Below are 50,386 nucleotides of genomic sequence, written 5' to 3' on the forward strand. Positions count from 1 at the left end.
CACCTCCCGTGCGCCTGCTTCGCTCGCTCTTCGCTGCGCCGAAGGCCTGGGCGCGGAGGGGAGAAGGCCCGGCTCCACGTCTACGCTCTTCACAGGAGCGCCGTCCCCCAGCCCGATCTGGATGCTCAAGCGCAGCGGGAGCGTCAGCGTGGCCCCCCCGTCCGTGAGGACGATCCTGCCCAGCGAGGGCCCCTGCGCCTGCGTCCCGCTCGACGACTGAACGCTGGGGCCCGACGTGCCGTCCTCGGCGGATGATCCGGTGCTGTCCTTCCTGAGGAGCACCGGCTCGCCGCTCTCCGCGTCGGCACCCTCTGTCGAGCCATTCCTCTTTCCTTCCCCCTTCGAGCGCCGGGCCGAGATTGACGCGGGCCGCCTCCGGGAGCCAGTGCGTGGGCGCGCGCTCCCCTCAGGGCCCGTCATGGGCTCGAGCAGCTCTGCACGGAGCCGGACCGCCTCGCCGGAGAGGGACCGTGCGCGCAGGTGCCGCACGAGGCTGCTCACGCGCACGCCCTCGTTGGCCTTCCACGCGAGCAGCGCCGGGTCCATGCCCTGCTCCCAGGCCTCCCCATCCACCGTGAGGAAGCGCCCATCCTCCGAGCGCTTCGGCACCCCCATGTGGTGGAGCGCCACCACCTCCCACTGATCGTTGTAGACAGGCGAGCCCGACGAGCCCGGCGCGGTGTCCGTCTCGTAGTGGCAGAAGTCCTCGAGCAGATCGACGATCTGGTTCTCTCGCAGGGCGAGCTGCTTGGGCTCGCCGTTGGGGTGCTGGATGATGTTCACGTACTCGCCGAGCAGCACCTTGCCCTGGGCCTCGATGAGACGGTTGAAGCCGAAGTCTCGCAGCGCCTGGCCGTCGAGCGCCTGGGACTTCACCGCCACCAGCGTGTAGTCGAGCCGCGCGTCCGTGACGAAGAACGTCGCCGGATCCAAGGTGAAGATCACCGAGGGCAGCGCCGCGCCGTCCACGCCGGACTGGAAGTTGAACTCGATCTGGCTGTTGCCCGCCTCCGCCGCGCTGCGCAGCACATGGTTGTTGGTGAGCATCAGTCGGGGAGACACCAGGAAGCCCGTGCCGTAGCCCGCCAGCCGCCCGCGCGAGTCGCCGATGCGCACCCGCCCCACCGAGCGTGAGACCTTCAGTCCCCGCTCCAGGAAGCACACGCTCGTCAGATCGCTGCGCCCCAGCACGCGCTCGTACACCAGCTTCGCGGGCTCGGCGGTGACAGGGACGACGCGAGAGCGCACCCGCGCGGTGTCCGGACACAGCGTGCCCTCAGCGCTCTCGATGCCGAGCCGCCGCATCCTCGCCCGGACACGCTCCGGGGTGTCCACCTCCATCGGGGTCCGGCCCTCGTCGTCGAGCTGGTGCATCACGCCCTCGCGGACGCGGCGCCGCTCGCGGTAGCGCCGCTCGGTCTGCTCGAGCTGGCCCTCCATGCGCCGGTACCACGACTCGGGGAGCCGAGCCTCGGGCGATGGCTTTCGCGCAGCGGGAGAGGCCTCATGCTCAGCCGCCCCGTGTCCGTTCCCCTGGGGGGGTTCGACGCCGAAGGGCGGAAGTCCCGCCTCCCTGTCCAACAACGAGGTTCCATTCTTCTTCACTTCGGCCATCGCGCCCTCCGATCCTGGAGCCCCCAGCGGGACTCACCCTCCGGGGAGAGTGGCGTGGGCGCGGATGTGACGGAGGCCTAGAAGTCGATCCGCAAGAGGGGAGCGTAGGGATGGACGCCGAGGGATGAGGCATCCTCCGGCGCCGCGTCCACCGTATGGGTGAGGACGGGCAGTGGACCCGTGCGCAGCACCGCGCCTGGCAACATGTCCAGCTCCCAGCCGTCCTCCGTCAGGCGCAGGTAGCCAATGACGGGCTGGCGATCCTCCCCTTGCTCCAGCTGCGGGTCGGCGAGGCGCCCCTCCTCCAGCGGCGTCAAGGCGTACGTGCGAGCGCCTGGAGCGGCAGCCTGGACAGGGGCCGGCAGCAGGAGCAGAGCCAGAGCGGAGGTCGCGGCCACGGCCACCAGCGCAGCCCAGAAGCGCACCGCAACGGACGTCATGCTCGCAGTCATGGATCGCGACCTCCTATCTGGAAAACACACAGGGGGCAGGGGAGGTTCCCGATGGTGGGCCGCCCGCGCTCCTCGTGGGCAACCCGGCTTCATTCCCACCCGTGCTCCCAAGGCGTGCGAGCGCCCTGGGAGTAAGCAACCGCGCTACTTGGGCGCCGGCGCCTTCACCGGCCCCTTGGTGAGGAAGGCGTCGACGCTGGCGCTCTGCGCCTCCTTCTGGGCGATGCACAGGTCCATCTGCTCCAGCACCTGGGACAGGAAGCGTGGGCCGCTGTCGGTGCGCGCGCTGCGCTCGGTGAAGAAGGCCTCCACGTCCTTGCGGTGCTCCGCGTCACAGAAGGCCCCGCCCACCATCGCCAGCCGGCCGGCGAACTCCTCGGGCATCCGAGCGGTGAGCGCGTCGTAGTTCTCCTTCACGAAGCTGTACACGACGTCCCGCGTGGCCGGATGCTGCGAAGGGCCATACATCACCCACATCACCTCGCGAGCATCGTTCGCGGGATCCAGCACCATGGGGAGCAGCTGACGCACCACCTGCGGATCCCGAGTGCTGCTCATGGCGCCGAGCAGCTGCTGGCGCACCTTGCGCTCCGGCTCCTTCTTCCAGGCCTCCAGGAACTTCGGCGCCAGCTCCGCGCCCGCGCTCGCCGAGGCCATCCCCAGCACCGCGAACGTCAGCTCCTGGGGGATCGCCTTCCGGTCCACCAGCCACTTGCCGGTCAGCTTCTTCGCCTCCGCGACGAGCTTCGGGTCCTCGCCCTGCCTCCCGGCGAGATTCAGCATCATCGGGCGCAGCAGGCGCGTGTCCTCGCTCTCGCCCGAACGGGGGGTGAAGCCCAGCTTCCGGGCGCGCGGCCCGTAGGTGTCCCGCAGGAAGCGCTTGTAGTCCGCGCGGCGGGGCTCGGACAGCATCCGCTCGTCCACCACGTCCAGCAGATCCACCGAGGCAGTGACGACCTGTCGGTCCGGATCCTCGGCGAAGCGAGCGGCCAGCGCGAGCGCGTCCCCCGCCGACAGCACCCCGGCCTTGGCCAGCGCGCCCGCATCCCCGAGCAGCGTCACGCGCTCGGAGCGCGTCAGCCGCTGGTCCGCCACGGTGAGCAGCTTGCGCAGCGCCTCGCCCGCCAGCTGCGTCCGGTAGTAGCCCGCGCCCTCCGCGTTCGGGAAGAGCCAGTCCGGGCAGGACTTCGCCTCGGGCAGCGGCAGCTCCGCGCGCTCCGTCTCCAGCACCGTGCACGCGCGGCCCGTCGTCGCGCCCACCCCGTAGCGCACGCACAGCGGCACATGCCACGTGCGCGCCGCCTCGCCCTTGGAGCCCACCGGCAGGTAGCGGCGCTGGTGGAGCGCCACCTTCGGCGTCTTGCCCGAGCAGTCCAGGGCAGCGGTGACGATGGGAGCTCCTCCCTGATCGAGGAAGGTGCTCAGCACCTTGCCCACGTCCTGGCCGGCCTCGGCGGAGAGCGCTGCCAGGAAGTCATCCGCCGTGGCGTTGCCGCCGGCATGCTTGCGCAGGTAGCGCTGGATGCCGCGCCGGAACACCTCGCGGCCCAGCCACTCCTCCGTCATGGCCAGCACCGCGGAGCCCTTGCCGTAGGTGATGCCGTCGAAGGCGGTGAGGATGTCGCCCGCGTTCTCGATGGGCTGGCGGATGCGCCGCGCCGTCACCAGGCTGTCGGCCTCCAGGGACCAGGAGCGGCCCTGCAGCCGCTGCACCGGCGCGTCCCACGTGGGCTGCCAGCCCTCGACCATGCGCGGGGTGATCCACGAGGCGAAGGACTCGTTGAGCCACAGGTCGTCCCACCACGCCAGGGTGACGAGGTTGCCGAACCACTGATGCCCCAGCTCGTGCACCTGGGTGCCCGCGAAGCCGCGCTGGCGGCCGGGGGTGTCCTCGCCCTCCTTGACCAGCAGCAGCTCGGAGTTGAAGGTGATGAGGCCCGGGTGCTCCATGGCCCCGCCGAAGAGCGGCACGGCGATGGTGTCCAGCTTCTCGTACGGGTACGGAATGTCGAAGTACTCCTCGAGCCGCGCGAGGATCTCCGGCGTCACCTTCGCGGCATAGGCGGCCTCGGCGGAGCGGCCCTTGGGGGTGATGATGCGGGTGGGCACCTTGTTGCGGCCCGAGGGCGCGGCCTGGACGAACTCGAACGGGCCCACGCCCAGGGCGATGAGGTAGGTGGGCAGCGGCAGCGTGCGCGCGAAGCGGAAGGTGCGGCCGCCGTCCGGACGGGCCTCCTCGGAGATCAGCGGGGTGTTCGTCACCGCCACGTTGCCCGCGGGCACGTGGAAGGTGAGCTGCCAGGGCACCTTGAAGTTCGGCTCGTCGAAGCAGGGGAAGACGCGGCGGGCGCCGATGGGCTCGAACTGGGTGAAGAGGTACCAGTCGCCGCGCTCCTGGGCGCGGAAGACGCCGTCGAGCTCACGGGTGGAGGCGACGGCCTCGTAGGTGATGCGCAGGCTCGCCGGGCCCTTCGCCAGCGGGCGTGCCAGCGTGAAGCCGATGAAGCCCTCCTTGCCGGCGACCGGTGTCACCGCGATGTCCGCGCCCCCCTGCTTCAGGGAGGCCTGCTTCACCGTGAGCGCCTTGCCGTTCAGCCAGACGACGGAGGTGGGCTCGACCACCTCGAGCGCGAGGTCCGCCACGCCCTGGAAGGTGCCGGCCTTCGGGTCCATGGTGAGCTCCACCGTGTAGCCCGTGGGGCGGACGGTGGTGGGGAGGCGCAGGGACGGCGAGGCGGGCGGCGTCACCGGAGCGGCGGGCGCGGAGGCCTGCGCGGGAGCGGGCGGAGACTCGGAAGTCTCCGGAGCCGGGACATCCTGACGAGCCCCGCAGGCGCTCAGCAGGCCTGCGAGGAGCAGTGAGGAGAGAGAAGGAAGGCGCATGGGGATGCGGTCTAGCCCAGTCCGGGCGGGCAAGGGAGCGACTTCGCGTGCACCAGTGGCCTTGCCGGCTTGTCCGCTTCGGTGTGGAGTGCGCCGCCGTGCCTTCGCCCGCTACCATGCCTGCGCCGCCTGTCCACCCCATCCGGCTGACGTCCCCGCACCTGCGCCGCATCATCGGCGAGCCGCCCGGCCCCCTCACGGGCTTCCTGGCCAACCTTGCGCTGGGTGTGGTGGCGAACCTCAGCCGGGGTGCGCGGGAGCGCCTCGCGCGCTTCGTAGGCGGGCTCGCCTACACGCTGGGCATCCGGCGCCGCGTCGCGTTGGAGAACCTGGCGCAGGCGATGCCGGAGCGCTCGGAGGCAGAGCGGCAGGCCATTGCTCGCGGCACGTACATCACCATGGCGCGCGCGGTGCTGGAGGCGCTGGCGGACAAGGAGCGGATGCCGCCGGGCTGGGAGCAGGAGGAAGTGGTGGGCCGTGAGGCGTGGGAGGCGCTCCAGGCGCACCTGGCCACGGGCAAGGGCGCGCTGCTGGTGACGGGGCACTTCGGCAACTGGGAGCTGCTGGGAGAGATCCTCATCCGCCGGGGTGTGCCGCTCAATGCGCTGGTGCGCCCCCTCAAGGGAGCGCTCAACATGCGCATCGCGGAGAACCGGGTGCGCGCGGGTGGGGGGCTCATCTACCCTCGGGGCGCGGTGCAGGAGACGGTGGACGCGCTCAACCGCGGCGAGAGCGTGTTCATGCTCCTGGACCAGGCCATCCCAAGCAAAGGCGTCTTCGTGCCCTTCTTTGGGAGGCTGGCGTCCACCACGCCGGCAATGGCGGTGGCGGCCCAGCGCACGGGAGTGCCCGCGTGGGTGGTGATGGGCGTGCGTGACGGCCAGCGGATGCGCGTCCACATCGAGGGTCCCATCTCGCCGCCGCCTGCTCAGGAGGGCAAGGACCCCATCACCGAGCACACCGCGCTGGTGACTGCGGGGCTCGAGCGGGTGATCCGCCAGTACCCCGAGCAATGGCTGTGGCTGCACCGACGCTGGAAGTACCCGCCACCCCCTCCTCCACCCAACCTCCTTCCCATGGACGATTCGCCCACGTGAGTGAACCCTCTGTCCCTCCACCGCACACGAGCGAGACCCTCAAGCTCCTTCTCGTCGATGACGACGCGGTCGACCGGCTTGCAGTCCAGCGGCTCCTGCGCACCAGCGGCGTCGCAGCGGAGGTCGTGGAGGCCAGCACTGGGCGCGAGGCGCTCGAGCGTCGGAAGGAGCAGTCCTTCGACGTGATCCTCCTGGACTTCCTGCTCCCGGGGGAGGATGGGCTCTGGGTCCTGCGCGAGCTCGGAAAGACGGGCTCTCGCTCTCCGATCATCGTGCTCACGGGGCAGGGGGATGAGCAGACGGCCGTCGAGCTGATGAAGGCGGGAGCCGCCGACTACATCTCGAAGGCGAAGCTGTCTGCCGAGCGCCTGGGGCAGAGCCTGCGTCACGTCATGCGGCTGCACCTGGCGGAGCAGCAGCACCGGGCACTCGCCGAGGCCCTCCCCCAGATCGTCTGGACGGCCGGGCCGGAGGGTCGAGCCGACTACTACAACCGACGCTGGTACGACTACACCGGGCTCATGCTGACGCGTTCCATGGAAGAGGGCTGGCGCGAGGTCATCCATCCCGAGGACATCCCTGGCTGCCTCGCACGGTGGAGCGAGAGCGTCCAGTCGGGAGCACCCTTCGAGGGCGAGAGCCGCATCCGGCGCCACGCGGATGGCACCTACCGCTGGCACCTCATCCAGGCCCTGCCGCTGCGCAACGCGCACGGCCGCATCCTCCAGTGGCTCGGCACGTGCACCGACATCGACGACCAGAAGCGCGCGTCGGAGACCCTGAGCTTCCTCGCGGAGGCGAGCACCCTGATCACCGCCTCGCTGGAGATGTCCGTCACCCTCGAGCGGCTCTCGGCGCTGATCGTCCCCCGGCTGGGAGACTGGTGTGCCATCTACCTCCAGGAGGATGAGGGGCCGATCCGGCAGGCGATGGTGACCCACGCGGATGTCTCGAAGGTGCCGCTGCTGAATGAGCTGCACCGCACCTTCCCCCCGGCGGCTACCGCCAGCTGCGGCTACCCTCGGGTGCTGCGCACGGGGGAAGCCGAGCTGGTGCCCGAGCTCACGGCGCAGATGATTCATGAGGCACTGGGTCCCACGGAGCAGCTGGACCCCAGCGGGAAGCTCCGGCCGAGCTCGTGGATGGTGGTCCCGCTGTGGGCCCAGCGGCGGGTCTTCGGGGCCCTGCAGGTGTGCGCCGTCCGGCCCGGGCGCCGCTACACCGCGCGAGACCTGGAGCTGGTGCAGGAGCTGGCACGCCGAGCCGAGATCGCCATCGACAATGCCCGGCTCTTCGAGATGGCCAAGGCCGAGCACCTGGTCGCCGAGCAGGCCAATCGCGCCAAGGACGAGTTCCTTGCCGCTGTCTCTCACGAGCTGCGCACCCCCCTGATGGCCATGCTCGGTTGGACGCAGCTGCTGCGCTCGGGGCGGCTGGCCCCTGAGAAGCACGCCCGGGCGCTGGAGGCGGTGGAGCGCAACACCCATGTGCAGGTCCAGCTCATCGAGGATCTCCTCGACGTCTCGCGGATCATCACCGGCAAGATGCGGCTGGAGATCCGGCCCGTGAGCCCCCGCGAGTTCATCGAGGCCGCGCAGGACTCGGTGCGCCACGCGGCCGAGGCGAAGGGGGTGACCCTCCACTCCGAGCTGGACGCGGACACCGGCCCCATCAGCGGGGACGCCGATCGGCTGCAGCAGGTGCTCTGGAACCTGCTCGCCAACGCCATCAAGTTCACGCCCAAGGGCGGACAGGTCACCGTGCGCCTGCAGCGGGTGGACACGAACGCGGTCATCGAGGTGGAGGACAACGGCCAAGGCATCCCCAAGGGCTTCCTGTCCCACATCTTCGAGCGCTTCTGGCAGGTCGACGGGAGCTCCACCCGCCAGCATGGCGGACTGGGACTGGGGCTGGCCATCGTGCGGCACCTCACCGAGCTGCATGGAGGCACCATCGAAGCCTTCAGCCGGGGCGAGGGACAGGGCGCGCTCTTCACCCTGAAGCTGCCGCTGGCGGCGGCGGCGCGGGTGCGGGGGACTCCGCCCTCGAGCCAGCCTGAGGCGCGCCTGGAAGCGCTGCTCCTGCCCGCACCCGAGCTGGAGGGGCTGCAGGTGCTGGTGGTGGACGATGAGCCCGATGCCCGGGAGCTGCTCGCCGTGATGCTGGAGAGCCGCAAAGCCCAGGTCGTCACCGCAGCCAGCGCCAGGGAGGGCCTGGAGAAGCTGGAGCTGTGCCGTCCCCACGTCGTCATCTCGGACATTGGAATGCCCGGAGAGGATGGTTACTCCTTCATCCGCAGGCTGCGCGCGCTGAGTCCGGAGCGGGGGGGCCAGACTCCGGCCATCGCGCTCACGGCCTTCGCCCGCATGGAGGACCGCACCCGGGCGCTGCTCGCGGGCTTCCAGATGCATGTGCCCAAGCCCATCGAGCCCGTGGAGCTGGTGAGGGTGCTGGCCTCCCTCACCGGCAGAAGCTGACCCGAAGCCGCCCCCCACTCCGGGTGTATATAGCGCTGCACCACATCGTTACCCTCAAGGGAGCACACCATGTCGAAGGGCATTCGTTCCGCGGTCATTGCGCTCACCGTCTGCTTCGCGATGGCTGCGGGCGCACAAGGCACCGTCAAGGTCGGCAAGGACGGGAGCGTCAAGATCAACTCCGGCGGCAGCAAGGTGGACGTGAGTGGCGGCAACGTGAAGGTCGAGAGCGATGGCACCACCACGCAGGTCGAGGTGGAGAAGGACGACGACGAGGAGCGCTCCGACGACGACTCCGATTCGGAGATCAACATCACCGACGCGGGCCGCAAGGCGACGCTCGCCTGCGATGGCAACACCGAGGTGTCGATCAGCGGCTCCGCGAACGACCTGACGTTCACCGGTGAGTGCAAGCGCGTCGACGTGACGGGCAGCTCGAACAAGGTGACGCTGGACACCGTGGGCAGGATTGACGTCACGGGCACGAGCAACGCCGTCACCTGGAAGAAGGCGGCGGGCGGCAAGAAGAAGCCGAAGGTGAGCTCCACCGGCACCGCCAACAAGATCTCCCAGGCGAAGTAGTCACTGCTCCTCGCAGCTTCCATGCGGAGCAGCCCGCTGCTCTGAGCCAGCGACTCTCTTCGGGCGCCTGAGCTTCAGCGAAGCGCGTGAGGCAGGATGCGCGCGGGTAGAGGGAGCGGCTCCCTCCTTTTTTCTGCATGATTCCCTCGCTCACAGGCTCTCACGGTGTAGGGAACCGGGATTTCGAACAGGAGCGACCGATGAGACTTCCGAAGCAACGCATGCTGCGGTTCGTGGTGGGGGGGCTCGCCGCCATTGCCGTACTCGTGGCGGTCCCAGCGCCTGCAGCGAGCGCTCCGCAGCCGCAAGCCGCGCTGCCGGGCACGCCCGCGGGACGGCAAGCCGCGGCTCTCATCCAGGCGTTCAACGAGGGCAAGGGGAGCACGATGCTCGCCTTCATCAAGGACCACTACGCGAAGGCTTTCCTGGCCCGGAGCCCCGTCGAACACCACCACCGAACTTTCGGGGAGCTCTGGATGAACACGAGCGGGCTGACCGTCCAGAAGGTGGAGTCGTCGAGCGAGCGCACGATCGTCTTGCTCGCGCTGGACAAGCTGGCCGGTGATTCGGTGCGGCTGCAAGTCGACGTCGAGGCGAAGGCGCCGCACGGCATCCTGGGTGTGAAGATCCAGCCCGTCGCGTCGCCCTCCAGCGACAGCGGCCGCCCGCTCACCGACGAGGAGGTGGCGAAGGCAGTCCAGGCCTACGTCGAGAAGCTGGCCGCGGCCGACGCTTTCTCAGGGACGGTGCTGATCGCGCACGGGGACAAGGCCGTCTATCAGGGCGCGTTCGGCCTGGCGAGCCGCGCCTTTCAGGTGCCCAATCGGCTGGACACGAAGTTCAACCTCGGCTCGATGAACAAGATGTTCACGGCGGTCGCCATCGCGCAGCTCGTCGAGGCTGGGAAGCTCTCGTTCGAGGACAAGGTGGGGAAGATTCTGCCGAACTACCCGAACAAGGCCGTCGCCGAGAAGGTGACCCTCCATCAGCTCCTCACCCACACCTCCGGTCTCGGCAATTTCTTCAACAAGAAGTACCACGAGGCGGACAAGAGCCGCCTTCGCGAGATCAAGGACTTCCTCCCTCTGTTCGTGGACGAGCCGCTCGCGTTCGAGCCAGGGGCACGCTGGGGGTACAGCAACTCCGCCTTCATTGTGCTCGGTGCGATCATCGAGAAAGCCTCCGGGCAGAACTACTTCGATTATGTGCGCGAGCACATCTACAAGCCTGCCGGCATGACGAGCTCGGACGCCTACGAGATCGATCGTGACCCACCAAACCTCGCCGTCGGCTACACGACCGAGGGCCCCGGCGGGCAGGAGGGCCCCAAGCGAGACTGGAACAACCTCTTCCTTCACGTGGTCAAGGGTGGGCCGGCGGGCGGCGGGTTCTCGACCGTCGAGGATCTCTGGCGGTTCTCCCAGGCGCTCCAGGACCACAAGCTGCTCAGCGCCCCGTCCACGCAGCTCGTGACCACAGGCAAGGTGCAGCCCAATCCCGAAAGCGCGGACGAGAAGTACGCCTACGGCTTCTTCGATGAGCAGGTCCAGGGAACCCGCATCGTTGGCCACGGCGGCGGATTCCCGGGCATCAACAGTCAGCTCGATATGTACCTGGGCAAGGGCTACACCGTGGTGGTGATGTCGAACTACGATCCTCCTGCCGCAGGGCGCGTCTCCCAGAGGATCCGGACACTGCTCCTTCGGTAATCCACCGGCGCTCCGGCGGAGCAGAGGCAGGTGAGCATCCCTCCTTGATCCCAAACCCACCCTGGGAGCTAAAGTCGTAAAGCTGGAATACGCCCCCCGAAAGGTGCCTCACGATGCCCGAAGTGAATACCGACCTGACCGACATGATTCGCAACGTCATGCCCTTCGCGACCTTCCTGGATCTGAAGTTCGTGGAGAGCTCGAAGGAGCGGGTCATCGGTCTCGCCGAGTGGACGCCTGAGAAGACGACCACGGGCGGGGTGATTCACGGTGGGTACCTGATGGGCTGTGTGGACGCCATCGGAGCGGTCCTCGCGTTCAACAACCTTCCCGAGGGCGCGTCGGGGACGACGACCATCGAGTCCAAGACGAACTTCTTCCGCGCGGTCCGCGCCGGCCTCATCCAGTTCCGTTCGACCCCCGTGCACACCGGCCGGACGACGTCCGTCATCCAGACGGATGTCCTCGATGATCGCGAGGCCCTCATCTGCCGCACGACCCAGACGCAGCTCGTCCTCACCCGGTAGAGAGGATCGCTCGTCATGCAGGCTCCCGCCATCACCCAGCTCCACGAGCGCTCCACACCCGAGGAGGTTCGTCGCTATGTCGCCTCCGAGCTCGAAGCGTTCTTCGCCACCCAGATCAACCCGGAGGCCACCGAGCGCGACGAGGCCTGCGAGGCGGTGCCCCGCGGTGCCTTCGAGCACGCGGCACAGGTGGGCCTGCTCAACTACCTCATGCCCAAAGACGTGGGCGGCATGGGGGGCTCACGCCGCACCTTCGGGCTGCTCCTGGAGCACATCGGCTACTTCTGCAATGACATGGCCTTCCCCTCGATGCTGGCCATGTACGCGGACGTCCCCAACGTCATCTACAGGAGCCGCCGGCCCTCCCTGCTCGAGGCGTATGTCCACCCCATGGCGCTCGGCAAGAAGCTGGGGACCTTCGCCTACACGGACTATGGCGACGCCTTCGACTTCCAGACCCGAGTCGTTCGCAAGGAGGACCGGTACGTCCTGAACGGCACCAAGTGTCTCCAGACTGGTGGGGCGCTGGCCGACGTCTTCGTCACCTATGCCCGAGACGAGGCCGACGACATGAAGGTGCTCCTCGTGGACCGGAGTGATCCGGGAGTGAGCACGCGCCCGGTGAAGACGCTGGGGCTGCGGTCCGCGGGCCTGACGCAGCTCAAGCTCGAAGACGTCACCCTCGCGGAGGAGCGGCTGCTGAGCGGACCGGATGGGCTCGCCGAGGCGCAGACCTTCCTCAACAGCCGGCGGATGTTCGTGGTGTGCCCCTTCGTCGGCGCGATGAAGCGCATCATCGAGCTGTGTGTGGTGCACCTGGACACGGTCATCCGCGAAGGCCGCCCGCTCACGCAGGCGCAGACCGTGCAGGCGCACGTGGGCAACATGGCCGCCCGGCAGCTCACCTCCGAGGCCATCCTCCATGACGCGCTGGATCGCATCGGCCGGGGAGACATCAACCAGCTGTTCGATCCCATCATCTCGGCAGCCAAGCTCATCATCACGGAGAATGCGCTCGAGCTCGGCGAGCGAGCCATCCGCCTCACCGGCTGGCGCGGCTACAGCAAGGAGCTGCCCTTCGAACGGTTCTACCGAGCCTTCATGGCGGCGCTGACCGGGCAGACGGCGCAGGACGTCCTCGAGATCCAGCTCGGCGTCGTCACCATGGCTCATGTGGGATTCAACCAGCAGAGGGGGTTGCGATGAAGTTCATCTTTTCAGGCACCATGCTGCGCTTCGTGGACTACTCGCACGAGGTGGAGATCTCCGAACCGAACTTCGAGCTCGCGCTGAAGGGCCTGCTGGCGAAGGCGCCCGCGCTCGAAGGCGTGCTGCTGGACAGCAACAAGAACCTGCGCCGCACCCACCAGATGTTCCTGAACGGGGAGTCCATGGAGGCGCGGTATTACTCGGACGCGCAGGCGCGCAACGCGCTGGCCGTGCAGCCGACCGACTCCGTGTACTTCCTCACCGCGATTGCAGGAGGTTGAGCATGCCACGCGTCCACCGCGCCACCTTTGGCCTCGAGACGTGCATGTTCTCACCGCACCAGATGCACGCGGAGAGCGCCCTGACGCTGGCGGCCAGCGGGGCCATGGCAGCGCTCGCCCACAACGAGATGAGCCTCCAGTCCATGATTCAGAAGCACGGGCTGGGGCTCGTGGTGCTCAGCGCGGACGTCGAGTACGACTCCCGGCTCACCTTCTTCTCCGCCCCCTCCATCGTCACCGACTCGCAGGTCACCCTGCGCGACGACGGAAAGATCCTGGTGTTCCGCTCCCGGCACTCGGTCTCGGGGGACAAGGGCATCTCCATCTACGTCAAGGTCCGGCCCATCAAGCTCAGCGGCGGCGCGGCGCTGGATGCGGAGCCCTCGGTGATTGACGGCGAGCTCCGCGCGCGGGTCGCGGCGGACGAGCTGGAGGCGGACGTTCCGACACGCGCCTTGCAAGCGCAGATCGACTCGTGGCTCCAGGGCGCCGAGAAGCTGGGCGGCGGCGAGCACCCCCTCTTCATCGGGCGCAGCGACTGCGAGCTCGCGGATCAGTGGCGGTTCGTGCGCCTGCCCACGCTCGTCGCCACCGCGCGTGAGCAGCTCGCCTTCAGCGGAGCACGCCACCTCACCGTCGGCATGAAGAGCCCGCTGAGGTCCTTCCGCGGCGAATACTTCCGGCCCATGTTCTTCGGGGACCGCGGCAGGATCGACATCCAGGCGTTCAAGAAGGAGGAGCGGACCTTCATCATCTACCGTGTGCTGGGTGCGCTCGTCCCCGGCGCGGCCGAGGACTCGCGGCCGCTGTGCGCCCTGGCCGCCGAGGTGTTCTGAAGGCTTGTGCAGCATGGAGAACTCCTCCCCTGCAGCATTCCCCGCCCTCTCGCCTGAGCTCATGGGGCTCCTGCGCTGTCCCGTGGATGGAGCGCCCCTGGTGCATGCGAGCACGGGGAGCGCGCTCTCGTGCACCCGCGCTGCTCACTCGGCGCAGTGGCGCGGCGGCATCCTCGACTTCTCCCCCGCCCCCGGGACGCATGCCTTCGAGGGCTGGGTGGCATGGACCTATGATCTGTTGCTGTCGCGAGTCCTGCTCCGCCGCTTCGCGGTGAGGCGCCAGGTGCTGGAGCGGCTCCATGAGCGCGCGGTGAAGGCTGCACGCGGTGGCCTCCTCCTCGACGGGCCCTGTGGAACGGCCGTGCTCTCCGCGCCCTGGCTGCTGGAGGCCGGGCTCCGCGCCTACGTCGGGGTCGACCTCGCGCTCCCGATGTTGCAGCGCGCGCAGCGGCGCCTGCGGATGTGTCCGACGCTCCTCGTGCGAGGGGACCTCTGTGCGCTCCCACTGGCCGAGGGGACGGCGGATGTGGCCCTGTGCAGCCTGGGCCTGCAGTTCATCCGCGACCGGGCCATGGCCCTCCGGGCGCTGCGGCGTGCCCTCCGGCCCGGGGGACTCTGTCTGGGGGCAGCACCCGCCTTGGGGCTGTTTGACGGCTATGATCGGCGTCACGCGACACGCCCGGATCCCGACTTTCCTCTGACGGCGAGCACCTTCGCCTCCGAGCTGGTGGAGGCGGGGTTCCGGGACGTGACGCTCTCGACAGAGGGAGCGCTCATTCTGTGGGAGGCTACGGCTTCCTCGTGAGCGAGTGGGAGATGAGCGCCCTCAGCGCCTCGGAGAAGGAGGCTGCCAGCCGCTCCAGGGTGGCTGGATGGTGGACGGCCTCGCTGTAGACCCAGGTGACGCGCAGCTGGCCTTCCGCGACGATGCCGAGCACCTCCAGCAGATCCCGGCGATGCCCATGCGGGCTCCGCGTAGTCCCAGTGGACTCGTGCGACCACTGGAACCACCGGGAGCCGCGCACCACGGCGTCCACCTGGCCCAGATAGTCGAAGCTGACCTGCGCCTTCGGTAGCGCGGCCAGCCGAGAGGTCAGCCCCGCGTCGCCTCGCAGGTAGCGCAGCAGCCCGTAGGCGAGCCCGTGCAGCGGCACGCGCCGGAGCTGCTCCTGGATCGAAGCGAGCGCCTCGCCCCATCCGCTGGACTTGTCTCGCGTCAGCACCACGGGATGGAGGGCGGTGAACCACCCCACGGTGCGGCTCACGTCCAGGTCCTCGAAGATGAGCTCGCGGCCATGGGTCTCGCGGTCGACGAGCGCTGCGGAGCTCCCCGTCCACTCCGTGAGGGCGTGCACCAGCGCTGTGAGGAGGAGCTCCTCCACGCGCGCGCCGGACACCTGGGGGACCTGCCGGAGGAGTGCCTCTGTCTCCTCCTCGCTCAACGTCATGACGAGCCGCCGCGAGGAGGCGACGGTGTTGCGGCCACCCGGGCGGTCTACCGGGAGCGGCGAGACCTGGGACCATGGAAGCTGGAGCCACCCGTCCGCCGCCGCGCCGGCCTCTTCCGAGCGGGCATAGGCCTGGAGCCGCTCGGTGGCGCGGCTGAGAGGGGCGCTGGGAGCTCCAGGCTCGAACGAGGTGAGGTCCGCCCCATCCGTCACAGCCGAGAGGAGCAGCTCCAGCTCCTCCAGCAGCACGCGCCAGGAGATCCCATCCACGATCAGGTGATGGATGACGAAGAGCACCAGCGCTGGCACAGGCGGCGCATGCTGGAAGAGCGTCACGCGGATCAGCGGGCCCTGCTCCAGCGACAGGCTGGCCTGGCGCTCCTCGGTCAGCTCCAGTCTCCGGGCGCGGGCCTCGTCGTCACCCAGCCCGCGAAGATCGATGACGTCCATGACAGCGGCGCCAGCCCCTGGCACCACCCGCTGCACCCGCTCGCTCCCGCGCCGCTCGAAGCGGGACCGGAGCGCGCCATGCCGCTCCATGAGCCGGGCGAGCGCACGCTCCAAGTGACTCGGCTCCACCTCCTGCCGGAGAGCCACGATGACAGCCTGGTTCCAGTGGTGCGACTGCGCGAACTCCTGCTCGAAGAACCAGCGCTGCACCGGGGTTAGCAGCGCCTCGCTCTCCGCGCTGCCCTGCTCCGGGAGCCCAGGTGCCACAGGGAGGGCCACCTGGGCCAGCTCGGCGACGGTTGGATGTTCGAAGATCTGCCGGGCGCTGAGCCGCACCCCCGCGCGCGCGGCGTGGGCCAGGACCTGGATGCCCAGGATGGAGTCTCCCCCCAGGTCGAAGAAGTTGTCCTGAAGCCCCACGCGCGGCAGGCCCAGCACCTCCCCCCAGATCCGCTGGAGGAGCGCCTCGAGCTCCGTGCGCGGCTCCTCCAGGGCCGAGCCGCTGGGCTCAGCACGCTCAGGGGCTGGCAGGCGCGCCCGATCCACCTTGCCGTTCCCGCTGAGCGGGAGCTCGGCCAGGGAGACGATGGCGGCGGGGACCATGTACTCCGGCAGCCGGGCCTCCAGGTGGGCCTGCAGCGCCGCCAGCTCCGGCCGGGCTGCCTCGCGGGGGACGACGTAGGCCACGAGCCGCCGCTCACCTCGATCGTCACGGATGACCGCAGCCGCCTGGTGGACCTCCGGGTGCTGGCCCAGCGCCGCCTCGATCTCTCCCAGCTCGATGCGGTGGCCTCGGAGCTTGACCTGCGCGTCCTCTCTCCCCAGGAACTCGATGTTGCCGTCCGGGAGCAGTCGCCCGAGATCGCCGGTGCGGTAGATGCGCCCGAGCACCGGGTGCGATAGGAACCGTGCCGCCGTCTTCTCTCCATCACGCCAGTACCCCAGCGCGACACCCACTCCGCTGATGTAGAGCTCACCGATGGCCCAGGGTGGGCGCGGCCCGAGCTCCGCGGAGAGCACGTGCACCTGCTGCCGGAGCATGCCTCTTCCGTAGGGGATGCTCTTCCAGGAGGGCTCGATGCGGCCAATCGGGAAGAGGATGGACCAGATGGAGGCCTCGGTCGCGCCGCCCAGGCTGATGAGCTCGATGCCGGGCACCAGCGCGCGGATGCGATCTGGCAACGTCAGGGGGATCCAGTCTCCCGAGAGGAGCGCCAGCCGCAGCGAGCCGAGGACAGCGCCGCTGCGATGGGCGGCGTACTCGACGAGCATCTCCATCAAGGCCGGGACGGAGTTCCAGATCGTCACGCCCTGCGCGGCGATGCAGTGAGCCCAGTGCTCTGGATCCTTCATGCCGCTGGCGTCCGGCACGACGATCGTCCCACCGGCAGCCAGGGTCCCAAAGACATCCCACACCGAGAGATCGAAGCTCAGGGAGGAGAGCGCAAGGACGCGATCCCCGGGGCCCACACGGAAACGCTCGTTCACGTCGAGCACGGTGTTCACGGCGCCGCGGTGATCGATCATCACCCCCTTCGGCTCACCGGTGGAGCCGGAGGTGTAGATGACGTAGGCGAGATCCGTGGGCGTCTGGATGGCGGGGAGCGGCTCGGCGGACGCAGGGGGCAGCGGCTCGACGGGCCATACCGTGACTTCGCCTGGCCAGGAACTGCGCTCGGCGAGCCAGGGTTGGGTGAGGGCGAAGCGGACCTCTCCATTGCGGAGGAGGTACTGGAGGCGTGCCTCGGGCAGAGAGGGATCGATGGGCAGGTATGCAGCCCCCGCCTCGAGGATGGCGAGGACGGCGACGACCTGCTCCCACCCCTTCTCCATCACGACAGCAACGAGCTGGTTGGGCCGTACCCCCGCCGCGCGCAGCCGTCCGCCGAGGGCCCAGGCCCGCCGCTGGAGCTCACCGTAGCTCAGGGAGCGCCGTGAGGAGGCGACAGCCACCTGCTCTGGCCGAAGCGCAGCCTGCTCCTCGAAGAGTGCCTGGAGGAGGCGCGCTGGAGCACCCGCCACGTCTGCTGGCGGCTCCAGCGTGACGAGCCCCGCGGCTGCACCATCAGCCGCAAAGGCTCCCACCCGACGTGTGAAGGCTTCGAACATCGCCTCGACCACACCCGGCGGGAACCGTCCTTCCAAGGCATCCCAGCGGAGCTCGAGCGCGCCGCCTACCTCGGACACGCCATGGTTGAGGTACACCTGGGAGCCCTGGGTGATGCCGTGCACGACGGGAGGCAGTTCCTGTTGGAGCCCGTCCGTCGTGGCCGGCATGCCGAGCGCGCTCGTGAAGACGATGGGCATCACCGCCGACATGGAGGCGCCTCCCCTGCGGACGAGCTCCCTCATCACCTGCACACCGCTGAAGCGAAGGTGCTCCAGGTCGGCCCAGAGCTGCTGCTGGACCCGCCGCGCACGCTCGATGAAAGCCCGCTGGGGCTCTACCTCCACTTCGAGGAGCGTGAGCGCGCTGAAGTTCCCGATGAGCTGACCCACTTGCGGGTGCACCGGACGTCGGTTGAGCTGCGTGACGTTCAGCGTGAAGCGCGGAGTCCGGCTCCACAGCGCGAGCACCTCGGCATACGCCGTGAGCAGCACCACGGATGGGGTGAGGCCCTGCTCTCCCGCCCGGCGCTTCAGCGCCTCCCACTCAGGTGGCGCCAGCACCGCCCGGCGACGAGCGAACCGGGGAGCGCCTGGCGGTGGATCACGGACGAGCGGGAGATCAGGCGCAGGAGAGAGGGTGTCGAGCCGCCGCAGCCAGTACTCCTGGTCACGCCTCCAGGCCTCGCTCCCGCGCTCTGCCAGCTCCGCCAGCACGTAGTCGCGGAAGGACAGCCCGAGCGGCGGGAGCTCTCGCGCCGGGTCCTGGTACAACGCCAGGAGCTCCCCGGCCCAGAGGCGTGAGCTCCAGAGGTCCATGATGATGGCGTCCACCGACACGTGCACCCGCGTCCGGTGCTCGTCGAGCAGGGTCGCCCGGACCTCGAACAGCGGCCAGCGATCGCTGGGGCGGGCCTGCCGCGACATCCGCTCTCGGAGCGTCTCGAGCTGTGCCTCCGCATCCCCGAGGGGCCTGCCTCGGAGATCCAGGATCTCGATCGAGTAGAGCGGCACCTCGGGGAGCACCTGCTGCCGCCCGTCAGGAAGGACGATGGCACGGAGCATCTCATGCCGCGCGATGACCCTGCGGAGCGCGGTGCCGAGGCGCTCGACCTCCAGCGCTCGCACCTCGAGCTCGAGATAGCCCTGCGTCGCCGCGTCGCCGAGCGCCTGCTCACCGCCACGTCCCACCCAGAACGCGGCCTGGATGTCGGTGAGCGGGAACGGGAGGAGACGCTCCGCGGGGTTGGAGCTCAGGCGAGGGGGATCCTCCCTCCGTTCCACCGAAGGTGCACGCACATCGATGACCCGGGCGAGCTCGGCGATGGTCGGCGCCTCGAAGAGCGTCCGGACAGGGAGCTCCACCCCGAGCCGCTCACGGATCCGTGCCACGAGCTGCATGGCCAGCAGGGAGTGCCCTCCGAGCAGGAAGAAGCTGTCGTGGGTGCCAAACTGCCTGCGTCCCAGCAGCTCTGCCCAGAGGCTCATGAGCGCCTCCTCCGTGGGAGAGCACGGCTCCTGTGCTGGCGCCCGGCGAGGCAGCTCCCAGTCTGGAGCGGGCAGCGCGCGCCGGTCTACCTTGCCGTTCGCCGTCCGTGGGAGGCGCTCCACCTTCATGAAGAGACGAGGCACCAGGGCCGATGGCAGCTCTGTCGCCGCGAAGCGGGAGAGCCGCTCGGGGAGCTCCTCGCCAGCCTCTCGCGGGACGAGGTAGGCGATGAGCGCCCAGGCCCCGGAGGGATCGCGATGGGGGAGCACCGTGCAGGCACTGACGGACTCGTGCCGCGAGAGGACGGCCGCGACCTCTTCGGGCTCCACCCGGACGCCCGCGATCTTGACCTGATCGTCCACCCGCCCGCGGATCTCCAGCAGGCCGTCAGGGCGGTACCGGCCCAGGTCCCCCGTCCGGTAGAGGAGGTCACCTGGGTCCGCGCGGAACGGGTTCGGGAAGAACCGCCTCGCCGTCTCTGCCGCGTCATTCCTGTAGCCGCGCGAGCGCATGGGCGTGCGGATGACAATCTCGCCCACCTCCCCTGGACCACACAGGGTGCCACGCGCGCTGAGCACGAGGGCCTGCGTCGCTGGCAGTGGGCGGCCCACGGGCTGGATGCCGAACGCGGGCTCGGGGGGAACGACGTAGCAGCACTTCGCGAGCGTCGTCTCCGTAGGCCCGTACAGGTTGGCGATGGCCGTGGAAGGGAAGGCCGTGCGCCAGGCACTCACGAGCGCGTCCCCCAGCGGCTCTCCAGCAAAGAAGGTCCAGCGCAGGGGAACCTGCGCCGCTGGCGCTCCCTGGAGCCACCACCGCGCGAGCGTCGGCACGGTGTGGAGGAGGGTGATCTGCTCGCGGGCCAGCCACGGCAGGATGACCTCTGGGCGCAGATCGGCCTCGTCCGGCAGGCAGAGCGTGGCCCCTGCGCAGAGCGGCGTGAACACGTCGCGGAGCACGACATCGAACGAGAGCGCGGTGAGCTGAGCGGCTCGATCCGCCGGGCCGATCGCGAACGTCTGCCGCTGCCAGTCGATGAAGTGGCGGAGCGCCCCGTGCCAGCCGAGCACTGCCTTGGGCTTTCCTGTCGTCCCCGAGGTGAAGAAGAGGTACGCAGGCTCCTCAGGAGTGGGCAGAGGCCCGTCGAGGCCTTCGCGCGCGGGAACGTCCGGCAGCGTGCCGTCCTCCGGGAGCTCCAGGATCCAGGGGCACTCACCGCTGAGCTCTGCGGCCTCCTCGGGACCCTGGCCCACCAGGAGGACTGCCCGCGCGCCTGCCTCTCGCAGCATCAAGCGCCGCCGGGCCACTGGCAGGGCTGGATCCAGGGTGAGCAGGATCCCACGGGCGGCCCAGACGGCCGCCATGGCGGCAACGAGCCCGAAGCTCCGGGGCCCTGTCACTGCCACCACGTCGTGCGGCTCCAGGTCCCGAGCGGTGAGGAGCCGGGCAACTCGCCGGACCGCATTGCCCAGCTCGGCGTAGGTCCATGTCCGGCCGCGGTGCCGAAGGGCGGCCGCCTGCTGGCCTCTCCGGAGCGCCCGGTCCGCCAGGAGCGCGGGCACCGTGCCGAGCGACGCAATCTCCAGCGAGGCCGTGGGATTGGGGAGCCTCTCCCGGCTGCGCGGTGTGACCAGGGAGTGCTCGCACAGGGGCGCCTCAGGCCTCGCCACCAGCTGCGAGAGGAGGTGCTCGAGCTGCTCCAGCAAGGCCTCGGCGCGTGTCTCGTGGATGCGGTCACGCCGGTGAACCAGCCAGAGCTCGAGCTGCCCCTGTGACTCGTGGGCGTAGAGCTCCAGCGCCACCTTGGGCCAGGTCACCTCCAGATCGAAGCGCTCGACGGACAGCTCGGCCGCTGACTGCTTCCGGAGGCTCGGGAGGGCCACGAGGTTGAGCAGCACGTCGAACAGGGGATTGCGCCGCAGATCCCGCTCTGGCTGCAGCTCGGCGACGAGCTTCTCGAAAGGGAGCTCCGAGTAGCTCTCCGCGCCGATCACCTCATCGCGCACCGCATCCAGCAGCGAATCGAACGATGTCTCCGCAGAGCACCGGACGCGCAGCGCCAGTGTATTCAGGAAGAGCCCGACCAGGCCCTCTGTCTCCAGGCGCTCGCGCCCGGCGATCGGCGCGCCGATGATCAGGTCCTCCTGTCCGGTGAGCCGGTGCAACAAGGCCCCCAGGCCTGCCAGGAGCACCGTGAACAAGGTTGCCTCGTGCTTCCGGGCAAGGCCCTGGAGCGCCGAGGTCAGCTCCGGGGAGAGCTTGGCGGCGACGATGGCCCCCTGGGCCTCTCCCTCAACGGCATAGGGCCCGTCCGTTGGCAGATCGAGCGGAGCCGGAAGGTCCGTGAGCTGACGCTTCCAGTACTCCAGGCTCTGCGCCAGCTCCCCCCGCTCGAAGCGCTGCCGCTGCCATGCCGCATGATCGGCGTACTGGATGGGCAGCTCGGGCAGTGGGCTCGGGCTCCCATGGACCGCGGCCTCATAGAGGGCCATGAGCTCATCCACGAGGACCTGCAGCGACCAGCCGTCGGCGATGATGTGGTGCAGGACGAGGACGAGCACGTGCTCATGGCTGTCGAGCCGCAGGAGGTGGCTTCGCCAGAGTGGCCCCTGCTTCAGGTCGAAGCGGCGCCCCACCTCTTCGGCGGCGAGATGGCGCGCCCGGGCCAGGCGCTCGTCGACGGAGAGCGCTCCGAGCTCCTCGATGGGCAGCTCGACGTGGGCAGGAGGGTGGATGACCTGGAAGGGCCCCTCCGCGCTCGAGGAGATCGTGGTCCGGAGTGTCTCGTGCCGGGCGAGCACCGCGGCAAGACTTCTGGCCAGGAGCTGACTGTCGAGAGGGCCCTTCAGGCGCACCGCGTGCCCCATGTTGTAGGCAGGCGAGCCCGGGTAGAGGGCCTCCAGGAACCACAGCCGCTCCTGGGCGAACGACAGGGGCAGCGGGCGCCCGCGCGGCACTGGAACGAGGGGAACGGTGCTGGAGGGCATCGCCGCCGTGCGGAGGCGGCGCGCGAGCTCTTCCACGGTAGGCGCCTCGAACATCGCGCGCAGCGGAAGCTCCACGCCGAGGGCATGGCGGAGCCGTGCCAGGACGCGGGCCGCGAGCAGCGAGTGCCCGCCGAGCTCGAAGAAGTTGTCGTGGAGGTGGATGGCCTCGACGCCGAGCACCTCCCGCCAGATGTTGCTGAGCACCTGCTCGACCCTGTTCCGGGGAGCTGTCAGCGCCCGCTCGCCAGCCTCCAGTGCCGGTAACTCCAGCGACTCGAGCGCTCTGCGGTCGATCTTCCCGCTCACGGTCCGCGGCAGCTCCTCGCGCTGGACGAAGAGGGAGGGGACCATGTAGCTGGGGAGCCGTGCGCGCAGGTGCTCCTGGAGCGAGCGGCGTGCGTCACCGGTCTTCTCCGCTGGAACGACGTACGCGACGAGCTGCCTGTCCCCCTGTGCATCCGAAGGCGCGACGGCCACGGCCTCCCGGACGGAGGGGTGCTGGAGGAGCACCGCTTCGATCTCTCCCAGCTCGATGCGGAAGCCTCGCAGCTTGATCTGGTGATCCGCCCGTCCGATGAACAGCAGATCGCCGGAGGGCAGGCGCCGGACGATGTCTCCTGTGCGGTACAGGCGCTCACCCGGAGGACCGAAGGGGCTGGGGATGAACCGCTCGGCGGTGATCTCAAGCCGCCGGAAGTATCCGAGCGCGAGGCCGACACCGCCCACGTACAGCTCGCCAGGGACGCCCACCGGCACGGGCTCCAGGTAGCGATCCAGGACGTAGGCCGTGAGGTTCTGTACAGGGCGTCCGATGGGCGTCTGACCGGAAGCGTCACGGCTGGGATCTACCTCATGGAACGTCGCGCAGACCGTCGTCTCCGTCGGCCCATACCCGTTGATGATCGAGAGCCCAGGCGACGCCCGGGCGATGGCGACGAGGAGCTCCTCTGGGATGGGCTCCACGCCGACCAGAAGCCGCCGCAGCGGGCTGCTCCCTGCCGCGCCCTGCCGCTGGCTCCGGAGCTCCGGGAGGGCAAAGGCGGGCACAAAGGCGCTCTCGATGGCGTGCGCGTGGAGCCAGGAGATGAGCTCGGGTGCGCTCGGGCGGTGCTCCTCTGGGACGATGTGCAGCGTGGCGCCGAAGCCCAGGGCTGCGAAGATCTCCAGCACGGAGATGTCGAAGCTCAGGCTCGCATAGAGGGCTGCGTGGCCTCCGGGAGCGAGCGGCGCCCGCCGATCGAAGTCGGTGAGCAGGTTCACGACGCCGCGATGAGCGCAGGCGATCCCCTTCGGGGTTCCGGTGGTGCCCGAGGTGTAGAGGATGTACGCCGTGGCCTCCGGTGGGACCGGCACCTCGGGAGCATGCGCGGGCCAGGCCGCGAGGCTCTGCGCACCGGTATCGAGGTACAGGCATGCCGGCCGGGTGTCCGGCAGACGCGAGGAGAGCCGCTCCAGGGTGACAACGACGGGCGTCTGGATCTCGGACAGGATGAACGACAGCCGCTCGGCAGGGAGATCTGGATCCAGAGGGACGTAGGCGCCACCGGCCTTGAGGATGCCGCAGATCGCGACGATCGCCTCCGGCGAGCGCTCGAGGCACAGGCCGACCGGTGTCCCGAGGCGCACCCCGAGGGCGCGCAGCTGGTGGGCGAGCTGATTCGCCCGAGTGTCGAGCTCGCCGTAACGAAGCACCCTCCCCTCACCCACGACGGCGAGCACTTCAGGCGCTCGCGCGGCCTGCCGTGCCAGGAGTTCATGGAGACAGACGCCCCCATCGAACGGCGCTCGAGTCTGGTTCCACTCGGTGAGGAGCTGCTGCCGCTCCTCGGGTGTCAGCCAGGGCAGCTCCCCCACACGCCGTGTGGGGTCCTCCAGGATGCCCTGAAGAAGCGTCCGGAAATGGCTGGCAAGCCGGCGGATGCTGCTGGGCTCGAAGAGGCTTCGATCGGACTCGACCACGCAGCGCAGCTCCCCCTCTGCCTCCGCGACCGTCAGCGAGAGATCGAAGGGGGTGTCGCGGCGGCGCAGGGTCACGGGTGAGGCCCGAAGATCCTCGTCCACCAGTCCGTGTGCGTCCCCCAGCCCGAGGAGGAAGGGCGTGGCCGCCTCGAACCGTTGGGCCTTGCGGAGGGCCAAGGTGATCTGGAAGAGGGGGGAGCGGCTGAGATCGCGATCGGCGCGCAGCCGCTTCACGAGCAGAGGGAAGGGATAGGCCTGATTCGCGAGCCCCTGCTGGACACGCTCGTGGGTGTCCGAGAGCAGCTCGAGGAATGTGGGCGCACCCGAGAGGTCGGTGCGGAGGACAACCGGGTTGACGAAGTAGCCCACGACACCCCGGAGCTGCCGTGCCTTCCGCCCGGCGGTTGGGGTACCGATGGCGATGTCGTCCTGGCCCGTCATGCGATGAAGGAGGACCTGGAAGGCGGCGAGCAGCAGCCTGAACAGCGTCACCCCCTCACGCTGCGCCAGGACGCGCAGGGCCGTCGCCAGGGCGGGCTCCAGGGTGAAGAACGTGTGATCACCGTGTTGCCGCTTCACCGGTGGACGTGAGTGATCCAGCGGGAGCTCCACAGGGCCAAGGCCGGCAAGGACGCCAGTCCAGTAAGACGCCTGCCGCTCACCCTGAGGAGAGGCGAGCCACGCCTCCTGCTCTCGCACGAAGTCCACGTAGCTGGCCTGGAGAGGCGGGAGCGTGGGCACCGTACCGCGCCGCAGGGCACGGTACGCCGCCGTGAACTCCTCCAGCATCACCATGATCGACCAGAGGTCGGCGGCGATGTGGTGCATCACCACGAGGAGCACGTGCTGCTCGGGCGCACATCGCCACAGCGAGACACGCAGGACAGGCCCCGTGCGCAGCTCAAAAGGGCGGGCCGCCTCGGCCTCGACCCGGGACAGCAGCTCCTGCTCTGGGACGCCTCCAGCCTCGTGCTGCGTGAAGGAGACGGCCGCGCTCTCGTGAACCTCCTGGGTGGGAACTCCGTCGTGCTCGTCGTAGGTGGTACGCAGCACCGGGTGCCGGTCGACGAGCACCTGCCATGCTCTCCGGAAGCACTCCTGATCGAGCGGCCCCTCCAACCGCAGCGCGAAGGAGATGTGGTAGGCCGTGCTCTCGGGGTCGAGCCGATGCAGATGCCAGAGCGCTTGCTGACCCGCGGACTGTGGATAGATCCCGGGGTGTCCCTTGGGTGTTCCGCTCAAGATGCCCTCCAGCGAAGCTAAAGTCAGGGGCGTCCGCTGCCAGCTGCGAGCAGCGCCTCGAGGTCCTGATTCAACAGGTGGAGCACGAGCTCCTGCGCCGTCTGGAGGAAGAAATGCCCCCCGGGGAAACGGCGTACCTGGAATGGACCGCGCGTGTGCTCCTGCCAGGCCCGGAGCTCCTCCTCGTCGACGAGCGCGTCCGCCACTCCGCCCAGCGCGGTGATGGGGCACTCCAGCGGCGAACTCTGGACGTGGCGGTAGCTCTCGCAGGCCGTGAAGTCTGCCCGCATCGTGGGCAGCACGAGATCCCACAGCTCCGGGTGCTGGGAGAGCTGCGGCGGCGTCCCTCCCATGGCCATGAGCTCCTGGATCAGCTCATCTCTCGGCAGCTGCCCACGGTGCCTGGTTCTGTGCGGCAGGTGAGGTGCGCGGTAGGCGCTGGCGTAGAGCCTCTCCGGGACGAGCCCGTGACGGGCACCGAGCACCCGCGTCACCTCGAAGGCGAGCAGCGCCCCCATGCTGTGGCCGAACAGCACGAAGGGTACGTCGAGCGCTGGCCTCATCCCCTCGGCGGCGGCCGCCGCGAGCGCCATGAGATCCGGCATGGCGGGCTCGTTCAGACGGCGGTCCCGGCCGGGCAGCAACACCGGGCAGACCTCTACTGCTGGGGTGAGCTCTCTCGCCCAGACCTTATAGGGCGCAGCGCTCCCTCCTGCGTGCGGGAAGCAGAACAGCCGAAGCCGCGGGCGTGGGCCACTTGAGGGAGAGGACAGCCAGGGGTTGCGGGCGGTGCTCATGCGGGGAGAGCGGCTTCTCCCGGCCGGCGGCCATCCAAGGCCGCGCTCCACAATGGAGGCCGGTGGAGCCGCGGTTCTACCACAGATGGCTTCATTCCCGCCTGTGCAGGCATGAGGCTAGGGTAGCGGTGAATAAGGAGCACCCTCGTGCGTCCAGCGCCTCAGACCCTCCTCCTCAGAATCGCCCCCATGCGCTCCCAGCTCCAGGTCTCGAGTCTCTCCTCGCTCTTCACCCTGCTGATCTTGAGTGGCTGCAACACCGCCTACCGGGAGGCCATGTCTCGCGCTGAAGCGGCGGCCATCCAAGGTGACTTCATGACCGCGGCCCACGCCTACCGGGAGGCCTGTGCCGCCTCTCCCGATGACGAGAAGGCCTGCTCCCGAGCCCCCATCTTCGCACTGAAGGCGACGGATCAGGCCATCATGAGCGCGCGCCCGGCGTGCGATGCGGGCGACCTGGACCGGTGCCTGCCTCCTCTCCTCGCGACCCGGGACCTCATCCCCGACCACCCCGAGGTCACCGCGATGCTCGAGAAGGCCAGCCAGCTCCACATGGAGCACTGCTCCCAATGGAACCCGGAGGGCCCACTGGCGACGGCGGCGGCTGGACTCGCCTGCCTCCAGTCCCGCGGCCAGCAGCTACCCGTCCCGAGCTACCAGGCGCTGATCACCGAGCGCGCCCAGCAGCTCTCCTCGCGCTTCGCGGAGCTGGCCGCCACGGCGCAGGGGAAGGACTCCGCAGGAGCCGCCACCGTGCTGTGGTCCGCGGCACAGTGCCTCGCGCCTGGAGTGCATACGAGCTCGCGGTTCGGGCAGGCCCGCCAGGGCTTCCTCACCCAGAGCGCCATCCCCATCGCCGCCCGCATCGGCGGGAGGATTCCACCCTCCATCTCTGACCGGCTCTCCGGCCTGTGCGAGAGCATGTCCGCGAACCTGGCTCCCGCGGCGCGGTGCGTCGAGAGCGGCACGGTGCCTGGCCAGCCGGAGTCGCTGGAGATCCGCGTGAACGCCCTCATCGAGCGCCCCGTGGAGAACGTCTCCAAGGACACGCGCAGCCTGCGCTACCTCAGCGGAACACGGCAGGTTCGCAACCCCGAGTACAGGGCCGCCCGGAAGCGGCTCGCGGAGGCCGAGCGGAACTTCGACTTCGTCGAGTCGACGAAGAACGACAGGGACAAGGAGTGCAAGGAGGCCAAGCGCACGCATGCGGCCACCTGCGTCGACTGCCCGGAGGCCGAGCAGAAGTCACCCTGCGACGAGGCCCTGGAGCTCGCCGAGGACCTCAAGGGCCGCACCCGCGAGCGCAACGAGGCACGCAGGCACCTGGACGCCACGCCTGAGACGCTGACCGAGGAGGTGTACGACGACTTCGTGTACTCCGTGCGGACCTACCGCTGGTCCTTGAGCTACCGCTTCACGATCGAGTCGAGCACCCCTGGCTCCGTCCCCACCGCGCCGCTGGAGGGAGCGCTGCGCTTCGAGGATCAGGAGCACGTGGGCTTCGAGCCCGGCGGGCTCATGCCGAATCCGTTGGATATGCCCACCTCCGTGGACTACGCGAACGCCTTCATCCAGCACGTCGCGCCCTCCATGTTCGAGGCGGTGAAGCGGGACAGCATGGCCCGCGGCGCCGCGCGCCGGGCCCAGTGCAACGCGCTGCCGCAGGACTGGGGCCTGCCCTGGGTACAGTGCTGGGCGGAGGCCTCGCTCTGGGAGAGCGGGCAGGAGCCCCAGGTGACCGAGTTCCTCCACCTCCTCGCCGCCAGTGCCGGGGGCCCGGCTCAGCCGCTCTGCCGCTGAGCCGCCAGCCGCTCCAAGCCCTCAGGGCCCGCTCTGGACGGGGAGCTCGGTGCGCGCGCTCCAATCGGTGAACGAGCCGTCGTACATGCGGGTGGAATAGCCGAGGTAGCGCGCCACCACATGGAGCACGCTGGCCTGGACGCCGGTGCGGCAGTAGGTGATGACCGTCTTACCCGGCGCGGCCCCAGCGGCCTCGAAGCGCGCCCGCAGCTCGGCCTCGGGCAGGAGCTTGCCCTCGGTGTTGAGCAGGGTCTGCCAGTAGATGTTCGTGCTTCCGGGAATCCGGCCCGCCTGGTGCTGATCCGCAGGCCTCGCGTCGATGATCGCCACGGTGGCATCCTGCCGGTGGGCGTTCACCCAGTCCGCGTCCACAATGGCCTCGGGCCGCAGCGCGGGCGTGAACGTGCCGGCCGCGCCGCTGCCAGGCCCTGTCTCCACCGCGCCGCCCAGGGTGCGCCACGCGGCGATTCCTCCGTCGAGATAGGCGATGTCGCGGTGGCCCAGGTAGTCGAGCGTGAAGAGCGCGCGCCCCGACAAGAGGGGATCAGCGCTGTAAGCAACCACCCTCAGGTCATCCTTTACGCCCACCCGCTCGAAGGCGGCCTCGAGCACGGCGACCTCGGGCAGCTCGTTCTGCAGGCCATTGCGCTCGACGATGATGTCGCTGAGGAGGAGCATCTGGGCACCCGGGATATGGCCCTCCTCGAACTCCTGCGCGGTGCGGACCACGTGCACCACGGTGAGGCCCTGCGAAGACTGGAGCTCTTGAGCAGAGAGGATGGCGATGGAGCTAGGAGTCTCATCGGGGGGGACGGGGGCATTGCCTCTGCACGCAACGAGCAGAGCCAGGGTCACAGCAGGAACAAGGTAGCGCATGAACGACCTCCATCGGGGTGGTGTCAGAAAGGCACTCAGGCCAGGCGCAGGGACTCTCGGCCGTGCGGCGCCATCAAGTCCAGCTCCGGCCCGAGTGGAACCACCCGGGTCGGGTTGATGTGGCCGTGACTGCCGTAGTAGTGCGACTTGCACTCCTCGAGCGAGCACGTCCCGGCGACTCCCGCGTGCTGGTAGAGCTCACGCGTGTAGCCCCACAGCGCCGGGTACTCGTAGAGGTGCCGCAGGTTGCACTTGAAGTGACCGTAGTAGACGGCATCGAAGCGGATGAGCGTCGGGAAGAGCCGCCAGTCGGCCTCCGTGAGCTGGCTGCCGGCCAGGTAGCGCTGCCTGGAGAGCCGGGCCTCCAGCCAGTCCAGTGACGCGAACACCTCCTTCACGGCCTGCTCGTAAGCCGCCTGCCGCTCCGAGAATCCAGCCCGGTACACACCGTTGTTCACGGTCTCGTAGATGCGCGCGTTGAGGGCGTCGATCTCCGCCGCGAGCTCCGGCGGATAGAAGTCCGTGCGGTCCGGGGTGTGGGCCGCGAACTCGGTGTTGAACATCCTGATGATCTCGGAGGACTCGTTGCTCACGATGGTGCCGGTCTGCTTGTCCCACAGGATGGGCACGCTGGCGCGCCCGGTATAGCGCGGGTCCGCGCGCTGATAGACGTGGTAGATGTAGCGCCCTCCCGTGAGCGGATCCGGCTCTTTAAAGGTCCACCCGTTCTCCAGCATCAGGGGCTCGACCGTGCTCATCGACACCACGCCCTCGAGCTGCTTGAGCGTTCTGAAGATCATCGTCCGATGGCACCAGGGGCACGCGCGCGCCACATAGAGGTGGTAGCGGCCGGGCTCGGCCCGGAATCCCGAGCTGCCATCGGCGGTAATGCGGTTGCGGAAGCGGGTCTGCTGGCGCACGAACTCGCCAGACTTGCGATCGGCGAAGCTGGTCTCGCTCTCCCACTGGCCCTCGATGAGCACTCCCATCCGGTCTCTCCTCGTGTCCGTGCCTGGTCAGGGCCCATCTTGCCAGCGTGACGGCGCCTCGTTGACAGTGATCTTCACGGCATGCTCTTTTCGCCCGGTGGTTTCCTGAGCTTCGAGGGACGAGCGATGAGTTCACAGCTGGACCTCCGTGGGCTTGAAGAGGCCGCGAAGTACGACCTGCAGGTCGAGCGGGCCTCCGATGCCGCATGGTGGGATCCGACAGGTCTCAGCGGGGGGCTGCACCTGCTGAATGACATCCGCGTCCCCTATTTCGAGAAGGTCCTCCACGGCTACTCCGGCAAGCGCATCCTCGATGTCGGATGTGGAGGAGGGATCTTCTCGGAGTCCGCGGCGCGAGCAGGCGCGCACGTCGTGGCGCTCGACCCCTCGGAGCGCTCCCTGGAGGTGGCCAGGAAGCGGGCGCGCAAGCAAGGGCTGTCGATCGATTACCGGTTCGGCTACATCGAGAAGTTCAAGAGCAAAGAGCTGTTCGACGCCGTGATTGCTGTCGACGTCCTGGAGCATGTCGCCGACCTCGATGTCGCGCTGGATGTCTGTGCCGCGATCCTCAAGCCTGGCGGAATGTTTGGGTTCTTGACCCACAATCAGACGCTGGAGGCCTTCAAGTTCTTCATCTGGGAGGGCGAGTACCAGCTGAAGATGATCCCCAAGGGGAATCACGACTTCCACAAGTTCATGACGCCAGAAGACCTGGAGCAGCGTCTGGCGAAGCGCGGCCTTCCCGTCGCGGAGGTTCGCGGCCTGAAATATCTGATCAAGGCCCAGCCTCCCCGCGCGGCTTTCACCTCCAGCACCGCGGTCAGCTACATGGGCTGCGCCTGGAAGGGACAGCCCTCCGTGGCCAGGACTGCGCCCGGTAAGCCCGCACTCGGCGCCAGCCCCAAGAGCGTCCGCAAGGCAAAGCGCTAGCAGCTCACGCTGAAGCGCACCTCCGGGCGTAAGCCTTACGCCCTCCGCGCTCAGGAACTCGGTATGAGCACGACCTTGCCGGGCGCTCCTTTCGCAACGCGTTCGTACGCGTGCATCGCCTCCGTCACCGGGTAACGCTCGGCGATGTCGAGGGGGCGCACCTGGCCCGCCTCGAACAGCGGTGTGAGCTGCTGGAGGATCTCCGCGCTACGAACCACATCTATGCCGATCGTGTTGACGCTGTGAAACGACATCCGCCGTTCGTAGAACGAGAACAGGTCGAGGGCTGCCTCGCGTCCGGTCTTGACGGAGTAGATGATCATGCGGCCTCTATCGGCGAGCGCGTCGAAGAGCGGCCGGAACACCGCCGCGCCAACGCCGTTCAAGGCGATGTCACAGCCTCTTCCGTTCGTCACCTGCTTGACGACCTCGAGGAGGTCATTGCGATCGGAGCGCGCGACGGCGGCGAGCTCCTCACGGTTCAGGCGCTGGGCCTGCGCTTCATCCTTCACCAGGGCAATCACGTTCGCGCGTCGGGCGCGCGCCAGCTGGATGGCGGCGTGACCGACTGCGCCCGCCGCGCCTGCAACGACGACCCACTCGCCTTCCTTCAGCTGCGCGTGAGCCAACGCAGACCAGGCGGTGATGAACGGCACGCCCACGGCTCCGGCCTGCTCCGAGGACAGGTTCTTCGGGCGCCGAGAGACCGCAGCTCGAGGGATGACCAGGTACTCGGCGTGGGTGCCGTTTCGCGAGATGCCGAGGTCTCCCCCCGAGCCCCACACAGCCGTCCCGACGAGCTCGGAGGGCCCCTCGACAATGGAGCCGGCGAAGTCACGGCCGATGATGCGAGGAAGCAGCGAGTTCGGGAACCGGCCCAATGCGCCGAACACGTCGCTTGGGTTGATCCCCGCAGCTTCGATCCGGATCTTGACCTCGTCGGGACCTGCCTCCGGAGGCGGAATGTCGCTCACCTTGAGCTCGGAGATGGGACCGTGGTGACTGATCTGCAGCGCTTTCATCAGGTTCACTTGCTTGGAGGGAGGAGCACCCAGGGGCTTGGAGCGAAGTCTGGCACACTCAGGACGGCCCTGCATTCTCAGGCCCAGGAGATCCAGGGCTGCGCTTGAGTCACCGGCGGCGAGCTGGCTACGAGCCTGATTGCCGCCCAGCGGCACGTGCCGACGCACCCGTCATGTCGCTGGCCCACGGGTCCTGGTTGAACGCTGGGCCTGAGGCAGCACGCGCTGAATGGCCACGGCCTCCCTCCCGCTCAGGGAAAGACAGGCTGCTCGGAGGCCACGGAGCCGGGCACACCGCCCGGGAGACCGTATCCCCCCGCCATCACATCCGACTCCTCGGCCTCTCCATCCGTCTGACCCCCGGCTCGGTAGCGGTGCCCCTCGTGGGGTGAGCGCAGCGGGCCTCCGCCAAGGAGAAGCACATGAAAGAGAATGATCCGGTGTCCAGCCCCATCGGTTTCGATCTGAGCGAGGAGGACCTCGAGTCCATCAGCGGTGGTGTCGTCGTGGGCGCCCTCGCCGTGAACCAGATGGGCGGCTTCGCCATCCGCAACGCCCAGCTCAACCTCGGCGGCTTCGCCATCCGCAACGCCCAGCTCAACCTGATGCGGTAGCTCCCCCTCCGCGGACTCTTGGGCCCGGGCGGAGGTACGTGTCTTCCGCCCGGGCGCCCGGGAGCCCTGTTCCCTCGCGGCTTCTCCCACCGCGGGGCAGCCCCCTGTGCGCCCCGCACTGCCCTCAGACAGGTCCCCGCCATGCATCATGTCAGCGAGCTCGCCCTGCACTACATGAAGTCCTACGGCATCCCGGCCCCCCCCACCTACGCGCAGCTCCTGCGCGAGGCCTGCGAGACCCATCCGCCTCCGCACGGCATGGCCTGGTACGGCAACATGTACCGGCAGCTCGCGCGCAAGGCCGAGTGGTTCGCCAACTCCCTCATCATCAACTCCGACAAGGAGGGCTTTGGCGCTCGGCAGCTCTGGCGGTTCTCCGTCCTCATGGAGGACCAGCAGCTCGCGGAGCAGGTGCGGCTCCACTCCATGGACGAGTCCCGGCACTCGAACATGTTCGTCGGGGTCCTCGATCTGATCTTCCCGTCAGCGCTGGAGGCCTCCTTCCGCGAGCAGCTCAAGCAGCTGTCTCCCCGGTACACCCCGCGCAACCATCCTCCCACCGCCCTGGCGGGCCCGGACGAGCTCATGTCTCCGGACCGGGTCATGGAGGGGCTCATGGAGGGCAACCTCACGGAGGTTCGCGCCCTCATCCTCCAGCTGCTGCTGCGCCCGGTGATGCAGGCCTACGCGCCTCCCGAGCACCGCCAGAAGCTGCTGCGGGTCTCGGACCGGCTCATCCACGACGAGACAAAGCACATCGAGTATTCCGCCCGCTTCATCGAGCGCTACGCCCAGCAACACCGCGAGTGGACGCGGGCGGCGATGCTCGACGCGCAGAAGCGGGTCAACGACGCCAGCCTGGAGGAGGTCTCCGTCGAGGGCCTTCCCATCCCCATCTGAGTCCCTGGAGCCTCCGTCCATGTCCACTGCCCCGCTCGACTTCTCCCGCATCCTCTCGCCGATCGATCCCGAGCTCTTCTTCCAGGAGTACTGGCAGCAGCGCCCGCTGGTGCTCTCGCGCGACGATCCGGGCTACTTCGCCGGCCTCTTCTCGCTGGAGGCGCTGGAGGAGCTGCTGTGGAGCACGCGCCCCGGCTGGGGGGATGTCCAGCTTGCCAACCACCGCCGGGGCGAGGGGTGGGTGGACTATACGCGCCAGCCGCCGAGCCTGGACCGGCTGGCCCGCGCCCACGCTCAGGGCGACACGCTGATCCTCAACGACATGCAGCTCCGCTCCCAGCCCGTGGCTCGGCTCTGCCGGAGCTTCGAGGCGGCGCTCAACTTCATGGCCAACGTGAACATGTACCTGACGCCCCAGGGGGCGCAGGGGCTGTCGCCCCACTTCGACACGCAGGAGGTGTTCGTGCTGCAGGTGCGCGGCTCCAAGCACTGGCGGCTGTACCCACCGTGCGTCGAGCTGCCGGTGGAGGAGCTGGCAGGCGAGCTGCCGGAGGGCTACGCGCCAGAGCCCATGATGACCGTCCACCTGCGCGCCGGAGACGTGCTCTACATGCCCCGAGGCGTGGTGCACGAGGCGCTCACGGGCACGGAGGAGTCCCTCCACCTGACGGTGGGGGTGAACGTCCTCACGTGGAAGATGCTCCTGGAGGACGTGATCCAACTGGCGACCGAGAGCGACGTCGCCTTCCGGCGCGCCCTGCCCGTCGGCTTCGCGCGCAGGGACGACGCGCTGCCGGCGCTGCGCTCGGGCCTGGAGGCGCTGCTCGCGAAGCTGTCCTCCACGCCGCGGGCCGAGGAGGCGGTGGAGCGGCTCGCGCAGCGGTACCTGGGCCAGGTGCAGCCCCTGCCGGATGGAGACCTGCGGCAGCTCGGGGAGGCGCGGGAGATCGGCCTGGACACGCGCGTCCGCAGGCGGGTGGGGATGTTCTGCCGCATCCACACCCAGGGAGAGGCCGTCCGGATCGAGTTCCCCGGAGGGAGCATCGCGGGGCCGAGGCCCATCGAGCCCGCCCTGCGCTACGTGGCCGGCACCGAGGAGTTCGACGTCCGCGAGCTGCCCGGGGGCCTGAGCGAGCGCGCGAAGATCATCCTCGCGCGGCGGCTCATCGCCGAGGGACTGCTGCGCCAGCGGTGAGCCCACCTACTCCGAGCGCATCGCCTCCACAGGATCCAGCTTCGCGGCCTTGGCCGCCGGGTGCGAGCTGGCCGCGCTCGTGGCGCTGCACCTGGAGCTTCTCCACCTCGGCGCAGAGCGCGCCATGAAGGAAGTACATGGTCTACATGGAGAGAATCCAAGGGGTTCTGATGGCTCAGGTTAAGAGCGCCTAACAAAAGTCCGCTTTGAGGGGCATCGCCCCTCGGGCGGACCGGCTCAGCCCTTAGCTGCACATCCGCGTGTTTGACACCTGCGTGACGCGTGTCAGTCCTCTGGAGGAAGGGGCGGAGCCTGCGTTTCACCCCACCAGAGGGTGGGGCGACCGCTACCCACCCCGGGCGGCTCACTGCTCTAGCATCGGGACGTCCGCCTCCTTCGGCATGGGAGTCTCCGGAGTGCCGCTCAGCTCCTGGCGCGCTGTAGCAGTTGGCGCGCGCCCGGCGGATTCTCCTCAAGAACACGCAGATGACGCGCTCGCGGCCGCGACCCCCTCAAGGCTCTAGGACGGTCCCTCGTCGGCAAAGGGCTTCGAACAGCCCTATATGCACCGACCAACGAGACCCACACGCAGACGCAGCACCTACGGCCAGCGCTCCAGCTTCGGCCTAGCCTGGCAGTTGCGCCTGGCAGTTCTCCTCTCGCTCCTCGCGGGCGGCTGGTACTTCGGGCCCGCCGCGGCGGCGTGGCTGGAGGCCATCGTCCGGGAGCGCTCCCAGCGGCTCGTGCAGCGGAGTAGGTAGCAGCGCCGGGCCCGGCCGAAGCGGAGATCCGCGCTAGCTACCGGCAGAGATTCAAAGACCTGTTGCACGTGTTGGCTTTGAGCCTCTCTCCTTGCCGCGAAGCAAGATGCTCCTTCGCCGTACCCGCCAACTGTGGCAGGGCACAGCTTCTCAGTGCGCTCCCAGTCCGGCGGCGTGCTGGAGGGTGGCCACAAGCCCCAGCGCTCACCACGAACCCCTGCACCGCGAGGGGCGCGTCGAACTGTCCGACGTGTCCGGCCTGGACGCGCTCACCACGAGGGGCGCGTCGAACTGTCCGACGTGTCCGGCCTGGACGCGCACCACGAGGCCCGCGTGACGTGGCCCGCGTCCTGCCTGCCTGGATGCTTGCCACGAGGCGCGCGTCGACGTGGCCGCCTGTGCGGCCCGCTTGGACGCGCTAAATAGTGGAGCATGCCTGGGTGACAGCCATCATCGCGGGCTCCCGACTTGGGCCGGTGGAGAGCAACGACAGCAACGACGTGGGCACGTGGCGAGCGACCAATCAGGCATGACAGCCGCAGCGACACGGCGCTACCTGGGGAGGGGGCAGGGACGTGGTGCGCGCCCAGGCGTCAGCGTCGGGCGCGAGGCTACCCCCGCGAGGGGGCCGGAGGTGAAGCACGGGCGCGATCCGGAGGATCCTCCTCTTCTCCGTGGCGGCCCTCTAACCTGATCACCTCCTCGCATGAAGGGGTGACACATGCTGGCCGTGGCAGAGGATTCTCTGGAAGGCCGGAGCGCTGTCCCTTGTGTTGCTCGGCGCCAGCGCCGGAGGAGCGGCCCTCGAAGGGGTTGCCGCATGAGGAACCCGGGAGCGAGCCAGCCCTCGCGGTTGCATGCGGCTGTCAGCCTCTTGCTGCTGGCGGCCTTGGCCGCGCCCGGGGCACAGGCCTCTGACGAGACGAGCCAGATGCAGGTCGTGGTGGGGGCGGGGGTTTCCCGGGGCACCGCACTGGGTAGCGCATGGGCGCCGCGCACCTCATACAGCGTGAGCCTGTGGGGCTTGTCGGAAGCAGGCCAGGGGCTCGGGGCGCGCTTGAGCTTGCTGCCCCCGGCCACCTCCGCCGGAGTGTGGGAACTGTCCACCGACGTGGTAGCGCGCTTCACGGGGGAGGGGCCGCTGTACTTCAAGGCCCTCGGTGGAGCGGAGGTTACCCCCCGCTCCTTGTGGCCTCCCCGGCTGCGCGCTGGCGGCGAAGCCGGAGTGCACGCCATCCGTGGCGGCATCGGGCTGGAGGTGGGCCTTTCGGGCGTGTACGCGTTCCCGCCCTCCCGGCTCTCGCAAGGCGAAGGGGTGCTCTCCCTCGGGGTGGGTATCCTCTTCGGCTTCGACGCACCGTCCCGCACGCCTGCCCTCGCCCCGCCTCAGCGCCAGTGGGCGCAGCAGTCCGCCCAGAGTCCACAAGGCGCCTTGCCGCCACGTGGCCCAGGCCCCTCCTCCGCGGCGGAGGCGAGGACGGCGGGGCTTGCGCCCGCTGCTTCGGAGGTGGCGCTCCCCCACTTCGGAGAGCGGGACGTGATTCAGCAGATTCTCCTGCTCCAGAAACCCGGGGCCGCCCAGTCCTGGTGGAACTCGGGCCCTTGGGAGGACATTGCTCACTGGAGCCACCCGCTGTCCGAGTGGGAACTCAAATACGCCGAGGCCATGAGCGCGGCGACGGTGCCCGAGGCCCTCCGCATGTGGCCGTTGGTGACGCCCGAGCGCCTCACCCCCGAGCAGCTCGAGGACATGGAGCGGCGCCTGGGCCCGGGAGCCGCCGCCGCCGAGGGGTATGCCCACTGGGAGAACAGGCGGAGAATCGTCAAGCACTACTTCATGACGCACCCAGCGACCATTCAGGCCTTGCTGGGGGGGTATGAGCTGGCGAGGGATGTCAACCCGCTGCACTTCGCGCTGGAGCGCGGGTGGCAGATGGGCAGTGGCCAGGAGATGTTCACTGAGCAGAAGGTGTCCCAGCTCGGCGCGGCCCAGGAGTTCTTCACGGCGCTGGCGGTGGGAGTGACCGCTGGGAAGTTGATGACCGCCACGCGGCCGGTGCCCGGGTGGGGTGTCCCGGAGCCGGTGGAGCCGGTGCGCCCTGGCAGGGTGGAGGCTCCGCCCGCTCCGCCGAGAGCGGTTGCGCCTGCTCCAGAACCCGCTCCAGCGCCAGCACCGCCCCCTCCGGCGAGAGCCGTGGCACGTGCTCCAGAACCCGCTTCGGCGCCAGCACCGCCCCCTCCGGCGCCGGGCACCCTCGCGCCCTCACCCGAACTGGTCCAAGCCCTCACGGGCAAGAACCCAACGGCGCAGGTGCCCGCCGGCCCACGCCTGCGTCAGGACGTCAGCGTCAAGCCGGAGGTGCCAAAGCTGCGCGACACGGATCGTCCCATTAGCCCCAGCCCCAGGCAGAATGCGCAACTCCAGAGGGACATCGAGTACCTGGAGGACGAGTTGGGCGCCGAGAACATCCGGGTGAACCAGCAGCAGCTCAACCTGGAGAACAAGGCGCGCGTGGGAATCAATCGGCCGGACCTGCAATTCGACTACAAGGGCCGTCGTTACTATGTGGAGTATGACTCACCTGCCTCGGGCCGTGGCCCCGGCCACCAGTCGCGCCTCACCGCCAACGACCTGGAAGGCGAGGTCATCCTGATCATCATCCCTGAGCAATGAGGCGGGCCTGAATGACGCAAGAGATGAAGGGACTGCTGCTGGAGGACCGCTGGGCGCCTGTCACTTCAGAGATGGGCTTTCTGGAACTGGGGGCGGAGCAGGCGGCGCAAGCCTTCGCCACGTGGCAGAGAGGGCTGGAGGCATCCAGTGGCTTTACCTTGGAGGTGCTCCCCGTCACGGGCACCCTGGAGCAAGTTCTCTCCCGCCTGCTGCCCCTGACCAGTGGAGAGAGGCAGCGGCGGTACCTGTTCATCCCGACGCGCAGCGCCTGGACAGCCTACGTCAACAGCGTGTGGACCGGGACGGATGCCTCCAGCCTCATGCGCTCCATGGCCCGGACGCTAAGCATCCGGTGCCTGCGGGTGGTCGCCGTGCCCCACACGCTGCGCAAGCACCAAGGCGGCCGCTATGGTGCGGTGATGCTGGGTGTGTACGGCCCGAAGCAGCCGGGGAAGCTCACCAACACTGTGCGCGCCCTGGGGGCTTCCAATGACGGGGGCCACTGGGTCTTCGATCAGTCGGGTGAGCCCTTCCCCTTCGAGCAGGCGGAGAAGTACCAGGCGCGCCGGGTGAGGGACCGCTTCACCTTTGAGATGCTCAAGGACTACCTGCGCCACCTGGGGCTGACTCCCTTCGAGGAGGACTTCTACCTGCCTCCAGGCACCTGTGCGTGGCTCATCCAAAAGACAGGCCCCTTCGACACCGTCGGGCGGGAGTACACGCAGGAGGAGGCCCGCGCCGCCCACGTGTTGTGAGGCACCCCAGGTGGAGGACTGTCTTCGCGGCGCCTGGGGCTCACGGCTCCTCCGGGGTGGGTGGGCGCGGAGCAAACCCTGATCCAGGCGCGCCTGCTAGGCCGGTCGGGTTACCAGCGGGACGCGTAAAGGCAGGGGCCAGGGGAGTAGAGGGGGGCGGGAGGCGCGGTGCTGCTCGGGTTCGTCGGCGCCCACTGCGAGGGTCCGCTTCCGCTCGCCCTCTCGCCGAGTCTCACCCGCAGCCCGTTTCCTCCTCGCCTCTCATCGGTAGGGTCGAGGGCTGGCGCGGTGGTGTGCAGGCTTCCCTTGGCTGTCTCCGCCGTTTCCAGCATCGTGCCCGCATAGGGTTCGCCATCACTCCGTCTCCAGCCCCCGCCTCCTCAAACGGAGCAGGCGGATTTCCCGCACTCCGCTTTCCTGCCTGCTTCGCGCCCAGGGTTATGGGACCTCTCGGCCTTCGCCTTGGCGTCTATCCTCCGTCTCAGGTCTTGCAGACTGATGGGCAGCTTTATCATTCCGCCCCTGCCTCCCATGTTGCCGAAGGAATTGCATGCAGCAGGGCCCCTTCGCTCCACGGGCATTACCCCGCTTCCTCGCTACTACGAACCCCTCCGCCACCCTCTCGTCTTCGGCCCACTTCCCGGGTTCGCCGGTTATAGGGCCTACCTGGCTCCGCCGATTTCTCGGCGGGACGAGGAGGGCTTCTCCAGTTGCTCGACGCGTCCTTGTCACCGTGCTGTCGCTACCACCCCGCCGGAGTGTTCCGTCGCTTCGGTCAGTCTGCGCCGGCTCATGCTGCCTTCGCCCTTCCGGCTGCGGGCTCGGCCTCCGGGGCTTCGCTCTCTCGGGGCCACCTGTGCGTTCACTCTCGTTACGGCCCGGTGACTCGCTCACCCTCCTGAAGAGGGCTTTGTCGATGGGCTTCAGGTCATCGCTCTCGCTCCTTCCTGCCATCCAAGCTACGGAGCCTCTGACTCTTGCTCCGGCGGGATTCATTTCCCGCTGAACGCGCCAGCCTTCGCTGGACGCACAACCGGACGTGCGGATTTCCCGCATCCGGCTCTCGGACAGATTTCACGTGGGGCATTCAGCGTAGGAGGCTTTGCAGTTCCAGCACCCCGAGGTTGCGGTGTACCTTGGCGTACGTGAAACGGGCCGTTGCCGACGGCAACTTGTAGCGCCTCCTCAGGAGGTTCCTCACCCTCTGCGCGACGTGGATATCCAGGACGCGAAAAGAGGGGCGTGGCGTGCCGTAGGCGAAGTAGCCCGCCCACCCTTGAAGGAACCGGTTGAGCTCATCCCGAATCTCCTCCCAGCGCTCGGTTCTGCCGCGCCAGAGAAGGTGGCTGATCCGCTTCCGGGCTGTGCTCATTGCCTTCTTCGAGGGTCGGGCCCCCAGGTACCGGCTGCCGGTCTTCTTATGGACCAGCGGCCCAAACTCGTACCCGAGAAACCGGAAGTGTTCCTTCCGCGCGTCGCGAATGCTCGTCTTCTCCTCATTCAGCTTCAGCTTCATCCCCTCCAACCATCCCCTCACCTGCGCCAAGGCCTGCGCCGCGCCTTTGCTGCTCAGCACGACGAAGTCATCAGCGTAGTTGACGATCTTCGCTCCGCTCCTCTTCATCAGGTCGCTCCTCGCGAAGGCCTTCAGCAGCCGGTTGATGTAGATGTTCGCCAGCAGCGGCGAAATCACACCTCCCTGCGGCGTGCCCTGCTTCGAGCGCTTGCCTCCGCTGTACCTCGGCCGCCCCTGCTCGTCTCTCTCCTCGACTGGCACCTTCAGCCACATCTTCACCAGATGCAGCACCGCCTTGTCCGACACCCTCCGCGCCACGCACGTCATCAACTCGGCATGGGGGATCGTGTCGAAGTACTTCGAGAGATCCGCATCGACGACCTCGGTCCGCCCTCTGCTCAACTCCTGATGGACCTGCTGCACCGCCTGAATGCCGCTGCGCTCCGGTCGATACCCGTATGCTGCGTCATCCATGTCAGCCTCGAATATCGGCTCCAGGAACTACCTGTACGGGACGAGGAACGGCGTCGTGGACGCGGATGGCTCTCCGTCCTACGACGAGACCACGTTCTCCTATCTGGTCCTCAACTCCCCCGGCCTTGAGGGCGTCGTAATCGTTCACCGGATGGGGTGGCCAAAAAAGCTGAACCGTTTCAACGACTTAGACACCATACGGATTCAGGAAAAACCAGTCGCAATTCCCGACGACCAGATCTTGTCCTTCACATCGCGCTTGCCTGCCGTGCGAGCACAAGCCGTAGGGGCGCGGCAAGCCGTGCTCCGTGAACGGTTACTGAAGGGCGTCTATCTGCGCCAAGTCGTCATCCTCGGGCCGGACAACACCACCCTCTGCATCACCAACACCGTCTCCGTGCAGTTCCTGCCTCCCTGAGCCTTCGGCGGAATGAGTCGTTCCTCGGCCTTCACTGGCGCGTGAAAGCCGTGCCAGTGAAGGCTCCTTCCCGTATAGGAACCGGACGCGGCCGGGCGGTGCGAAACCCTCGGCAGAATCGCGGCCTTAGAGGAAAGAGCCCACCAACCGCTGAGGCATCCCCTCATCTTGCGGGCAGGCAGGCAAGCGGCGAGTTGATTGCTTGATGCGGTAGGTAGGATGGCGTGCATACTACGTGGCCGGTGAGTTCCTCCGCCATCCACGAGCAGCAGGTCCATACCTTCCTCGAAGGCCTCTTCGGAGAAGACCTGCACGCCAAGCGCGTGCTGTCGCTGGCGTTGGCCACCTTGGGAGTCATCCAGGCGGCCAGCCTGTCGGTGTACGCCATCGGCCAAGCGGTGGCCTTGGCATGTGGCACCCAGGGCAAGCACGGGGTGAAGCAGGTGGATCAGCTGCTGTCCAACCCGGGCATTGCCGTGTGGCAGCTGTTGGCCCTGTGGGTGCCGTACGTGCTGGGGCAGCGCACTGAGGCGCTGGTGGCGCTGGACTGGACTGACTTCAAGCCGGACGACCAGACCACGCTGGTGGCTTCGCTGATAACGAAGCATGGACGGCCTACGCCCCTGGTTTGGATGACAGTGCAGAAGTCGGCGCTCAAAGGGCTGCGCAACGAGGTGGAGGACGCGGTGGTGCTCAGGCTGCGCGAGCTCATCCCTGCCGAGGTGAAGGTGACGGTGCTGGCCGACCGGGGCTTTGCCGACCAGAAGCTCTACGCGCTGTTGCAGCAGGTGGGCTTCGACTACGTGGTTCGCTTCCGCCAGGGCATCACCGTCACCAGCCAACAGGGTGAGCGCCGCACGGCAGCCGAGTGGGTGCCCAAGGCGGGCCGTCTGCGCTGCCTGCCCCAGGCTCGGGTGACAGCGGACGAGTGCCAGGTGGGCGCGGTGGTGTGCGTCAAGAAGAAGGGGATGAAGCAGCCGTGGTGTCTGGCCACCAGCCTCAAAGAAGCCTCGGGAGCCGAAGTGGTGGCGCTCTACAGCCGCCGTTTCTCCATCGCGGAGAGCTTCCGAGATATCAAAGATTTGAGATTCGGCATGGGCCTGTCCTGGGTGCGCATCGCCGAGCCGGACCGAAGAGACAGGTTGCTGTTACTCAGCGCTTTGGCCTGTGCCCTGCTGACACTGCTGGGCGCCGCCGGCGAGAGCCTGGGCATGGAGCGCTACCTCAAGGCCAACACCGTCAAGCGCCGCACCTACTCACTCTTTCGCCAGGGCTGCATGTACTACCAGGCCATCCCCAACATGCCCGAGCACCGCCTACGTCCCCTGCTCGAGCGCTTCGCTCAGCTTGTCTACGAACAACCCATCTTCCGCGAGAGCTTCGGACTTTTATGAGGGGATGCCTCAGCACCAACCGAGAATTGGGTTAGCAGTCCTGAGTGCAGTTCGAGTAATTCTCACTGAAGTTGCAGACGCCATCCCCGCACCACCAACCGCAGTCGTAGCAGTTGCTGCTGTCTTCGTTGGCGTTGCAGATGCCGTCGCCGCAGGTAGGGCAGTCGTAGGGGCAGGTGTTCTCTTCGTTGGGGCTACAGATGCCGTCACCGCAGATGGTAAACGTGGCTGTGACGCTTGAGGCCGCCGACATCATCACGGGGCAAGCGTCCGTCCCCCAGCACGCACCCGACCACCCGGCAAAAAGATCAAAGTACGCGGCCGGTGTCGCCGTAAGCGTAACGAAAGTGCCTGCAGGAAATGAGGCGCTGCAGTTTCCAGCGGGGCAGTTGATGCCGGCAGGGGTGGAGACGACAGCGCCGGAACCATTGCCAGCCAAAGTGACGTTAAGCGTGTACATGCTGGGTGCCGCCGGCGACTGAGTGTTGCACGGCAACGAATTGCAAGAATCTGGGCCCAAGAGCCACCAAATGATGGGGTCGCCCGACGCGGTCGGCCCCCAGTAGCTCAAGAACTCGCACGATCGGAAGTTCCAAGAAGAGGGCGCTGCGAGCCACAAGTCATAGGGAGGTGGGTTAATCCGCGATGAGGTGACGCGGTACCAGCACGCTCCGGCTGGGGTTGTTGAGCAACTCGTCCGAGTAGGGGTGAAAGTAGCAGCGTGGGGAGGCTTACTAGATGCGGTGGTCTGGTAACATTGTTGTTGCGCGACAGCGCGAGCTGGTAGGGCAAAAACAAAAACTACTGCTATGGCAACGAGTGCTGGTCTCATAGGGACCTTTCGCGGCTGACTTTATGGAGAGCAGACTGCGGAGCAGATGTTACTCGGAGTGTATGGCGCTCGGGAACCTACCTGATGTGCTACTGTGCGCATAGAAGGATAAGGGCAGTGTTGAAGGGAACGGGCGGGAGCAGAGAGGCAGAGGAGGGCTGCTGACGAGTGCCTGAGGGCCGAGAGCCACGTCGGTGTGCCCACCCCGTAGCCCTGTAGGGAACACGCTTGCTCAAGCCGCCCTCCCATGAAGAGGCGGCAGGCGACGGGCCACTGCTGATGATGACTCAAAACCAAGAGTTCTGGGGTGGCCCCGAGCCGGGCCAACCTCCCAGGCAGCGTGGGCAATCCCAGGTGCCCCAGGATGGCACGCACCCCACCGGGAGCTGTCAGGACGGCACCAAGACACTGCCACGGGTCCGCCACCTTTAGTTCGAGTTTCGCACTTTTTGGACGGGCTCAGAGGGGGCAGCATGGGACCCAGCATGAGGGCCTGCTCGCCCACGGGTCAGCACCCGCGCTTGAGGCCTCTTCCCTCTCCAAGTTCCCGCAGATGCCACCCAGCGCCATTCACTCGTGGGCGGCCACCGCTTGCCGGAGGGGAGGCCACCTGGGGATCGGACAGGGAACCTCACCGGAGTTTCTGCGACCCTGGGTGAGCCATGGGTCCTCCGAAATCCCCCCATTTTCCCCTTGGGAGCCACGTTCTCCCTCTGTGCGCCGTCGGCCGGACCCCTCGAAAAAGTGCGAAACTCGAATTTAAGTGAGCGCGTGACCATCACGCTGCCGGTCCACCCGCTCAAGGGCGTGGCTCTGCCAGTGGCTCGGTTCATCCGCGGCCAGGATGGTCGGCGCTACGTGGACGTGGAGCACCCGCCGGGCCAGTACATGCGACTTCGTATCGAGTGGACGGACCGTGCTCCACCTCTCGTCCCGCCGGTCATTGAGGGGCGGGAAGTCCGTCTCTCCATTCCTGGCCTGCTGAAGCTCGCTGCGGCTGTGCAGGTAGCGCTCGACCGGGGGCATCACTCGCCCGCTGCGTCCGGCCCTGCGGCTGGACCTACGTTGACGGAAGGTGGTCCGAGAGTCGATGCCAGGAAGCCACAGGCTGCGACCCAGGCAGGCCCTCGGGGTTCAGGCTCGACCACTCGCGGCTCAGCGCTCAAGCGGCGGAGGGCCGCCAGTGCAGAGGGAATGACGCCAGCGGGCGCAGAGCAACTCGCTCAGATAAGTGTGGAGGAAGAGGGGCATTATGAATAGGCCATCAGATACGCCAGCACCCTCAGCCAGCCTCCACACCTGCCGCAGGCGAACACGTCCGCCAGCAACGTGGCGAGATTGTCCCTCACCGCCTCATACAGCACCGTCCCCTCCGGCCGCCTGCGCCGGTACTCCCACCCGTACTCCCCCACCTGCCCCTCCCCAGCCACACTTCGCCAGGGCACAGATTACTGGTGGGCTCCCACGGAGCCCCGCCAAGCTCGCTCTGGGAGTGCCGTGCTGGGCAGTCTTTACGGAAACCGCGCTCGACCGGGTTGGATCGCTCTCGCCAGAAGCTCCGAGCGGCGGGTTCGATTGCCGCCGCTCCCAAGCAGAGCAACCCGCCGCTTTCAAGGCGGTGCCCTCTGAGATCTGGGGCGGCGCTTGCATTTCGGGACCAAATCCGGTTTTTGGGAGTAGAGGGGGGCGGGAGGCGCGGTGCTGCTCGGGTTCGTCGGCGCCAACTGCGAGGGTCCGCTTCCGCTCGCCCTCTCGCCGAGTCTCACCCGCAGCCCGTTTCCTCCTCGCCTCTCATCGAACCGGACGTGCGGATTTCCCGCATCCGGCTCTCGGACAGATTTCACGTGGGGCATTCAGCGCAGCTCCGCTTTGGCCTTCACGTAGAGCTTCTCTTGGAACTCTTCGAGCTTTGTAGGGGTTGTCAGGCTCACGCCAATCTCCCACTCGTCCATTCCTTGAAAAGCACTCTGAACCAGGGCCCCTTCCCTCCACGGTCGTTACCCGCTTCACCGGTGTCGGGTCGGAGGAGGCGCGCTCATCGCGCTGGCCTCCGTCCGCCGCTCAAACTGGACGTGCAGATTTCCCGCATCCAGCTTTCATGAAGGCGCGCTTCTTTGAGGTCGCGAGGGATGGTCTCTCCAGTGGCCCATCCTTGCTCCCGTCGATTTGAGCCAGTCCGCGAGTCTCCTCGGACGATGAGGTTCGGGTCTTTCGCTGAGGGAACTTTCCTCCTCATCGCCCTTGCTCTTCTCGCCTCATTGCTCTCCTCCACCGCCTTCACCGGCTGGCTTCCCCGACCCACTCGGTCGCCGGTCTCCCGGTCGCTCGGCTTTCGCCGAACTTGAGGTACTACCCAGCCGTCCGACGACTCGCCGAGCACCGCTCCCCACTTCGCTTGCGCTTATAGGGTCACTTCTCCCGGTGCCTCCCGGGAACCCGGCGAGTCCTCCTGGGGTCACGCTCTGGTCTTCCGTACCGTGCCGTCCGCAAACACCTTGGTGTGGTGGGTGGATGAGAGCGCCTTCGCCCCCATAGTGCGGGCTCGACCTTGCCCCACCTTTGGCCGACCGGTTCGTCACTGGGGTTGCCCCCTTCGACTACGGCCCGGTACTTCTCCGCATGCCCTTCGGATCCCACCTCGCGGTGGGCACCCTGCCCTCCGGAAGACTCCGAGCGGTGGCTCCAGGTTCGCCTTGGCTGTGTCCGGCTTTCGCCTTCGTGCCCGTTGAGGCTTCTCCATACCTTCCACTCTCTCCGGCCGGCGAGGCGTTACCCCCGCCTTTGGATACGGCGCCCCTCATCCGAGCGCCGAAGGGACTTCAACCCTTCTGACCAGTGCGCTGCCCAGCGCACACTATGGGCCCCTCCGACTCCTGTGCACGCCACGCCCTTTCGGCGTGTTCGGTCTCCACCCCGCCCGCACAGGCCTCCCGTGTTGCGCACTCCACCTTTTGCACGCATGCCGCGCCCATTATCCCGGTGGGCCGCCAGGCTTGGTCGATTGCTTCCACCTGGCACTTCGGCCTTCCCCGCTTTTGGGACGGGTCGGCGCCCACGTCAGTCCTCTCGGAACCTGCTCGGGCTTCACTCGCGTTGCGGCCTGCGTACTCGCTCGACCTCCTTTCAGGGGCCTTCTTCTTCGGGGCTTCGGCTCTGGTAGTCGCCCACCTTCACCGCCCGATGGCTTCCGAGGTGCATCGACAATTCCTCGGGCGGGACTTTCACCCGCGGGTGTGAGTGCACCCTCACGGCGCACCCAAAAAAGGACCAAATCGAGCGGACGCGTGCGGACGCGTGTGGACGCCATGAGGGGCCGTTTTTCAGAGGGAAACCGGGGGGAGGGCCGTTTTTCAGAGGGAGCCGTTTTACCCCCTACACGGCTTCGATTCCCGCCGCCTCCAAGCGGCCCAACCCGCCGCTCTGGGCCGAGCCCGGCTCCTGACCAGGCAAGGACGAGCGCCGGGCCGCTGAGCCGTCCCCGTAGGACGGCAGCTTTCTCAGCGCTCTGGAACTCTTGGATGCCACTGCGCATCATCTGCCCAGGGGCGAGACGGGGAGCTGGCGTTTTCCTCCCCGAGTATGGACTCATCTTCCCACCGCCTCATGCGGCTGCTCCCTGACTGGCGGAAGGAGGATGCCCTGCGAACCGAGAAGCGTCTGTCGACGTGGCCCGTTCATGCCTCGAGCCCCGCGCACCGCTCCGGCTGGCGCGTGGCCCTGGCGCTCGTGGGGGTCCTCCTGACGCCAGCCCTGGCCAGAGCCGCTTGCACCGAAGTGCGCGTGCGCAAGGAATGGCGCGCCCTCTCCAGCGCCGAGCACCGAAGCTTCTTCCAGGCCGTGAAGAAGCTCCAGGTGCAGCCCGCGCAGGGCCAGCCCTCGAAGTATGATCAGCTCGTCAAGCTGTACGCAGACCACTACGAGACCATGTCTGCTTCCGCCGCCTTCCTGCCGTGGCATCGCCACTACCTGCACGTGTTCGAGCAGGAGCTGCGCCAGATCGCTCCCACCGTCACGCTGCCGTACTGGGACTGGTCCGCGCATTCCCAGCACCCGGAACGTGCTCCCGTCTGGGGAGACAACGCCTTTGGCGGCAACGGTATGGGCCCCGCCTCCTGTGTCGTAGCCAGCGCCTTCAAAGCCTACAAGCCGCGGTATCCGGTGGAGTCCTGTCTGAAGCGCTCCTTCAGCGGAGGGACCACGATCGCCGATCTACCCTCCGCCGAGGAGCTACGAACAGTCCTGAACCAGAGCGCGACCTACGACAGCATGCGAAGGGCAATCGAGGGCTCTCAAGGCTCTGTTCACATCTACATCGGTGGCCACATGGCCACGATGTATGCGCCGAACGACCCCCTCTTCTTCCTGCATCACGCCTTCGTCGACAAGCTCTGGGCGGACTGGCAGACCCTTGAGCCCGAGCACCGGACAGCCTATGGCGGAGAGAAGAAGAACGGGAGCCTTGCGACGCTCCAGGATACCCTCCCAGGGTTCCCGGAGAGCACCGTGCAGTCCGTCATCAAGACACAGTCGCTCTGCTACACCTACCGGTAACGCTCTGTCACCTTCACGTCTTTCATGCTTGGTGCATCCACCCGCAGTGCGCCTTGCCGGTCCCAAGCCGGCCGCTCTACCGCTGGGCTACTCAAGGTGGAGGCCCACCCTAAAACGCACACCGAGCAGGCGGATCAGTCCACCACTACGCGCCGCAGGTGCGCACCCAGCCGCGTCACCACCTCGTAGTGGATCGTCTGCGCCCAGCCTGCCAGCGCCTCGGCGGACACCGCCTCGTCCCCGTCATGCCCCAGCAGCGTCGCCGTCACCGGCCGCTCGTCCGCCGTGGCCCGCGTCACGTCCGCAATGAGGTGGTTCATCATCACCCGCCCCAGCACCGGGCAGCGCCGTCCGTTCACCAGCACGTGCGCCTTGCCCGACACCAGCCGCGGGTACCCATCGAAGTACCCCACCGGCAGCACCGCGATGCGCGTGGGCTCCGAGCACCGGTACGTGCACCCATAGCCCACGTAGCTCCCCGACGGCAGCCACTTCACCACCTGGCTCCGGCAGCGCCACGCCAGCACCGGCTTCAGCGTCGGCAGCTCGCCCAGCACCAGCCGCGCCGACAGCCGCGTCTCCGGCGAGGGCCACAGTCCATATAAGGAAATGCCCACCCGCAGCGCGTCGTAGCGCGCGCGCGGCAGCACCAGGCTCGCAGCGCTCGCGGCGATGTGGCGCTGTGGCGCTCGCGCCGGGGAGAGCTGCTCCACCAGCCGCGACACCCCCGTCTCGAAGGCCTCGAGCTGCGCCAGCGCGTACCCCTGCTCCGTCACATCCTCCGTGTTGGAGAAGTGGCTCAGCGCACCCACCAGCTCGAAGACCTCGCGGTGCTCGGAGAGGAAGCCCGTGTCGCGGGGGAGCTGCTCCAGTGTGAAGCCCTCGCGCCCCAGCCCCGTGTCGATGTGGACGTGGACCCTCAGCGGGCGCTCCAGCCGCGCCGCGCGAAGCACCGGCCCCGCCTCCTTCCACGAGAGATCCGCCACCACCGCGTCCACGCCCTCGCGCGCCAGCGCCACCGCCTCGTCCGGTGCGATGGCGCCGATGACGAGCACCTGCCGGGGCGACAGCCCGCGCTCCCGCTCGAAGGCGCGCACTGCCAGCCCGTCCTGCGGGGTAATGAGGTACAGCACGTCCACCAGCGGGTGCACCAGTGGCAGCAGCTCCTGGAGGCCATGCCCGTACGCATTGCCCTTGAGCACCGCGCCCAGCATCCGCGGCGAGCTCCCGCCCGTGGCGGCCTCCAGCGCGCGGAAGGCCTCCACGTTGTGCCGCAAGGCCGACGCACTCAGCTCCAGCCAGGATGCGTGGGCCGGAGAGCCTCCACCCCTGCCCCCGTGCTCCACGTTCACCTCCGAGGGCCCCCGTGGCCCGCTGCCCGCACCCGGCGAGCCTCCCGCTCTTACCAGCAACGCGAGTGCCAGACCCCGAAACCTCGGGCAATCCCACCTGCCCGAGTGCGCGGCAGGCAGGTAACATCCCTCTCCCGTCAGTGCACGGGAGAGGACCCGGCATGTCGGGGTGCGAGCCGCCCACGAGCTGCCCTCCCCCCCGTGTGACAGGGAAGAGGCTGATGCGCACGCTGTTCATCGGAGACGTGCACGGCTGTGCCGAGGAGCTGGACGCGCTCCTGAAGGAGTGCGGCTGGCAGCCGGGCGAGCGGGTGGTGCTCGTAGGGGACCTGGTGGCCAAGGGTCCGGACTCGGCGGGCGTCGTGCAGCGGGCGCGCGAGCTGCGCCTGCTGGCCGTGCGCGGCAACCATGACGAGCACGTGCTCCGCTGGCACCAGGGTCACCAGAAGCCGGGCAAGAAGCTCAAGCCAGAGCACCAGAAGGTGCTCGACACCCTCTCGCCGGCGGACTGGCGCTACCTGGACTCGCTGCCGCTGTACCTGCGCCTCCCGGACCTGAACGTGCTCGCCGTGCATGCCGGGATCGTCCCGGGCGTGCCACTGAGAGAGCAGCGCCAGGAGCACCTGCTCAACCTGCGCAGCATCTCTCCCGAGGGGAAGCCCTCGAAGCGCGTCTCGGCTGGCGCGCCCTGGGGCAGCTTCTGGAAGGGGCCGGAGCTCATCCTCTACGGGCACGACGCGGTGCGCGGCCTCCAGCGTCACAAGCATGCCTACGGGCTGGACTCGGGCTGCGTCTACGGCGGCCAGCTCACCGCCTACGTGCTGCCTGAGGGCCGCTTCTACTCGGTGCCTGCCCGGCGCTCCTATATGTACATGGACGCCAACCCCTGAGCTCCGCGCGCGGACTCACGTGTCCAGCGTGTGCCCGGACAGCTCGCGCAACCGGTCGAGCAGCTTCCACAGATCGAACGGCTTCTGGAAGAAGTCCGCGCAGAGCAGCGGCGCATCTCGCTCGAGGATGGACTGCGGCACGGCGCTCATCAGCACCACGGGGATGCCCCGCCACCGCGCGTCGCCCTGCATCTCCCGGAGCAGCTCGCGCCCATCCATGATCGGCATCATCATGTCCACGAGCGCCACGTCCGGCACTGCCTCCCCCAGCCGGGCGAGCGCCTCGCGACCATTGCTG

At 68.2% G+C, this 50,386-nt stretch carries 35 protein-coding genes; 21 read left to right on the forward strand and 14 right to left on the reverse strand.

Going from position 1 to position 50,386, the window contains the following annotated elements; all coding sequences use genetic code 11:
• The 3 genes from VD972_RS16905 to VD972_RS16915 all read right to left on the reverse strand — a co-directional run.
• On the reverse strand, window positions 1-1,614 hold a 1,614-nt coding region (locus tag VD972_RS16905; RefSeq protein WP_324988254.1), incomplete at its 3' end, for a serine protease.
• Between the two features lie 77 nt (window positions 1,615-1,691).
• The gene (locus VD972_RS16910) at window positions 1,692-2,066 is read right to left on the reverse strand and encodes a hypothetical protein (protein WP_324988256.1); all 375 of its coding nucleotides are present in this window, start codon (window positions 2,064-2,066) and stop codon (window positions 1,692-1,694) included.
• A 144-nt stretch (window positions 2,067-2,210) separates the two neighbouring features.
• Window positions 2,211-4,949 (reverse strand): M1 family metallopeptidase, encoded by a 2,739-nt coding sequence (locus VD972_RS16915; protein ID WP_324988258.1) that lies wholly within the window; start codon window positions 4,947-4,949, stop codon window positions 2,211-2,213.
• A gap of 98 nt (window positions 4,950-5,047) precedes the next feature.
• Here VD972_RS16915 and VD972_RS16920 point away from each other — a divergent pair, with 98 nt between their 5' ends.
• From VD972_RS16920 to VD972_RS16960, 9 genes are all read left to right on the forward strand, one after another.
• A complete protein-coding gene (locus VD972_RS16920; RefSeq protein ID WP_324988260.1) occupies window positions 5,048-6,046 on the forward strand; it encodes a lysophospholipid acyltransferase family protein in 999 nt (332 codons plus the stop codon).
• Window positions 6,043-8,523, forward strand: coding sequence for a response regulator (locus VD972_RS16925; RefSeq protein WP_324988262.1), 2,481 nt, complete (start codon window positions 6,043-6,045; stop codon window positions 8,521-8,523). Before VD972_RS16920 ends, VD972_RS16925 begins: the two co-directional genes overlap by 4 nt.
• Before the next feature lie 69 nt (window positions 8,524-8,592).
• A complete protein-coding gene (locus VD972_RS16930; protein ID WP_324988264.1) occupies window positions 8,593-9,105 on the forward strand; it encodes a DUF3060 domain-containing protein in 513 nt (170 codons plus the stop codon).
• Window positions 9,106-9,305: 200 nt separating this feature from the next.
• Window positions 9,306-10,814, forward strand: a complete 1,509-nt coding sequence (locus tag VD972_RS16935) for a serine hydrolase domain-containing protein (RefSeq protein WP_324988266.1) — start codon at window positions 9,306-9,308, stop codon at window positions 10,812-10,814.
• A 113-nt stretch (window positions 10,815-10,927) separates the two neighbouring features.
• A complete protein-coding gene (locus tag VD972_RS16940) occupies window positions 10,928-11,341 on the forward strand; it encodes a PaaI family thioesterase (protein ID WP_324988268.1) in 414 nt (137 codons plus the stop codon).
• 15 nt (window positions 11,342-11,356) lie between these two features.
• Window positions 11,357-12,547: an acyl-CoA dehydrogenase family protein gene (locus tag VD972_RS16945; protein ID WP_324988270.1), complete on the forward strand. Its 1,191-nt coding sequence runs from the start codon at window positions 11,357-11,359 to the stop codon at window positions 12,545-12,547.
• Window positions 12,544-12,831, forward strand: coding sequence for a MoaD/ThiS family protein (locus VD972_RS16950; protein WP_324988272.1), 288 nt, complete (start codon window positions 12,544-12,546; stop codon window positions 12,829-12,831). Before VD972_RS16945 ends, VD972_RS16950 begins: the two co-directional genes overlap by 4 nt.
• A gap of 2 nt (window positions 12,832-12,833) precedes the next feature.
• A complete protein-coding gene (locus tag VD972_RS16955) occupies window positions 12,834-13,667 on the forward strand; it encodes a hypothetical protein (protein ID WP_324988274.1) in 834 nt (277 codons plus the stop codon).
• Window positions 13,668-13,680: 13 nt separating this feature from the next.
• On the forward strand, window positions 13,681-14,472 hold the full coding sequence (locus tag VD972_RS16960) for a class I SAM-dependent methyltransferase (protein ID WP_324988276.1): 792 nt from the start codon (window positions 13,681-13,683) through the stop codon (window positions 14,470-14,472).
• Here the strand turns inward: VD972_RS16960 and VD972_RS16965 are convergent.
• Window positions 14,456-25,348 carry a non-ribosomal peptide synthetase gene (locus tag VD972_RS16965; RefSeq protein WP_324988278.1) on the reverse strand — a complete coding sequence of 3,631 codons (10,893 nt, stop codon included), beginning with the start codon at window positions 25,346-25,348 and terminating at the stop codon, window positions 14,456-14,458. The two genes, VD972_RS16960 and VD972_RS16965, sit on opposite strands and share 17 nt — an antisense overlap.
• 23 nt (window positions 25,349-25,371) lie before the next feature.
• On the reverse strand, window positions 25,372-26,145 hold the full coding sequence (locus VD972_RS16970; RefSeq protein ID WP_324988280.1) for a thioesterase II family protein: 774 nt from the start codon (window positions 26,143-26,145) through the stop codon (window positions 25,372-25,374).
• Window positions 26,146-26,334: 189 nt separating this feature from the next.
• Between VD972_RS16970 and VD972_RS16975 the strand changes: the two genes are divergently transcribed.
• Window positions 26,335-27,945 (forward strand): hypothetical protein, encoded by a 1,611-nt coding sequence (locus VD972_RS16975; RefSeq protein WP_324988282.1) that lies wholly within the window; start codon window positions 26,335-26,337, stop codon window positions 27,943-27,945.
• A 21-nt stretch (window positions 27,946-27,966) separates the two neighbouring features.
• On the opposite strand, the gene VD972_RS16980 is transcribed toward VD972_RS16975, so the two are convergent.
• Both VD972_RS16980 and VD972_RS16985 read right to left on the reverse strand, forming a co-directional pair.
• Entirely contained in the window at window positions 27,967-28,821 is an 855-nt protein-coding gene (locus VD972_RS16980; RefSeq protein WP_324988284.1) for a sulfurtransferase, read from the reverse strand.
• Between the two features lie 35 nt (window positions 28,822-28,856).
• Window positions 28,857-29,810 (reverse strand): glutathione S-transferase family protein, encoded by a 954-nt coding sequence (locus VD972_RS16985; protein WP_324988285.1) that lies wholly within the window; start codon window positions 29,808-29,810, stop codon window positions 28,857-28,859.
• Between the two features lie 126 nt (window positions 29,811-29,936).
• On the opposite strand from VD972_RS16985, the gene ubiG reads away from it, so the two are divergent.
• The gene (gene ubiG / locus VD972_RS16990) at window positions 29,937-30,740 is read left to right on the forward strand and encodes a bifunctional 2-polyprenyl-6-hydroxyphenol methylase/3-demethylubiquinol 3-O-methyltransferase UbiG (RefSeq protein ID WP_324988288.1); all 804 of its coding nucleotides are present in this window, start codon (window positions 29,937-29,939) and stop codon (window positions 30,738-30,740) included.
• Window positions 30,741-30,790: 50 nt separating this feature from the next.
• Here the strand turns inward: ubiG and VD972_RS16995 are convergent, their stop codons facing one another.
• On the reverse strand, window positions 30,791-31,762 hold the full coding sequence (locus VD972_RS16995) for a zinc-binding alcohol dehydrogenase family protein (protein ID WP_324988289.1): 972 nt from the start codon (window positions 31,760-31,762) through the stop codon (window positions 30,791-30,793).
• 422 nt (window positions 31,763-32,184) lie between these two features.
• Here VD972_RS16995 and VD972_RS17000 point away from each other — a divergent pair, with 422 nt between their 5' ends.
• The 6 genes from VD972_RS17000 to VD972_RS17025 all read left to right on the forward strand — a co-directional run bounded on the left by VD972_RS17000 (window position 32,185) and on the right by VD972_RS17025 (window position 38,661).
• Complete coding sequence (locus tag VD972_RS17000; protein ID WP_324988291.1) at window positions 32,185-32,376, forward strand: hypothetical protein; 192 nt, start codon at window positions 32,185-32,187, stop codon at window positions 32,374-32,376.
• 141 nt (window positions 32,377-32,517) lie between these two features.
• The gene (locus tag VD972_RS17005; RefSeq protein WP_324988292.1) at window positions 32,518-33,276 is read left to right on the forward strand and encodes a hypothetical protein; all 759 of its coding nucleotides are present in this window, start codon (window positions 32,518-32,520) and stop codon (window positions 33,274-33,276) included.
• 19 nt (window positions 33,277-33,295) lie between these two features.
• On the forward strand, window positions 33,296-34,471 hold the full coding sequence (locus VD972_RS17010; protein ID WP_324988293.1) for a cupin domain-containing protein: 1,176 nt from the start codon (window positions 33,296-33,298) through the stop codon (window positions 34,469-34,471).
• Between the two features lie 563 nt (window positions 34,472-35,034).
• A complete protein-coding gene (locus VD972_RS17015) occupies window positions 35,035-35,232 on the forward strand; it encodes a hypothetical protein (protein ID WP_324988295.1) in 198 nt (65 codons plus the stop codon).
• A gap of 820 nt (window positions 35,233-36,052) precedes the next feature.
• Complete coding sequence (locus VD972_RS17020; RefSeq protein ID WP_324988296.1) at window positions 36,053-37,906, forward strand: hypothetical protein; 1,854 nt, start codon at window positions 36,053-36,055, stop codon at window positions 37,904-37,906.
• Between the two features lie 11 nt (window positions 37,907-37,917).
• Window positions 37,918-38,661: a hypothetical protein gene (locus tag VD972_RS17025; RefSeq protein ID WP_324988297.1), complete on the forward strand. Its 744-nt coding sequence runs from the start codon at window positions 37,918-37,920 to the stop codon at window positions 38,659-38,661.
• A 1,087-nt stretch (window positions 38,662-39,748) separates the two neighbouring features.
• Here the strand turns inward: VD972_RS17025 and VD972_RS17030 are convergent.
• Entirely contained in the window at window positions 39,749-40,675 is a 927-nt protein-coding gene (locus tag VD972_RS17030) for a reverse transcriptase domain-containing protein (RefSeq protein WP_324988311.1), read from the reverse strand.
• Window positions 40,676-40,706: 31 nt separating this feature from the next.
• On the opposite strand from VD972_RS17030, the gene VD972_RS17035 reads away from it, so the two are divergent.
• Complete coding sequence (locus tag VD972_RS17035; protein WP_324988299.1) at window positions 40,707-41,069, forward strand: hypothetical protein; 363 nt, start codon at window positions 40,707-40,709, stop codon at window positions 41,067-41,069.
• Window positions 41,070-41,311: 242 nt separating this feature from the next.
• Window positions 41,312-42,463 (forward strand): IS4 family transposase, encoded by a 1,152-nt coding sequence (locus VD972_RS17040; RefSeq protein ID WP_324988313.1) that lies wholly within the window; start codon window positions 41,312-41,314, stop codon window positions 42,461-42,463.
• A 31-nt stretch (window positions 42,464-42,494) separates the two neighbouring features.
• Here VD972_RS17040 and VD972_RS45505 read toward each other — a convergent pair whose 3' ends face one another.
• The 3 genes from VD972_RS45505 to VD972_RS17050 form a co-directional block, all read right to left on the reverse strand.
• Complete coding sequence (locus VD972_RS45505) at window positions 42,495-43,295, reverse strand: InlB B-repeat-containing protein (RefSeq protein WP_414654075.1); 801 nt, start codon at window positions 43,293-43,295, stop codon at window positions 42,495-42,497.
• 759 nt (window positions 43,296-44,054) lie between these two features.
• On the reverse strand, window positions 44,055-44,321 hold the full coding sequence (locus VD972_RS17045) for a hypothetical protein (RefSeq protein ID WP_324988300.1): 267 nt from the start codon (window positions 44,319-44,321) through the stop codon (window positions 44,055-44,057).
• 224 nt (window positions 44,322-44,545) lie between these two features.
• Entirely contained in the window at window positions 44,546-44,707 is a 162-nt protein-coding gene (locus VD972_RS17050) for a hypothetical protein (RefSeq protein WP_324988302.1), read from the reverse strand.
• Between the two features lie 2,167 nt (window positions 44,708-46,874).
• Here VD972_RS17050 and VD972_RS17055 point away from each other — a divergent pair.
• The gene (locus VD972_RS17055) at window positions 46,875-47,846 is read left to right on the forward strand and encodes a tyrosinase family protein (protein ID WP_324988303.1); all 972 of its coding nucleotides are present in this window, start codon (window positions 46,875-46,877) and stop codon (window positions 47,844-47,846) included.
• 134 nt (window positions 47,847-47,980) lie between these two features.
• On the opposite strand, the gene alr is transcribed toward VD972_RS17055, so the two are convergent.
• Complete coding sequence (gene alr, locus VD972_RS17060; protein ID WP_324988305.1) at window positions 47,981-49,198, reverse strand: alanine racemase; 1,218 nt, start codon at window positions 49,196-49,198, stop codon at window positions 47,981-47,983.
• A 221-nt stretch (window positions 49,199-49,419) separates the two neighbouring features.
• Here alr and VD972_RS17065 point away from each other — a divergent pair, with 221 nt between their 5' ends.
• A complete protein-coding gene (locus tag VD972_RS17065) occupies window positions 49,420-50,088 on the forward strand; it encodes a metallophosphoesterase (RefSeq protein ID WP_324988307.1) in 669 nt (222 codons plus the stop codon).
• A 15-nt stretch (window positions 50,089-50,103) separates the two neighbouring features.
• Here VD972_RS17065 and VD972_RS17070 read toward each other — a convergent pair.
• On the reverse strand, window positions 50,104-50,386 hold a 283-nt coding region (locus VD972_RS17070), incomplete at its 5' end, for a response regulator (protein WP_324988309.1).

Source organism: Hyalangium sp., from assembly GCF_035629615.1.
Classification (GTDB): Bacteria; Myxococcota; Myxococcia; order Myxococcales; family Myxococcaceae; genus Hyalangium.

Bases quoted from the DNA above. Each gene is read 5' to 3' on its own strand.
- VD972_RS16910 (WP_324988256.1), bottom strand. From the start codon at position 2,066: ATGACTGCGAGCATGACGTCCGTTGCGGTGCGCTTCTGGGCTGCGCTG.
- VD972_RS16915 (WP_324988258.1), bottom strand. From the start codon at position 4,949: ATGCGCCTTCCTTCTCTCTCCTCACTGCTCCTCGCAGGCCTGCTGAGC.
- VD972_RS16930 (WP_324988264.1), top strand. From the start codon at position 8,593: ATGTCGAAGGGCATTCGTTCCGCGGTCATTGCGCTCACCGTCTGCTTC.
- VD972_RS16935 (WP_324988266.1), top strand. From the start codon at position 9,306: ATGAGACTTCCGAAGCAACGCATGCTGCGGTTCGTGGTGGGGGGGCTC.
- VD972_RS16940 (WP_324988268.1), top strand. From the start codon at position 10,928: ATGCCCGAAGTGAATACCGACCTGACCGACATGATTCGCAACGTCATG.
- VD972_RS16945 (WP_324988270.1), top strand. From the start codon at position 11,357: ATGCAGGCTCCCGCCATCACCCAGCTCCACGAGCGCTCCACACCCGAG.
- VD972_RS16950 (WP_324988272.1), top strand. From the start codon at position 12,544: ATGAAGTTCATCTTTTCAGGCACCATGCTGCGCTTCGTGGACTACTCG.
- VD972_RS16955 (WP_324988274.1), top strand. From the start codon at position 12,834: ATGCCACGCGTCCACCGCGCCACCTTTGGCCTCGAGACGTGCATGTTC.
- VD972_RS16960 (WP_324988276.1), top strand. From the start codon at position 13,681: ATGGAGAACTCCTCCCCTGCAGCATTCCCCGCCCTCTCGCCTGAGCTC.
- VD972_RS16970 (WP_324988280.1), bottom strand. From the start codon at position 26,145: ATGAGCACCGCCCGCAACCCCTGGCTGTCCTCTCCCTCAAGTGGCCCA.
- VD972_RS16975 (WP_324988282.1), top strand. From the start codon at position 26,335: ATGCGCTCCCAGCTCCAGGTCTCGAGTCTCTCCTCGCTCTTCACCCTG.
- VD972_RS16980 (WP_324988284.1), bottom strand. From the start codon at position 28,821: ATGCGCTACCTTGTTCCTGCTGTGACCCTGGCTCTGCTCGTTGCGTGC.
- VD972_RS16985 (WP_324988285.1), bottom strand. From the start codon at position 29,810: ATGGGAGTGCTCATCGAGGGCCAGTGGGAGAGCGAGACCAGCTTCGCC.
- ubiG (WP_324988288.1), top strand. From the start codon at position 29,937: ATGAGTTCACAGCTGGACCTCCGTGGGCTTGAAGAGGCCGCGAAGTAC.
- VD972_RS16995 (WP_324988289.1), bottom strand. From the start codon at position 31,762: ATGAAAGCGCTGCAGATCAGTCACCACGGTCCCATCTCCGAGCTCAAG.
- VD972_RS17000 (WP_324988291.1), top strand. From the start codon at position 32,185: ATGAAAGAGAATGATCCGGTGTCCAGCCCCATCGGTTTCGATCTGAGC.
- VD972_RS17005 (WP_324988292.1), top strand. From the start codon at position 32,518: ATGCATCATGTCAGCGAGCTCGCCCTGCACTACATGAAGTCCTACGGC.
- VD972_RS17010 (WP_324988293.1), top strand. From the start codon at position 33,296: ATGTCCACTGCCCCGCTCGACTTCTCCCGCATCCTCTCGCCGATCGAT.
- VD972_RS17015 (WP_324988295.1), top strand. From the start codon at position 35,035: ATGCACCGACCAACGAGACCCACACGCAGACGCAGCACCTACGGCCAG.
- VD972_RS17020 (WP_324988296.1), top strand. From the start codon at position 36,053: ATGAGGAACCCGGGAGCGAGCCAGCCCTCGCGGTTGCATGCGGCTGTC.
- VD972_RS17025 (WP_324988297.1), top strand. From the start codon at position 37,918: ATGACGCAAGAGATGAAGGGACTGCTGCTGGAGGACCGCTGGGCGCCT.
- VD972_RS45505 (WP_414654075.1), bottom strand. From the start codon at position 43,295: ATGAGACCAGCACTCGTTGCCATAGCAGTAGTTTTTGTTTTTGCCCTA.
- VD972_RS17045 (WP_324988300.1), bottom strand. From the start codon at position 44,321: ATGCCCCCGGTCGAGCGCTACCTGCACAGCCGCAGCGAGCTTCAGCAG.
- VD972_RS17055 (WP_324988303.1), top strand. From the start codon at position 46,875: ATGGACTCATCTTCCCACCGCCTCATGCGGCTGCTCCCTGACTGGCGG.
- VD972_RS17065 (WP_324988307.1), top strand. From the start codon at position 49,420: ATGCGCACGCTGTTCATCGGAGACGTGCACGGCTGTGCCGAGGAGCTG.